Origin of the sequence: uncultured Mailhella sp., from assembly GCF_944324995.1 — a bacterium.
In the GTDB taxonomy this organism is placed as follows: domain Bacteria; phylum Desulfobacterota; class Desulfovibrionia; order Desulfovibrionales; family Desulfovibrionaceae; genus Mailhella.
In genome coordinates this window covers 1-57671 of the sequence record NZ_CALUYL010000011.1, presented here as the reverse complement: position 1 = coordinate 57671, position 57671 = coordinate 1, and the positions used below count along the sequence as shown (strand labels likewise).

Genomic DNA, 57671 nt, shown 5'->3' with positions numbered 1-57671 from the left:
AAAGAACTTGTTGTGGTAGGCTTCTTCGTTCCTGTCGCTGGTGATGGCGACGCCGACGCCGCCGTTGCGGGCGTGGATGTCGCCCTGATTGGTGACTTCGCCGGAGGTGATGTTTTCCTTGCGGTAGAAGATGCCGACGCCGCCGGCGTCTTCCACGGAGATAACGTTTTTGTTCACAAGGGTCTTGCTGCTGGAACCGGAATTGTCGGTCATGGCGCTGCCCTTGCGCACGGCGATGAGGCCCTCGTTGACGGCCTTGCCGTCGGGATTGACGCCCATGCCCTTGGTGGCGGAGGCGGAAGTGCCGTCCACGAAGATGCTGCCGTAGTTGGTGAGGGTGAAGCTGGTGCCGGTTTTGCCGCCCATGCCTTCGGCGTAGCCGCCGTTTTCGGAGGATTTCACCCAGACGTAGCCGTGGTTTTCGGCGTTGGGATTGTTGGCGTCGGCATAGACGACGGGGGGAGTATCGCCGCCGGAAGCCACGCCCCAGGAAATGCCGGTCTGATCTTCGGCGAGGTTGTGGGTGGTTTTGGGCGGGCCGACGTCGGCGCCGCTGCTGACCACGAAGTCGGGATCGGCGGGGATGAAGTCGTCGAACATGCTTTCCACGGCCATGGCCGGGGCGGCGATGCCGGCAAGGAGCAGGGCGGCCGCGGCGAGGGAGCCGAACGTGTTGATGATGCGGCATTTCTTCAGCACCGCGGCGTAGCGGTTGATGAGATTGCCGAGAGCGCCTTTGGTCGTCATGATGAAGAGGCCTCCATGTTGTTTTCCTCGGAAGCGGCGTCGCTCGCCGATGCTTTTCCGAACCCGGACGGGTGATGCTTCCGGAGTATTTTTCGAGAACAAACGGGTTCGGCACAGGTGTGACGATAAAAGTTCGGGTTTGGGAAAATAGCGGATAGCATAGAGTTATAGTTAACGCCAGCAGAAAAAATGGAGGTGTTGCACTTTGCAAGAAAATTTTATTTATCGTTAAAAAATGGAAAGAAATGGTGCGGGAGAAAGGTTTACAGGTAAACTTGATGATGCAGTGATAAACTTTTTTTATGGCAAAAAAAATTTTTTTGAAGCAACATTTTTTTTGTATTGAATGATCGGTAAAAGATTTTTTCAGGTACGGTAAAGATTTTGTTTGACAGATAGAAAAATGTTATGCATAAGGAGCGGATTTTTTCTGCATCGAGCGGCAGACATCGGGGAACTTCGTCGGGGAACATGGAGCCTTGTCCGCTGTGCCTTTGCGTCGTTTTTTCTTGCCCTCTGCTCATATTCCCATCCCTCCCTCCTTTCCCCGTTTTGCGTTCACAGGCGCTGCCGCAGGGGAAAACGGGGCGCAGCTTATTTTTGTGGAGCGCGCGTACCTGCGCGCGAGAAGGCGGCGCTTGCGTTGTTTCCGAGCCCCGGCCTGTCATCGGCAAGGCCCCTCCGGCATCGCCGGGCCCGTCTTTTTTTCTTTGTCCTCTGTCCGGCGTCGTTTTCGTCTTTTTTTCCCGTCTGCTCCGGGCGACGCCGTGTCGCTTTTTTGCTGCGCCTTGCGGAACGTCCGGCAGGGGGCCTGCCCCCCCCCATGCGGTGTGTTACGTCGAGGCCTGCCCGCCGCAGTCCCTGTGCCTTGTCTTTTCCCTTTGCCCGAGGGCCTTCCCGGAGCCGCTCTCTTCTTGCGCTCCTCCGTGCTTTGCCATGCTTCGACCCGGCATCGCTTCCGCCCTGTCCAGCTTCGCCCCGCGTTCTTGCTTCTCTCCGTTCCTCGCGGCGGCCCCGGGGCTTGACGGGGTGACGGGATTTTTTCATTCTGAAAAGATGTTGCTCTATATTCATGTTCCGTTTTGTCGCCGCAAATGTCGTTACTGCGCGTTTTATTCCGAGCCGGTGGGCTCGGGCGAAGGGCTGTCGCTGTGGGCCCGCGCTCTGGTGGCGGACATGCGCCGCCGGGCGGCGACTCTTGGTCGCCCGCGGGTGAGCACGGTGTTTTTCGGCGGCGGCACGCCGAGCCTGATTCCGCCCCCGGTGCTGGGCCGCATTCTGGACGCGGCCGCGGACTGCTTTTCTCTGGACGGCGATGCGGAAATCAGCATGGAGGCGAATCCCGACTCCGTGGACGCGTCCCGCGCGGCGGGTTTTCGCGCGGCGGGGGTGAATCGGGTGTCGCTGGGAGTGCAGGCGCTTGACGACGCGCTGCTTGCGGCCATAGGCCGCGTTCACGACCGGGCCGGAGCACTCCGGGCGTTTGAGGCGCTGCGCCGCGCAAAGTTCGACAACGTGGGCCTTGATTTCATCTGGGGGCTTCCGGGCGAAACGCCGGAAGCCTGGAAGGCACAGCTTTGCGAAGCGGCGGAACTGTCGCCGGAGCATCTTTCCTGCTACGGGCTCACGCTGGAGGAGGGCACGCCCATGTTTCGGGAGCGCGCCTCGCTGCGCCTGCCCGGCGAGGACGAGGCGGCCGCCATGTACGAGGAAGGGGGCGCGCTTCTGGAAGCGGCGGGCTACGGGCAGTATGAGATATCCAACTATGCGCGGCCGGGGCGGGAATGCCGTCACAACATGGGTTACTGGCGCGGGGAGGAATATCTCGGTCTGGGGCCTGCGGCGGTGAGCTTTCTTGACGGATGCCGCATCAGCGAGCCTGCGGATTTCAAAACGTGGCTTGCGGCGGTGCGGGAAGGGCGCAACGCCGGAGAGACGGAGCGCCTGAGCTTTGCCGAGCGCGCGGAAGAGCTGGTGATGCTGCGTCTGCGCACGTCGGCGGGGCTCGCGCTTTCGGAGTACGCGCGTCTGACGGGCCGGGATTTTGTTTCGGACAACCGGGCGCTGATTGAGGAGCTGGAGCGGTGGAACATGGCCGTGCTTGCGGACGGACGATTTTTTCTTACCCGGCGCGGGATGCTGGTATCCAACGCCGTGATTGAACAGTGCTTTGAGCACATTCCGCCGAAACCGGAGGGGAAGGCATGAACGACGCAGGTTCTGGGGGCGTGGTGGGGCGTTTTGCGCCGAGTCCCACGGGTCTTTTGCATTTGGGCAACGCGTGGTCGTTTTTTCTGGCGTGGATGGGGGCGCGCACGTCGGGAGGCCGCGTGATTCTGCGCCACGAGGACATTGATCCCGACCGTTCCCGCCAGTCGTGGATGGACGCCATCGAGCGGGATCTGACGTGGCTCGGCCTGGACTGGGATGAAGGCCCCAACCACGGGCCGCACGGGCCGTATCATCAGAGCCTGTGCCGCGGCTTGTACGACAGAGCGGTGGACAGGCTGAGCAGGCACGGGCTGGTGTATCCGTGCTACTGCACGCGCAAGGAACTGCGGGTTCTGGCGGGCGCGCCGCACGGAGCGTCCGACGGGCTCGGCGATGCGGGCGCGGCCTATCCCGGAACCTGCCGTCACCTCACGGCGGAGGAGCGCGCCGAAAAGGAAGCCGAAGGCAGGCGTCCGTCGCTGCGCCTGCTCTGCCCGGACGACGACGTGGAAGTGTTTGACGACCTGGTGCTCGGCCGTCAGGAAATTTCGCTGAAAAGCTGCGGCGGCGACTTTGCCCTGCGCCGTTCCGACGGGGTGTGGGCCTATCAGCTTGCCGTGGTGGTGGACGACATGCGCATGGGCGTCACGCAGGTGGTGCGCGGGGAAGACATTCTGCTTTCCACGCCGCGTCAGCTTCTGCTCTATCGCCTGCTCGGGGGCACGCCTCCGGCCTTTGCGCATATTCCGCTGCTCTGCGACGAGCAGGGAGAACGCCTTGCCAAGCGCCACGCCAGCCTGAGCCTCGCGGCCCTGCGCGAACAGGGATGCAGCCCGCAGGCCATCGTGGGCGAGTTCGCCCGCATCGCCGGACTCCAGGAAACAAGCGCTCCCACGTCTCCGAAACGCCTCGCCGACAGAATCATGCACGAAGGCCCCTTCCCCTGGCGCAGCCTGCCCCGCGGCCCCATCGTCGTCCCCGGGAGCGCCCCGCAGCGCTGGAAATAGAGAGGAAGGGGACAGACCGGAGCACCGGGGCGCCGCCCCGGACCCCGCCGGGGGAAATAATTCCCCCCCGGCCCCCCTGATTTCGCCTCCGGCTTCGCCGTTCGGCGGGGATTCCCGCTTTCACGGCCCACAGCCCCTGATTCCGCCGAGGGCGTTGTTGTTCGGCGGGGGGGGAGAAATGACGGGGAGGGCGATGGGTGGGGGAGCTCTGAGGCAGAGGGGAAACATGGATGTTGGAATATTGGAGGGAAAGACCGGATGGAATGGTCGGCAGTGCTTTTTGATCGCGACGGAACGCTCATTGTGGACAAGCATTATCTTGGGGATCCCGCGGGCGTGGAGCTCATACCCGGCACGGGCGAGGCGCTGGGACGCCTGCGCCGGCGGGGTGTGAAAACGGTGGTGATAAGCAATCAGTCCGGCATCGGGCGCGGATATTTCCCGGAATCGGGCTGGCACGCGTGCGAGAAGCGTCTCGGGGAGCTGCTTGCGCCGTTCGGGGCCGGTCTGGACGACGAACGGTTCTGTCCGCACGCGCCGGAGCAGTCGTGTTCGTGCCGCAAGCCGGATGTCGGCATGTGGGAGAGTTTGAAGGCTGCGCGCGGTCTGGACGAGGGGCGGTGCGCCATGGTGGGCGACAAGGTGGAGGATCTTCTTTTCGGCGCGAACGCCGGACTGGCCGCGGCCGTGCTGGTGCTCACCGGCAAGGGCGAGGCGAGCGCGCGGAAGCTCGGGCTGGATGTCGACGGGATTGTGCAGCGGGGATTTGTGCCCGTCGAGGCCGAACTGCCCGGAGCCCGGCGCGCCGGAACGCGTCTTTTTGCCGCGCCGGACGTGCGCGCCGCGGTGGATGGTCTGCTCACGCTCTCCCTGCCGGAAGCGTGACGTTGCCGCGCCGTCGCGCAGGCAAAGAGGGGCGCGCGCCGTTTGCGCGACGCCCGGGGAGTTTTGTGGGCGGGACCACCCGCGTCCGGGGCTTTTTGGGGGAGCGGGCAGCCATCGCCCGCAGGAATCGTCTTCGGCGTGTCTTTCGCCCCGCGCCCGGAAAACGCAACTTGGCGCGCGGCTTGACTTTCCCCCTCCGGTGAGGCAAAAAATCAAGGTAAGGGCGCGAAGGTCGCGCCGTTTGTCATTTTTTTCAACGAGAGGCCGGCATGTTTTTCAGGAACACCTGACGCATTCATACGCAGAGACAAGGTGTGTCTTGCCGGTTTTTCGTAGTGGCGTTCTGCGCCGATCTCTGCGATGCTTCACTGTTCCCGAAAGGTGCCGCCTCCTGCGTGAGGTGAGCATGAATCGTATTCTTTCCGCGTTCGCGCTGGTGCTGCTCAGCGCGTCTCTGGCCGTGGCCGCTCCTCTGGATTCCTTCAAGGGCCAGAAGGGCACGCTTGATATCGCCGGCGGCACGGCGCACATTCCGGTGATGAAGAAGGCCGCGCAGGCCATCATGAGCGCCAACGGCGACATCCGCATCACGGTGGCCGGCGGCGGTTCCGGCGTGGGCGTGCAGAAGGTGGGCGAGGGTCTCGTGCAGATCGGCAACACCGGTCGCGCCCTCAAGGAAAGCGAAGTGACCAAGTATGGTCTGGAAACCTTCCCCTTCGCCATCGACGGCGTGGCCGTGGCCGTGAATCCGGCCAATGCCGTGACCTCGCTGACCAAGGCGCAGGTCAAGGACGTGTTTGCCGGCAAGATCACCAACTGGAAGGAACTCGGCGGCAAGGACGCTCCCATTTCGCTCTACGTGCGCGAAGACGGCAGCGGCACCCGCGAAACCTTTGAAGAACGCGCCCTCGACAAGGGCACCTCGGTGCAGAGCGCGAACGTGGTGAATTCCAACGGCGCCATGAAGACCGCCATTGCTCAGGATCCCAACGCCATCGGCTATGTGGGCATCGGTCATCTGGATTCCTCCATCCGCGGCGTCACGGTGGACGGTATGGTTCCCTCGCAGGAAAACGCCGCGAACGGCACCTACAAGATCACGCGTCTTCTGTACATGAACACCAAGGGCAAGCCGCAGGGCCTCACCGCGCTGTTCATCGACTACATCTATTCCGAAGACGGCAAGGGCTTCATCAGCTCTTCCGGCTACATTCCGCTGGACAGGAAGTAGGCCGTCATGAGAAACGCCGCGTCTTGCCGCAGCCGGGGAAGCCGGGATGCGGGCCTGGTGCTCCTGCGCATTTCCGTGGCGCTGGCCGCAACGGCCATGGCGCTGCTGTTTCTCATGGTCGTCGCCTTCGCCCTGCCCGCCTTTGTTTCGGGCGGAGGCGGCGGCCCGTTTTCGTGGTCGTGGGCTCCGGGAAAGGGAGAATTCGGCATTCTGCCCATGGCGGTGGGATCGCTGGCCGTGGGCTTTTCCGCTGTAATTCCCGGATGGCTCATGGGAGTGTGCCTGTGCTGCTGGCTTTTGTGTCCGCCGTGCGGCGGTCGCCCCGGCTGCTGGCGCGTCGTGGTGGGCGGCCTTGTGCGCGTCATGACGGCCGTGCCCACCGTGGTGTATGGCTTTGCCGCAGTGTTTCTGCTGGCTCCGGCCATCCGGCGGGGCTTCGGCGGTTCCGGCTTCTCGTGGCTTACGGCGTCGCTCATGCTGAGCGTGCTCATTCTGCCCACGGTGGTGCTGGTGCTCCAGGCCGGGCTTCGCGAACGGCTGGAGAGAGCGGCCCTGCCCGGCGCGGCGCTCGGCATGTCGCGCATGGAAATCATGTGGCATCTGGTGCTGCCCGCCTCGCGCGCCACCCTGCTTTCCGCGGCGGTGCTGGCCTTCGGCCGGGCCGTGGGCGACACCATGCTTCCGCTCATGCTGGCGGGCAACGCGCCCGTGGCTCCCGAATCCATGCTTTCGAGCCTGCGCACGCTCACGGCGCACATGGCGCTCGTCACGTCCAACGAAGTGGGCGGCGCGGCCTACGATTCGCTGTTCATGGCCGGACTTCTGCTGCTGGCGGTCAATGCGCTGGTCAGTCTCGGCATCCGGCGTCTGGGGGCGAAGTCATGAGACATTCGGTTTCTTTTCTCTGTTTCCGCGCGCTGGCGCTGATCTCGTCCGTGGCGGTTCCGGCCGTGGTGTTCGCGCTCATGGGATATCTTTTCTGGCGCGCGCTGCCCGTGCTCGGGCCGGAACTTCTGTTCGGCAGCACGCCGCCGCTCGACGCCGTGTTCGGCCGCGCGCCCGTGTGGGACGGCCTCTGGCCGGCGTGCGTGGGTACGTTCTGGCTGGTGGCGCTCACCATGGCGCTGGCGCTGTTTCCCGGGGTGGGCTGCGGCGTGTATCTGGCCGAATTCGCCTCGCCCCGGCAAAAGCGCGTGCTCGGCGCGGCCGTGGACGTGCTTGCGGGCATGCCGTCCATCGTGATGGGGCTGTTCGGCTTCATGCTCATTCTGCTTCTGCGGCGCACGGTGCTGCCCGAGGCCAATACCTCGCTGCTGCTCGCGGCGTGCTGCCTGTCGCTGCTGGTGCTGCCGGTGCTGGCGGCTTCGGCGCGCGAGGCTCTTTCGGCCGTGCCGCCGTCGCTGAAGCTTGCGGCCGCGGCCAGCGGATTTTCCCATGCGCAGGCGGTGTTTCATCTTTTTCTTCCGGCCTCGGCGCGCGGCGTTCTGGGCGGCGTGGTGCTCGCGGTGGGGCGCGCCGCGGAAGATACCGCCGTCATTCTCTTCACCGGCGTGGTGGCCAATGCGGGCCTGCCTTCCGGGCTTTTCGGCAAGTTTGAAGCCTTGTCTTTCGATATTTATTACATTTCCTCCCAGTATCAGGATCAGCAGGAGCTTCTGCGCGGTTTCGGCGCGGCGGCGTTTCTGCTCATCGTGTCCTGCCTGCTTCTGGCGGCGGCGCGTGCGCTGGAGAGGAGCTTTCGCAGAACGTGGCAGGGGAGGGCGTAGCGTTTCATGGACAAGATGCGGCATGAACCCGTGCTGGAAATTGGCGGACTGTCGGTGTCGTTCTTTGATCGCACCGTGCTTTGCGACGTGAATTTGTCGGTGCCGCAGGGCGGCATAGCGGTGTTGGTGGGGCGTTCCGGATCGGGCAAGACCACGCTTCTTCGGGCGGTGAACCGTCTCAACGACGAGGTGCCGGGCTGCCGCGCCTCGGGGCGGGTGACGCTTCGCCTTGCCGGGGGTGAGGTGGACGTGCTTCCCGGCGCCGGGCCGGACGCCGTGCCGCTGGAGCAGCTTCGGCGGCGCGTGGGCATGGTGTTTCAGACGCCGCAGGTATTTCCGGCAAGCGTGTACCGCAACATTGCCGCGCCGCTCAGCGTGACCATGAACTGTCCGCGTTCGGAGCTCGACGACCGCGTTCGGAGCGCGCTTGTGCGCGCCGATCTCTGGAGCGAGGTGGAAGGCCGCCTCGACATGAGCGCGGAACGCCTTTCCGGGGGGCAGCAGCAGCGGCTGTGCCTCGCGCGGGCTCTGGCGCTGGAACCGGAAATGCTGCTGCTCGACGAGCCGACGGCCTCGCTGGACGTGCGTTCGGCGCGGCATGTGGAAGATCTGCTCCTCGGCCTTTCGGAAAATCTGCCGGTGGTCATGGTGTCGCACGGCCTGCGTCAGAGCCTGCGGCTTGCGTCGTTTCTGGCGGTCATGGAAGGGGGGCGCGTGCTGCGCGTGGTGGAGAACCCCGCGGGCCTTTCGGAAGCCGATCTGGAAGCCATGCTCGACGAGGCCTCGGAAGGCTAGCGGGCCGCGGCTCTTGATGCCGGGCGCGGGAACGAAGAGAGCTTCTGTGCGGGCTCGCGGCGTTTTGTTTGCCGAGCCCCTTGTCCGGCGCGGCGGAGGAGCGCGAAGCCGTCGGCGTTTGCGTCTGCGGCGCGATGATTGCCGCTCCCCGGCGGAAGCGGAGGGGCGGAGCACGGCATCCGCATCGGAGACGGTGCATCCGCCCGCGGAACCTCCTTGCCGTTTGCGCGGCGGGAGGATAGTATCCTGGAAACGCGCGTGTGGCGCGTCACGTTGAACATTGAAGGAGAGGCCCATGCCGAGCTATGAAGAAATCTTCACCCCTGAATGCCTGAACGAGGTTTTTCCTCCCGAACGCACCGATCAGTTTTTCGAGGCGCTGTTCGGAGATCCGGAAGAAGGCGCGTACGACATCCGCATGTCGCTTCTTTCGGGGTCGGACAGGAAGCTCGATTTTCTGTTCGAGCTGCATCAGCGCGGCGACGCGTGCCTGGCCTGCAATCTGACGCACGGACTGCCTGCGGTGTTTCTGCGGCATCCCGTCATCAACATCAAGGGCGTGACCGCGGAACTGGCCCGTCGCGCGGGCTGGCCGGACGGCTCCTGGGAATGGAATCTCGGCAGCACCGACGAAATTTCCCGCGCGCTGCACGTCATTCCGCTGACCTTGCGCCGCGTGGACTGACGTTTGCCGCTGGAGAGCGCGTTCGGGCGCTTTTGGGCACGGCGTCATATTTTTCTCTTGACTCCGGCTCTCGATAGCGCTATGTCTTTTCGACCGGAAGGGTCGTTAACTCAGTAGGTAGAGTACCTGCCTTTTAAGCAGAGAGTCGCGCGTTCGAATCGCGCACGACCCACCATGAATTTCAAGGGGTTATGCTGATAAAGCGTAGCCCCTTCTTTTTTTGCATGTTCTCCCGGGCATACTGCGCGATGTCCGGCAGGCTTCTCCCGTCTCCTTTCTCCCCCTTTTGCCTTGCAGGCATGTCGGCATCGTCGTGCCGCGTCGACTTCGCGCCCCTTGAGGGGAGGCGCGGTCGGCGTCACGTCCGTCGCGTCCGCCGGAAGACTGTCGCGAGTCTGCGGGAAGTTTGTCGTGACATCCTTCGGGGCTTTGGAACGCCCGGTTGCCGGGCATCGGACGCGTCTTTCCGTGTGCCGGAGGGCGCAGGTCATGACGCAGGCCCGCCCGGCCGGAATCCGTGCCGGAAAAGACTCGGCTGCAATGGCAGAGCGCTGTGCCGCGCGGATTTTTCTTTTTACGCTCTCTGAAAAAGGGGGCGTTTTTTTTATGCGTATCGAACATCATCCGAGATTTCTGGATCAGCTCAAGAGGCACGAGGGGCTCCGCCTGGAAGCATACCGCTGTCCGGCCGGAGCCCTGACCATCGGTTACGGGCACAATCTCGATCAGCATCCCGTGCCGAACGTCGGCGAGGAGGGCGACAGGATAAGCAGGATGGAAGCGTTGAAGCTGCTGGAACTCGACGTCCGCAGCTGCGGTCAGGAACTGGACGGAGCCTTTCCCTGGTGGCGAAGGCTTGCCGAGCCGCGGCAGGCCGTGCTTCTCAACATGTGCTTCAACCTGGGCCTGACGAAGCTTGCGAAGTTCAGGAAGATGTGGTCGGCCCTGGAGTCGGAGAACTACGCCCGCGCGTCGGAAGAAATGCTGGACTCGAAGTGGAAGAGCGACGTGAAGGGCCGGGCTCTTGAGCTTGCAGCCCAGATGAAGACCGGAGCATGGCAGGAGGGGGCATGAGCGCCGTGGGATGGATAGGCGCAGCCGCCGAGCTGCTGGGCTCGGCGCTCGACGTTTTCGACGGGGACAGGAAGCGCGAGGCGGAACTGCTGCTCAAGCAGGCGGACAACGCGCAGGCGCAGGTCATGGCGCAGCTTGACGTGAACAAGGCCGAGGCCGCCCACGAATCGCTTTTTGTGGCGGGGTGGCGGCCGGCCATCGGCTGGGTGTGCGCGCTGGCCATTTTTTCCGACTTCGTGCTGCGTCCCGTCATGGTCTGGCTTTCCGGCTGGTATCCGGGCGTGCCGGTGTTTCCTTCCCTCATATCCGACAACCTGTGGGAGCTCATGGCGGGCATGCTGGGCCTCTCCGGCCTGAGAACCTTTGAAAAGACAAGGAAGACTCGGTGAACGATCTGGGCAGAGACGGCGCCGAACATGCGGCGGAATACATCGGCGTGGTGAAGGGCACCTGGCCGCTGGTGCTGCTTGCGGGCGGTGTGGCCATGGCTTCCGCCGTCAGGCAGCTTAGGCGCGGCTACAAGCAGAGAACATGCGCGCAGCAGGTCGCCACGGTTTTGCTCAACGCCGTGCTGACGACGTCCCTTGCCGTCGGCTGCGTTCTTCTTCTGCCGCTTGCCGTTCCCGACGCGACGCCGGAAATGCAGGTGGCCGTGGCCGTCATTCTGGCCGGGATAGGCGGGGAAACGGTGAAGCAGTGGATTCTGCGCAAGCTCGGCCTTTCCGTGGTGGATCTCATGAACCCGGACGACATCAACGACATACGAAGAACCATGGACCCGGAAACGCGGAAGAAGCACGCGGCGCAGTGCCCGTTCCGGGAAGACGAGTGTGCGGAGGAGAAAAGGTGACATGGCGAAACTGACGGCAAAGCAGGAAAAGTTCTGCACCGAGTACGTGACGTGCGGGAACGCTGCGGAAGCCTACCGTCGCGCCTATGACGTTGAAAAGATCAATCCGGGAACCATTCGGATAAAGGCGACGGCGCTGATAAACACCGGCAAGGTGGCGGTGCGGATTCGGGAACTTCAGCTTGCCGAAGCGCAGCAGGCGCTGCTCTCGCTTGAAGAGCATCTGGAAGCGCTCAGGCGTCTGCGCGACCTTGCCGTGGAACAGGGCAAGCTTTCCGCCGCCGTCAGCGCCGAAATCAGCCGGGGCAAGGCTGCGGGCCTGTACACCGACAAGGTGCAGGCCGACGTGAAGCAGGATGTGAAGGTCGTGCTCTTCGGGGGCGAGTGATGGAAGTGCGCATCAGGCTCAGGCCTTTGCAGGAAAAGGCGCTGGAGACGCTCGATTCCCGGAGGTTCGGGGTGCTCATCTGTCATAGGCGATTCGGCAAAACGGTGCTCGCGGTGTCGCGCCTGTGCCGGAACGCGACAGCGGGCGGGGAGTCGTACCGCGGGGCGTACATTGCGCCCACCTACCGGCAGGCGAAGGATGTGGCCTGGGATTATCTGAAAAAAATTGCCGCGGCGACCGGGGCCAGGGTGAACGAAGGCGAGCTTCGCGCGGACTTTCGGAACGGGGCGCGCATCCGGCTCTACGGCGCGGAGAATCCCGACTCGCTGCGCGGCCTGAACCTCTGCGACGTGGTGTTCGATGAAGTGGCGCAGATGCCGTATTCCATGTGGTCGGAAATCGTGCTTCCCATGATTCTGGCCACGCACGGCCGGGCGCTTTTTCTGGGCACGCCGAAGGGCAAGAACGCGCTCTGGAAGGTGTGGGAGAACGCGCGTCTGCACAGTGAGGAATGGGCGGCGCTCATGTATCGCGCCTCGGAAACCGGCATTCTGAGCGAAGAGGATCTTGCCGTGGCGCGGCGCGAGACGAGCGAGGCGGAATACGAGCAGGAATACGAATGTTCCTTCACCGCCGCGGTGCTGGGCGCGTATTACGGCAGGCTCATGGAGCAGCTCGACCGGGAAGGGCGGATCACGAACGTACCGTATCGGCCGGGCGTGCCCGTGGTGACGGCGTGGGACCTGGGCTTTTCCGATTCCACGGCCATCTGGTTCGCGCAGCTTGTGGGCCGGGAAGCGCACATCATTGATTACTATCAGGCTTCCGGCGTCGGGCTGGATCACTACGTCAAGGTGCTGCAGGACAAGGGGTACGTGTACGGCGAGCACCTTCTGCCCCACGATGCGGGCGTTTCGGAGCTCGGCACGGGCACGACGCGCCTGGAAACCCTGCGCCGCCTCAACATACGAGGCCGGGTGCTGCCGATGACGCGGGTGGATGACGGCATCAACGCGGTCCGCCTGCTGCTGCCGCGCTGCTGGTTCGACGAGCGGCGCTGCGCGCAGGGGCTGGAAGCCCTGCGGCTGTATCAGCGGGAATGGGATGAAAAGGCGCAGGACTTCCGCGCCCGGCCGCTGCACGACTGGACAAGTCACGGAGCCGACGCCTTCCGGTATCTGGCCATGGGAATAGACAACGTCGCGGGCCGGGGCTTTGCCAGGCTTCCGCCGCGCAAGCATCTGCGGGTGTGCTGATGGACAGAAAAGAGACAAAGGACGGGCTTCGCCGCGTCATCGTGAGGGAAATGGAGCAGTGCATGGGCACGGAAGGCTCCAGGCTCTCGGATGAGCGTTCGATGCTCAAGAGGCGATATCTCGGCTGCGGCTATGCCGTGGACGACGACCGGGCGCGTCGCGGCTTTTCCGTGTACGTGGACCGCACCGTGCTGGAAACCGTGGAATGGGCCAAGCCCGGCCTCATGCGCGTGTTCTGCGGCGACGAGATCATCCGTTTTGATCCGCGCACGCCCGCGCAGGAACAGGCGGCCAAGGACGCCACCTTGTACGTCAATCAGGTGGTGTTCGGCAGGCGCATGTTTTCGCTGGTTCACGACGTGCTCGCCGACGGATTGTATCAGCGCGTGGGCTGGTGCCTTGTTCACTGCCCGGAAAAGACGGAGCGGCGCGTGTTCCAGTACGCCGGGCTTTCGCAGCAGGAGGCCGTGGCGCTGCTCATGGATCCGGCGCTCGACATGGAAACGCCGGGCGCGGTGCGCGTGGAACGGTATGATTCGCCGCTGGGGCCCCGGTATGACCTCACCGTGCACCGCACCGTGAAGACGCGGGATATCCGCATTGATCCCGTGCCTTCGGAAAACGTGGTGATTTCTTCGGACGCCGCGGACGTGGAGAAGGCGCGCTTCATCGCGCACTGGGAAGTGAAGACGGCTTCGGATCTGCGCAAGGAAGGCTATGCGCAGTCTCTCATCGACGAGCTGCCGCCGCTCGAAGACGACGACGTCATGCCGGAAACGGAGGTCGGGCGCGCCGTCAACGATGCGAACGGCGCGGACAGGGACGGTCAGAGCCGCGCCACGCGGGAATACAAGGTGTATGAGGCGTGGTTCGACTTCGACATGGACGGCGACGGCGTGGCGGAGAAGGTCAAGGTCACGTTCTGCGGCGACGCCGAGTCGTGCCGGGTGCTGCGGTTCGAGGAATGGCCGCTGTACCGCGCTCCGCTGTTTGCGGCCTGTTCGGTGCCCATGCCGCATCAGGCGGTGGGGCTCTGTCTGGCCGACCTCGTCACCGATCTGCAGGATCTGCGCACGGAAATGACGCGTCAGTATCTCGACAATCTCATGCTTTCCAATCAGGGCGAGCTTGTGGTCAACGAGGGCATGAGCGGCCATGTGGAATACGACAGTCTGCTCGCCCGCGAGGCCGGGGCCGTTCACAGAATACAGGGGGATGCGAGCATCACGCCTCTTCCGGTGGCCACGGCGGCCGGGGATGCGCTGCAGGGGCTCAGCATGAGTTCCGAGCTCATCGAACGCCGAACAGGCATATCGAGCCGCACGCAGAGCCTTCAGGCCGACGCGCTCCAGAACACGGCCACGGGGGCGTCCATCATGGAGGAGGCGATCAATCAGCGCCTGGAACTGATTGCCCGCGTCTATGCCGAAACGTTTTTCAAGCCGCTCGGCCGCTATGTTCTGCATCTTCTGCACAGGTATCAGGACAAGGAGATTCAGCTCCGACTCAAGGGAAGATTCATGGCGTTCGATCCGCGCAGGTGGGATCCCGACATGGATATTTCCGTGGCCGTGGGCCTCGGCACCGGCAACCGGAGCAAGCTGCTCGCGGCGTATCGGCAGATTTTGCAGATACAGCAGCAGTTTCTCGCGCAGATGGGAAAGAACTCTCCGGTGCGCCTCTCGAACGTGGTGTACACCTGTCACAAAATGTGCGAGGCCGCCGGACTGGAAGCGCCGGAACGCTTCTTCGGCACGGAAGAGGATGCCAGACGCGCGGAAGAGGCCATGCTGAACGCGCCCGCGCAGCCGTCGCCGGAAGAGCAGAAGCTCAGGCTTGAAGAGCAGAAGGCGAAGGCCAAACAGCAGGCCGACGCGTGGAAGGCGCAGACGGACGCGCAGCGCAAGGCCTTTGAGACGCAGAGCAAGATAGCGCTTGCCAGGCAGAAGACGGAAGGCGAGCTCGCGCTGAAAGCCATGGGAATGAGCATGGAAAGGGATCTCGATGAGACGCGCCTCAGGATGGGCGAGAAGGGCAGCGGGCTCACGAAGATCAAGGGCGTAGGGGGATGGTGATGGATAGGAAGGCGCTCGGCGGCCTGCTGGGGCTTATTGCCGCTTCTTCACAGCCGGATGATGCGGAAGGCGCAGTAAGACCGGATATTCTGGACGTAGTAAAAAAGGCCATTGCAGGCCGAAAATATGGAGGAAGCAAAGCAGGAACACTGGAAAGTCCGAATGCGGCAACTGCTTTGAAAAATTCGGCCGAATATGGCGGAAACTATGGCTATTTCAATAATCATGGGCTTATCCAGCGTGTTAAGAAAGATAATTGGACGTCGGAACAGATAGCTGAAGGATATCGGGGGATTTACGATTCACCGGATACGGTACTTATTCCAAATGTTCTTGGAAAAAATCCGATAGCAAAAGAGGCGTTGTGGAATCCTGCGGGCAAGCAGGATAGGTCATGGTATATGCCTATTTTGCCATACAAAAAAGGTTTTCAAACCGTTACCATGTACGATCCGAAAACCTCAAAGGTGGAGAATTTGTTGAAGAAAAGAGGGTACTGGGAGGGCGGGCCGAACTCCTCCATATTCTCACCTTCACTGATGAAGATGCCTGCGGTGCAGGTTGGCAGCGGTCCCATTTCTGCTGTCAGCACCCCTTTTGAACATACCTTACAGGAACAGTTAAAAAAGCTCAAGCTGCAAGCACCCGCCATAGCGGGCGCGGGTACAGGTGCAGGGCTGGCCTTATGGCCTGCCGATGCTCCGGGATATGTGAACACGGAGCCGGGTCTGGAAACGCCGCTTTTTGATCCCGTCGATATGCTGACGGCTCCAATCGGCGTGCCGACAAAAGCGGGGAAGGCGGCCGCGGCCCTGCTTGCGCCTGCGGTTTCCTGCGGCGTGGACAAGCTGGGAGGCCTGCTTGACTACTTCATGGGAGAAAAAGAGTGACGCATGAGGAACGAATGGACGCGCTGGAAGCCGGACGCGTTCTGCAAAGCCGGGTGTTCCGGCAGGCCTTTGCCCGTCTGGACGCAAGGTATGTGCAGGCGTGGCGCGCCTGTGCGGACAGTGTGAAGCGTGAGGAGTGGTGGCACATGCAGCGGGCGCTTGCCGCCGTGAAGAAGGAACTTTTCGACGCATTGCAGTGTGCCGCGCTTCGTGAGCAGGGTAAGGATGAGGTATTGAACGCGGCGCTGGAAGCCGCAAAGGGGAAGAAATGAACGAAGAACCCAGAGAACTCGGCGGAGACGTCGGCGGGAGCGCCGAAGAAGGCGTGTACGATGTGGATTCCGTCGCCGAAATGTTCGCGGAGGAGGAAGCTGCCGAAGACGGCGGGAATCAGCCTTGGGATGAAGGCGAGGAAGGTGAGGAGCCTGCGGGGCCGCAGTCTGAGGCGCCGGACGAAGGAGAACAGGACACCGCGTCCGACATTCCCAGGCCGGAAGGCTTTGAAGAGGCCCTGTGGCAGGGCATGACGCCGGAAGTTCGCAGCGCCGTGCACGCGCGGGAAGAAGCGCATGCGCAGGCCGCGGCGCAGGCGGAGCAGGAACGGCAGGCCGCCCGGCAGCAGCAGGAGCGTTTTGCCGTGGCCGCGAACGCGCAGATTCAGCAGGCGCTCGCAACCATGAAGCAGATCGTGGAAGGCGAGTACGGCGGCGTGGACTGGAACGGCCTTGCGCAGAGCGATCCTGCAACCTGCATCAAGCTCCAGCAGGCGTACAACGCGCGCATGGGAGCCATTCAGCGGGTGCAGCAGGGTGTTGCGCAGGCCGCGAATCTCTATGAAGCGCAGAGGGCGCAGGAAGCGCAGCACAGGATGGCTTCCGAGTTTGCGCAGGTGCAGCCGGAAATCAGGGCGCTCATGGGCGCCGGATTCGACAGCAGAACCTTTGCTTCCGACGTGGCGAAATACATGCAGGAGCAGGGATGCCCGCCCGAGGTGGTCAACGGGCTGTCCCGGGGCTATGAGGTGAAGTTTGTCGCCAAGGCCATGCTCTACGACAGAATGCAGGCCAGGCGCGCCAGCGCCGCGAAAAAGGTGGCGGAAGCGCCCCGGGTGCAGAGCCCGCGGGGCGCGGCGCAGGCCGACGCCGGCGACAGGGCGAAAAGGGCGCGCGCCCTGCTTTCCAGGAACCCGAACAGCACGGACGCGCTCGCGGCCCTGTTCGAAGCAGAAATGTAAGGAGGTTGTTATGGCTACCGTTTCCGGTCAGCTCAAGGACGCGGGCATCAAGGGCAAGCCCCGCGATCTGATGAACACCATTTTCAACGTTGCCCCTACGGACACGCCTTTTCTCTCCATGTGCGGGAAAAGCGAGGCGAGCCAGACGCTGCACGAGTGGCAGACCGACACGCTGGCGAGTCCGGCCGAGAATTCCGTGCTCGAAGGCGCGGATACCACGACGTTTTCCGAAAGCAGCACCACGGAACTTTCCAACAAGACGCAGATTCTCAAGAAGGCCATCAACGTTTCCGGCACGGCGCAGGCCGTGAAGCAGGCGGGCGTGAACAGGCAGTACGCCTATCAGATGGCCCTTCGCACCAAGGAACTCAAGAAGGACGTGGAATACGCGCTTTTGCAGAACAAGCTTGCCCGCGCGGACAACGGCTCCAGTGAAGGCCGCCTCATGACCGGCCTTCCCTGCTGGATGCAGACCAACTACGCAGGGGGCGACAGCGGCGCAAAGGCCACGACTTCGGAAGCGTGTACGGCTGGCACGGCGCGCGTTCCCACGGAAGCCATGCTCAAGAATCTGCTCACGGCCGTGTACAACGCGGGCGGCAACCCCGACCGCATCATGATGGCGCCCGACATCCGCGTGAAGATGAGCGAGGTGCTTTCCGGCGGCGCGACCAAGATTGAAAAGGCCGAAAGAAAGAAGGCGACCGCGGTCATCGACGTGTACGTTTCCGACTTCGGTTCCCTCAAGCTCGTGCCGAACCGCGTGCAGGCCTTCGAGTCCTTCTCCAAGACCTGCGCCTTCGTGCTCGATCCTCAGTACTGGAAGGTGGCGTATCTGCGCGGCTTCCGCGAGGAGCGTCTCGCCGTCACCGGCGACAGCCTGAAGGGCCATGTGCTTGTGGAATGCACGCTCGAAGCCAGAAACGACGCCTCTTCCGGCGTGCTGGCCGATCTCAAGTCGGCGTAACGGCGTCCTTTTCCATGTGGGCGGCGGGGAAACCCGCCGCTCTTTTTTTGCGCTGTGCTTCCGGGGCGGCGGGGCCGGGCGTCGGCTTTTCCTGCGGCTCCGGCTTCCCGCCGGGCCGTTTCCTTGCCGCGCCGGTTCCGCGCCGCTTCCTTCCTGCGTGCTTTCCTGTCGCGTCCGTCCCGGGCCGCGCCATTCCCCGCTTTTTCTGTGCCGCGCTCTGCGCCTGTGTCATGTTCGTGAAAAAGGAGGGTTCATGGCCGTATCAAACTACAATGCCAACCCGGATCTGAACACCACGATTTCGGGCATCAACATCGCCGAGGGCTGTCCGCCGGCGGGCGTGAACAACGCCGTCCGTCAGCTCATGGCGGACGTGAAGGCCGAAAGCGACGCTCTGCGGGAAAAGCTGAGTCTGGCAAAGACCTCGGCGGAGGAAGCCGCAAGCGCGGCCCGGGCGGCCCAGAGCACGGCCGATGCGTCAGTTGCCGCAAGCGGCGTGGCCGCCGGAAGCTATGGCCCGCCCGGCAACGTCTCTCCGGGGCATCAGCAGTCCTTTCAGGTTCCTTTTTTTACCGTGAATGCGAAAGGCAGGATAACGGCTGCCGCAACAAGAACCGTAACGCTTCCTGCCGACGCCAACACGCACTGCACCTATTGCACCCATTGCAGCGGCTGGTGTGCGCACTGCACCTACTGCACGCACTGCACTTCGTATTGCCTGTGAAGGAGATTAAGGCATGGCCGTATCCAGCTACAATACCAACCCGGATCTGAACACCACGATTTCGGGCATCAACATTGCCGAGGGCTGCCCGCCTTCCGGCCTCAACAACGCCCTTCGTCAGCTCATGGCGGACGTGAAGGCGGAAAGCGACGCCCTGCAGAAAGACGTGAGCTCGGCCCAGAGCGCGGCGGATGAAGCCGCAAGTGCGGCCCAGGCGGCCCAGAGCACGGCGAATACGGGCGTCTCCGCAAGCGGCGTGACCGCCGGAAACTATGGCCCGACCGGCAACGCGAGCCCGGCGCACGGCGGAACCTTCACCGTGCCGTACTTTACCGTGGACGCCAAAGGAAGAGTGACGTCCGCCGCAACGCGAAATATTACACTTCCCGGGGATGCCAACACGCACTGCACCTACTGCACCCATTGCAGCGGCTGGTGCACCTACTGCTCCTACTGCACGTATTGCAACTGCCGCTGCACCTCCTCCAACTGCAACTGCAACTGTTGAGAAGTGAAACATGAAATATGTCTTTGAAGTCGGACATGCGTCCGGAACGCTCAGACTCGCCTACGACAGCAGACTCAACACCCTTGACGGAGCCGGGGTTCCGCCGAACTTCATCATGGGTCAGCGGGACGGCGAGGAGCTCAGAATCAACATCGTCATGGGCACGGCGTGCAACTACAGATGCGGCTACTGCTGTCAGGCCGACATGAAAAAGGAAATCTTCTCTCCGCTCCGTCTGGATGCCTTCGTCAGAGGCGTGCGCGACTACTGCGACAGGCATTTTTGCCATGTGGACGCGGCGCGCGTCCTGTTCTGGGGCGGGGAGCCTCTTTTGTATTTCGACATGATGAAGGAACTCGCCGCCGGTCTCAGAGACGTGAAGCCCCGCACACTCCTGGGCATCTGCTCGAACGGCGCGCTGCTCAACGAGGAAAATCTCGCCTGGCTGCACGACAATCATGTCGGCGTGGGCTTTTCCTACGACGGGTCGGGGCAGAGTGCGAGAGACGAAAGCGATGTGCTCGCTCCCGGTTCCTTTGCGCTTGAGGCGCTGAAGGACGGCGTGGCCCGTCATCACTGGTCGGTGAATCCGGTGTTCCACAGGAAAAATCCGCTTGTCTCCCGCTTCATCGACTTCATGGATGAGCGCCTCGGCTCGGAAGAGTGGGCCATCGGCGACGTGCAGATGCTCATGGTCGGCGATGAGGCGAGCGCCGCGTGGGCGCTTTCGGAAAAGGAGCTGTACGCCTTTTCGCTGGACTGCTGCCGCGAGCTCTTCATCGGAAGAGGACGGCGCTTCGCCCATGCCTATGTTCAGGCCGCAAAGAGTTTTCTCCGAAGCCTGGGGCGGACCGGCGGATTCGGCGGCTGTCAGAACGCTCAGCCCGGCGCACTTTCTTTGAATGTGGACATCACCGGCAACGTCTGGGCCTGTCATTCCTTTGCCGGAAAACATGAGGATGAGAGGGGCGGCAATCTGCATATGGGAACGCTTGAGGGGCCGCGCGTGCCCGTGAAGCTCGCGGTGCTGGAGAGTCGGCGCGAGCGCGCCTGCATGGACTGCGTGATGCGCATGTTCTGCGGCGGCGGATGCCTCGGCACGCCGGAGAAGTACGACGAGGTGAACTGCCGCATTCAGTGGCACAAGTGGTTCCCTGCGCTTTCCATGGCCGTGAACATGCTCACGGGCGGCCAGCTTCTTGGCGTGAAAAGGCTGGAGGCGTGACCATGCGGACGCTCTTTCTTCTTTCTTCTCATCACATGCTCGCGTGGCCCGACGGTCACACGGACGCGCTTTCCGTGTTTGCGGGCAAAACGGGATATTACGCGCTGCGGGACCGTTTCGGCTTTCTGAACCGCTTTTCTCCGTACAACCTGTACGAGCCGCACCTGAACATGTACGAGGCGACCTTCTCGAAGCCCCTCAGGGATGTCATGGACGAGCGGGCCGCGGAACTTTGGAACAAATCCCGCCGTGAAGGCCGGGACCTGTACCTTTTCTGCTCCGGCGGCGTGGACAGCACGGCCATGACCATAGCCATGCTGAAAAACGCGGGCGGCAGCCTTCGCGGCCTGCACGTCGTCTATACCAAGTATTCCGTGGAAGAGTATCCGGCGTTCTTCGAGCATCTGCGCGCCTCGGGCGTCGCCATGCATTTCGTGCTTCCGGGGCGGGCTCTGGACAAGGCGCAGCAGCAGGCGATGGAAAAAGGATACGCCCTGACCGGCTGGTGTGCCGATCAGCTCTTCGGCAGCCTGATCAACCACAATTATCCCGACTGGTATTTCCGCGACTGGCGCGACTGGATAGGCTTCGACGACGCCGTGGGGCAGTTCGAGGAGGCCTTCCGGCACTATGGACTTCCGGTGCGGACGCTCGGAGAGTTTCTGTGGTTCATGAATTTCTCCTGCAAGTACGACTTCGTGAAGTACACCGACGTCATGCTTACCGGGCGTCTCACGGGCCGGATGCTTTCCTTTTACGACACTCCCGAATTCAACGCCTGGAGCGTTTCCAATTTTGACGTGCTTCATCAGTATCCTCAGCAGGATACGGAACACTACAAGGCGCAGCTCAAAGACTACATTTTTGCGTACAACGGCGACAGGGCCTATCGCCTGCACAAGGGCAAGCAGGCGTCGTGGCCCATGAAGCGCGAGGGAGACGCCCGGGAGCTTTGGACCTATCCCGTGAGCGTCATTGCCATGGAGAGCCCGGAACGCGTGCGCGTGGAATCCGCCGGCGTGGAACTTCCGGAGGATGACGAGAAGGCCGCGCGTCTTCGCGAAGCCATGATGAAACGTCTGCTCTCGGATTATCAGAGAACCGATGCCCGGAGGCAAGCATGATAAAGATAGAAGTGAATGTCGGAAGCTACTGCAACTATCAGTGTTCGTACTGCTTTGAAAACGGCGAACCCTCCGTGAACAGGGAAGTCACCAGGGTGTCCGTGGAACATCTTTCCCGCCTTGCGGAGTATATCAGATGGCTCAAGACCAGCGTCATGCCCGAAGAGGACATCGTCGTGGTGATATTCGGCGGCGAACCCTTCATGCGCCTGAACGACATCGCCGAATTCGTGCACGCGGCCGATCCCTGCCTCCTGCGGGTGCATATCATCACCAACGGCTCGCTCGCTCAGGAGAATATCGACATTCTCAGCAGAATGAGAAGCGACAACCAGTGTCAGATTTATATCGTGGTCTCGTACGACTACGCCTTTCAGAATGAAACGCGCAAGGCCGACTCCTATGAAACCGTGAGAAACAACATCCGCTTTTTGTACAAGAACGGATTCACCAACAAAACCATATCGGTGTTCAGCGCGAAGAACATTCATCGCATGGATGAAGTCTTTTTTGACTTCCTCGAACTCCGCAAGGATCTTCCCGACCTCATGGCCGTGTTCAACATCGACCGCTTCGGCGCGTTCTTCACCGACATCGACGAAGACGCGGTGCGGGCGTCCCTTGCCAGAATACAGGCGCACATGCAGGAGCATCCCGAACTGAAAAACGCGTTCTTCTTCAACGACGGGCCGGGAAGAATGCGCCGCGAAGGTGTGAGCGACACGTTTTATTCCGTGGTCTATCTGGCCATGTACTATGACGGCTCCCTGTACCCCGGCTATGAAACCGCGCTCGAAGACAAGGCCGTTGCCGACCTGCTGAAGTTCGGCAGCATCGACGACGACTTTGAAAGCATCCAGCAGAACAGGGCGGCGCTGCTGGCAAAGCTTCCCAAGGGCATTCCCGAGGGATGCATGACGTGCAACAATCTCTGCCGCGTCATTCCGTGGCGCACCATGACCTCCGACCTTTCCGAATGGAACGGCATGCCCAAGGATCCCGCCCATTGCAGGATTCACGCTCTTCTCACGGAATATCTGGTTCAGGAGTAGCCGTTCTCATGGAAATGCGCAGTTGCGAACAGAAAACATCCGTCTGCTATACGGTTTTCTGTGCGGTCTTCGTGACCTTCTTCATCATTGATCTGTTTCTGGAAATAAAAGTCGTCAACGCTTTCGGCCTGAATGTGACCACGGGCATTTTCACGTTCATCGTCACCTATGTGATCGACGACTGCCTCACCGAGCTTTACGGCTATGCCAGAGCCCGCTTCGTCATGTGGATAACGTTTTTTCTGGCGATTCTCGTGGTGGGGATTTTTCAGCTGAGCGTGGCGCTTCCGGCGGCCTCCTGCATGGGCAGCATGGCGGAGGCGTACGACAGGGCGTTCAGCATGGGGCCGCGCATACTCGTCGCCATTTTGTGCGGCTATGTCGCCTGTTCCACGGTCAATTCCTGGATCATGTCCCGGCTCAAGCTGCTGAGCCGGGGCAGGTACTTCAAAAGCCGGGCGTTCATTTCTTCCGTGTTCGGGCGGGCGCTGGATGCGCTGGTGTTTCATGTCATCGCCTTCTACGGCATTCTCAGCCTGAAGGAAGCCGTCGGCTTTGCCTGCACCACCTATCTCATTCAAACGGCGGTGGAAACCATGACGCTTCCCGTTTCTTCCAGACTGGTGCGCTGGGTGAAGCAGAAAGAAGGCGCGGATGCCTATGACACCGACGTGTCCTACAATCCGTTTTCACTCAAGGTTTGAGGAGGCAGCCATGCAGAGAGATGTAAAAACAGGAGCCTCCATTGCCGCCTCGTGGGCGTGGGGAACCTCGCTCATCGTGGGCATGCAGATAGCGCAGCAGAAAGGTCTTGGAGCCTGGGCCGTCTGGGCCGCGGCCAACACGCTCACGCTGGCGTTTTTCGGCCTGCTTGCCCGCTGCGGCCTTCTCGGGCGGCATGTCTTCGACCGCCCCGGGATAAAAGTCATGGCGCTGGTCATCCAGTGCTTCTGCCTCGTCATTCAGATGAACATCCTGTTCATGGTGCTCAGGGACATGGGCGTTCCGGAAGGCGGAGCCTCTCTTGCCGCCGCGGCCGTGGGCTGGGCGTTCACCCTTGCCATGTACCGGCACGGCCTCTCCGCGTCCATCTGGACGGACTGCTGGCAGTGGGGCATGACCATGCTGGCCATTGTGGTCATCATCGGCATGGGGCTGTGGCAGGATGTTCCGCGCATCGCGTTTCCCGAAAGTTCCTCCGACGACATGCTCTGGGGCCTGTGGAGCGCGTGCATACTGCTTTCGGGGCCGATAGGCGACGTGCAGCACTGGCAGCGGGCGGAAGTGACGGGACGCGGCACGGCGTTCTTCTGGGGGAGCTTCTTTTTCGGGCTGTACATGCTGCTCGTGCTCGTCATGGCGCAGCTGCAGTTCACCACGGGCATGAATCTTGTTCTGCTTGTCGCGGTGCTCTGCGTGACGAGCTCCACCATAGATTCCATTGCCGTGGCCCTGCACGAAATCAGCAACAGGAAGGTCGGAACCGTGGTCGCGCTTCTGATCTGCTCCTTTTGGGGCGTGTTCGCCCATATCGGCATCATCGAGCTGTGGAGCAGGGCGGGCGTGTTCCGCGTGGCGTTCGCGCTGCTGATTCTCGGCATGGCGTGGAAGGCATGGCGGCCGATTCTCGACGCTTCCCTGAAAAGTGCGCATTAGGAAGGGAAGGAAAGTGTTGCCGACACAATCCTCCCCGGATGCGGGCTCGTTCCCGGATTGAGTGATCCAGGTTTCGCCCCCAGGAGAATGGCAGTTCCCCTGGGGGCTTTGTTGTCTATCCATGTGGCGGATGACCAAAGCCGCCATGACTGCCGCCGTTTTCGGCGGTTTCTGCGGGCGACCTTCAAGGCGGGCGGAATGTTTATGAGCGTGCGAATGAAACATGTGCTGAAAGCGTGGGCACATGGGGAAGTACTTCGGGGGATTGGGGCTTCCCATCAGAGGAAATAACGTGTCTCCACCAGTGCATCCCGTAAATAATAAACGGCTCCTCAGGATGAAGAGCCGTTTCTGGGAAACGCCGGATGGTTCCGCCTTCCATCCTAATACCTCACACTCCCCGGAGGGAGGGGCCACGCAGCGAGCGCTCTCTGCTGACGGCGTTTCCATTGAGTCCAACATACCAGAAATTGACGCGCTCCGCAAGGGGCTGCCGCCGTTTTTCGGCTGGTTCTGCGGGCGACCTTCAAGGCGGGCGGAATGTTTATGAGCGTGCGAATGAAACATGTGCTGAAAGCGTGGGCACATGGGGAAGTACTTCGGGGGATTGGGGCTTCCCATCAGAGGAAATAACGAGTCTCCACCAGGTGCATCCCGTAAACAATAAACGGCTCCTCAGGATGAAGAGCCGTTTATGGGAAACGCCGGATGGCGCAGCAATACGGAAGAACCGTCTATACCATCGTCTAACTCGGTCGAAAAGACCGGTTTACGCAGCGAGCACATCTCTGCTGACGGCGTTTCTGATGACTCCAATATACCCGCGATTGATACGATATACAAGGGGATGTTACCGCTTTTGCCGGTGGAACGGCCGCCGCGCTTTCTCCGGGCGAAGCACGGGCGTTTGTGCCCGTGCAGGACTACCGCGTCCGCGCCATCCCTGCGGATGAATATCCCTAGTCTGCGAATGCTCCGGGCTATGTGAACCGCGAACCGGGGCTGGTAACGCCCGTTTTTGATCCCGTCGACATGCTGACGGCTCCCGTAGGCGCGGCCACGGCGGCGGGCCGCGCGGCTTCTGTGATCGCTGAGCCGTTCATCTCCTATGGCATGGACAAAGCGGGCAACTGGTTGGGTGACAGGCTTGGCGGCCTTTTCGGATACTTCGGATGGGAGGAATGATGACTGACGCGACAAGCTGAAAAGATCGGCAGAAAGTCGTGGCGGACATGGCCGCCGAGTCTGGTGAACCCCATAAACAATAAACGGCTCCTCAAGATGAAGAGCCGTTCCTGGGAAACGCCGGATGGTTCCGCCTTCCATCCTTTGACCGATACACAAAATGTGCACGGAATACGCAGCGAGCGTGTCTCTGCTGACGGCGTTTCCATTGAGTCCAACATACCAGAGATTGACGCGCTCCGCAAGGGGCTGCCGCTGTTTTTGGCGGGCCCTGCGGGCGGTACAAAGAGGCGGGAGGAGAGATCTGGACGAAGGGGGCGTTGAGAGCGGGCGCAGAACATGGTTTCCGCGCCCGTTTTTTTTGCGCCGTGCCTTTGGGAATGTGTCCCGTGTGCCGCGCGGCCGGGCTCTGCTACGCTTCGGGAAAAAGGAGGCTTTCATGCTTGAACTTTCGCAGGGCGTGCGCGGTGTGCGCTTTGCCTGCGCGGACGGTGTTTCCGACTTCGTGACGGAAGAGGGAATCATTTCCCGCGCTCAGGACGTGACGGAGATCATTCGGCAGAACAGGGCGGAGCAGAACGCACAGAAGTGCGGCTTTCAAAAAGCGCCTACGTTCCGCAAGGTTGCGTCCATACCCGTGGCCGTGGTGGACATTGCCGCCGCGCAGGGACTGGACATTCTCAATGACCCGGACGCCATGCGCAGGTTCCTGAACGATCCTGACAACCGTGCCTTCCGCACGACGCTGGAGAGGGTGTGATGGCGAAGATACCGCAGAAACTTATGGGCTGCTCGGAAAGTTTGCCGACAGCCTCGACTGCAACGATTTGCCCAAAGGATGGGCGGATAATCCCGAGATAGTGGAAGCGGCCGGGGAACTGTACCGCGATATGGGCACGGGAAGTCCGTTTTTCAAGGCCTGTTTTGGGAACTGGCCTGCGGCAAAAGCCTGTAATGAAGCAGTATTCGGGGAGCCGGTAGTGACGTTGACCGGAAAAGAATTTCAGAAGGATGGAATGCCGCTGACGGAAAAAGTTCCGGCATGGTATGACGAGATGTTCCGGGGGGCGGTGCGAAGCCCGGAGCCTGGAGACGTGAGCCTTGACTTTGAAGGCGTCAAAGACTCGATGGGGCACGGTATAGGCAGGGAAAAGTCGGCCGCGTTCGCTGCCGTGCCGGATATCATCAGAAGAGGAACGGTGTTTGACCGGCAAAGCAACTGGAAAGGGAGAGGGTACGACACGTCGGTGATATCCGCGCCCATGCGTATCGGCGATACGGATTACGCCGGGGAAGTTGTTGTAAAAAGCGGTAAAGACAGGCAGGGAGTTTATCTGCATGAGGTGGAAAATAAAAAGAGGCTCGAAGATGCGTTCAAGACTGCCAACGGCAGCGCACCCCAAGCCTCACGATTACTTTGGGGGCAAAAGCTTGATGATGTCAAGCGCTCTTCCAAAGTGGTTGATGATGAAGGCAGACCTCTTGTCGTTCACCACAATACAGACGCCGTTTTTGATGTTTTTTTCCAAAGACAAGATAAACAGTCTGGGCGTTTATGGCGAAGGCTTTTATTTTGCCGAAAAGCCCGCGCCTTACAGCCCGCATCAGATGGATGTCTATCTGAAAGGAACGTATGGACTGCCGGAAAAACGTGCGGCGCGTCGTGCCGGGCAGCCGGCTCAGGAACTGGATTATGTCCATGTGCCTGACGAAGGCTATTGGATGGTAAAAGAGCCGAACCAGATCAAGTCCGTCCAGAATCGCGGCACATTCAACCCTGACGATCCGAATATTTATAAGGCGCTCCCAAGGGCTATGGGAGGAGCAGGAACCGCTGCGGCGTTTGCCCCGGGTGAGGCGCAGGCGGCGCAGAAGGGTGAATTCGGTGATGGTGCACCGTGGCGGAACGTCATGGATGAGATGACGCGCGGCCCCGGCACGCGCAACATGCTGGAAGGGCTGGGACGCGGGGCGACGCTGGGCCTTTCCGATCCGGGAAAGACGATATCGGACTTTTTCGGCCTTCCTGACAAAAAAGGCTTCAAGAGTATAACGCTGTATAATCCTGAAGCCTCTAAAGTCGAAAGACTTTTGAAAGACAAGGGCTATTGGGAGGGCGGGTCGACTTCCTCCATCTTTACTCCCTCATTGGGGGAGCGCTCGAAGAGCATTGGCAGCGGGACCCTTTCTGCTGTCAATAACCCGTCTTTTGAGAATACTATACGCGGCCTTGACGCATGGCGCAAGAATAAAATGCTGGTCACAGGTGGCGGGGGCATGTTGCCTTTGTTCGACTCTGGCAGAGCAGAAGGCATGGATTCTGCCCTGAAGAACCGTCGTCCTGGGACGAGTTCAAGCGCGGCCTCGGACGCGCAACATGCTGGAAGGGCTGGGACGCGGGGCGTGGACAGGGAACTTGCTTCGACTCCTCGGAGGGACATTGCCGCCGCGCAGGGACTGGACATTCTGAACGACCCCGAGGCCATGCGCAGGTTCCTGAATGATCCTGACAACCGTGCCTTCCGCACGACGCTGGAGAGGGTGTGATGGCGAAGATACCGCAGAACTTCATGGGGCTGCTCGGAAAGTTTGCCGACAGCCTCGACTACAACGATTTGCCCAAAGGGTGGGCGGATAATCCCGAGATAGTGGAAGCGGCCGGGGAACTGTACCGCGATATGGGCACGGAAAGCCCGTTTTTCAAGGCCTGGTTTGGGAACTGGCCTGCGGCAAGAGCCTGTAATGAAGCCGTATCCGGGAGACCGGTAGTGACGTTGACCGGAAAAGAATTTCAGAAGGATGGAGTGCCGCTGACGGAAAAAGTTCCAGCATGGTATGACGAGATGTTCCGAGGGGCGGTGCGAAGTCCGGAGCCTGGAGACGTGAGCCTTGACCTTGAAGGCGTCAAAGATTCGATGGGGCACGGTATAGGCAGGGAAAAGTCGGCCGCGTTCGCTGCCGTGCCGGATATCATCAGAAAAGGAACGGTGTTTGACCGGCAAAGCAACTGGAAAGGGAGAGAGTACGACACGTCGGTGATATCCGCGCCCATGCGTATCGGCGATACGGATTACGCCGGGGAAGTTGTTGTAAAAAGCGGTAAAGACAGGCAGGGAGTTTATCTGCATGAGGTGGAAAATAAAAAGAGGCTCGAAGATGCGTTCAAGACTGCCAACGGCAGCGCACCCCAAGCCTCACGATTACTTTGGGGGCAAAAGCTTGATGATGTCAAGCGCTCTTCCAAAGTGGTTGATGATGAAGGCAGACCTCTTGTCGTTCACCACAATACAGACGCCGTTTTTGATGTTTTTTTCCAAAGACAAGATAAACAGTCTGGGCGTTTATGGCGAAGGCTTTTATTTTGCCGAAAAGCCCGCGCCTTACAGCCCGCATCAGATGGATGTCTATCTGAAAGGAACGTATGGACTGCCGGAAAAACGTGCGGCGCGTCGTGCCGGGCAGCCGGTTCAGGAACTGGATTATGTCCATGTGCCTGATAAAGGCTATTGGATGGTCAAAGAGCCGAACCAGATCAAGTCAGTCCAGAATCGCGGCACATTCAACCCAGACGATCCGAATATTTACAGAACATTGCCGTGGGCTGCGGGCGGGGCAGGAACGACCGCAGCGCTCGCTCCGGGTGAAGCTTCCGCTTCCGTGCCTGCCGACCAGTATCGTTTTCCCGTCAATGAGCCGGCCATGTGAATCGCGAACCAGGGCTGGAAACGCCGCTGGTGGACGTGGCGGACTTAGCCGCCGAGTCTGGTGAACCTCATAAACAATAAACGGCTCCTCAAGATGAAGAGCCGTTTCTGGGAAACGCCGGATGGTTCCGCCTTCCATCCTCATACCTCACACTCCCCGGAGGGAGGGGCCACGCAGCGAGCGCTCTCTGCTGACGGCGTTTCCACTGAGTCCAACATACCAGAGATTGACGCGCTCCGCAAGGGGCTGCCGCCGTTTTTTTGGCGGGGGCTGCGGGCGACGCATCAAGGCGGGCGGAATGTTTATGGGCGTGCGAATGAAACATGTGCTGAAAGCGTGGGCACATGGGGAAGTATTTCGGGGGATTGGGGCTTCCCATCAGAGGAAATAACGTGTCTCCACCAGGTGCATCCCGTAAACAATAAACGGCTCCTCAAGATGAAGAGCCGTTTCTGGGAAACGCCGGATGGTTCCGCCTTCCACCCTAATACCTCACACTCCCCGGAGGGAGGGGCCACGCAGCAAGCGCTCTCTGCTGACGGCGTTTCCATTGAGTCCAACATACCAGAAATTGACGCGCTCCGCAAGGGGCTGCCGCCATTTTTTTTTGCGGGCCCTGCGGGCGGGACAAAGAGGCGGGAGGAGAGAGCTGGACGAAGGTGCGTTGAGAGCGGGCGCAGAACATGGTTTCCGCGCCCATTTTTTTTGCGTCGTGCCTTTAAGAATATGTCCCGTGTGCCGCGCGGCCGGGCTCTGCTACGCTTCGGAAAAAAGGAGGTTTTCATGCTTGAACTTTCGCAGGGAGTGCGCGGCGTGCGCTTTGCTTACGCGGACGGCGTTTCCGACTTCGTGACGGAAGAGGGAATCATTTCCCGCGCTCAGGACGTGACGGAGATCATCCGGCAGAACAGGGCGGAGCAGAACATTCAGAGATGCGGTTTCCAGAAGGCTCCCACGTTCCGCAAGGTGGCGTCCATTCCCGTGACTGTGGTGGACATCGCCGCCGCTCAGGGCCTGGATATTCTGAACGACCCCGAGGCTATGCGGAAATTTTTGAATGATCCTGACAACCGTGCCTTCCGCACGACGTTGGAGAGAGTGTGATGGTGGATGGGAAAAAGCTCGGCGGTCTTCTGGGGCTGATGGCAGGATGGGCGGCCCTCGCCCCGGATGACGCGGAAGCGGCGGTCTATTCCAAGGATGGGCGGCGCTTGCTGAACCTTTTTGAAAAGGCGTCAAAAGGCGCGTTGCCCATTAATGAGCCGGTGTTCGAGTTTCAGGAACGATTGCCGAAAGACGTCTTCAAGGCAGCAAGGGAAGAGAATGGTGCCTTCCATACTCGAAATTTGGCCGCTAGCAGGAATAATATTCAACACTATTGGGATGCCAGACACGGGCACATGTCCAATGAAGAGATAGAAGATCTTGTTGAGTCTCTAACTACCGGTAAGGGCAGATTCTATGTGCGGGCAAATAAACCCTATGCTGAAAGCATTGGAGCTTTAGGGAGCAGAACAGGAGTGAGAGGTTCTTTGCGTCCTTCTGAAGAATTTACCTATCTGCATCAGGTGAATCCCGTAGACAACAAACGGCTCCTCAAGATGAAGAGCCGTTCCTGGGAAACGCCGGATGGTTCCGCCTTCCATCCTCATACCTCACACTCCCCGGAGGGAGGGGCCACGCAGCAAGCGCTCTCTGCTGACGGCGTTTCCACTGAATCCAACATACCAGAAATTGACGCGCTCCGCAAGGGGATGCTGCCGCTTTTTGCCGGTGGAACGGCCGCCGCGCTCGCTCCGGGCGAAGCACAGGCTGCTCAGACAAACGACGCTCGGGACGGTGGTTCTTCATGGCGGAACGTCATGGATGAGATGACGCGCGGCCTCGGCCTCGGCACGCGCAACGTGCTTGAAGGCCTGGGCCGCGGGGCGACGCTGGGCCTTTCCGATCCGGGAAAGACGATATCGGACTTTTTCGGCCTTCCTGTTCCTGAAACGGCTCTGGAAAAAAGGATGGCGCTTTTTGAAGGCGGAGCCGCCGAGGCCGTTCCGATGATCATTGGCGGCGGGGCCATGGCAAAGATGGCCGCCTCGCCTGTGACTCGCGGCGTCGGAAGGGAGCTTTTTGCCACGCCCGGGCGGGATATTGCCCTGGGCGGATTGCTCGGAAGTTTCCTCGGAGGGGACTGATATGGCCGATCTTACCAGCTACACGGGGCTTTGCGAAGCCGTGGCGGACTATCTGGGCCGTGACGACATGACGGAGCGCATACCCACGTTCATTGCGCTTGCGGAGCGGCGCATGAACCGTGAACTGCGGCTTCGGGTGATGGAGAGGCGGTCGGAAACGTCCGTTCTTGCCGGGCAGAGCGCGGTGCCGCTGCCGTGGCGCAGGCAGCCGGGGAACTGGGACGTGTTCATGGAGATGCGCGACCTCACCTGGGCGGATGCGGACGGCCGGACGGTGAACCTTACCTATTCGCCGCCGGACACGTACGGGCAGAAGAGGGCGCCGGGCAGGCCGCGGGAGTACACGATCATCGGGCGCGACCTGTTTCTGATGCCCGTGCCGGACGGCGCGGGAACGCTGTACCTCACCTATTACGCGGAGATTGAGCCGCTCGGGGAGAATCAGCCGGACAATCCCGTGCTGCTCACGTTTCCGGATCTGTACCTGTACGGGGCGCTGGTGGAAAGCGGGCCGTTCACGCGGGGGAGCGTGCCGCTGGAGACATGGACGCAGTATTACGCCGCGGCGAGGCAGAAGGCGGAAGCGGGTGAACAGCGGGCGCGGTTCACGGCGAACATCACCATGCGCCCGGTAAGGAGGATATGACATGAGTTTGACCAATCATGGAGAAGACAAGCTGCTCACGCTGTTCAAGAACGACGGCTCGTACTATCTCGCGCTGTTCACGGCGGCCCCGGGCGAAACGGGGGGCGGCACGGAAGTGACCGGCGGGGCCTATGCGAGGCAGCTTGTCGCGTTCGGGGAACCTGCCGACGGAACCATGAAGAACAGCGCGGCCATAGAGTTTCCCACGGCCACGGCGGACTGGGGAACGGCGGTTTCGTGGGGGCTGTTCGACGCGGCGAGCGGCGGAAATCTTGTCTGGTACGGTGAGATAACCACGCCCAAGGAGCTTCTGGCCGGCGACATTTACCGGATCAATACCGGCAACCTCACCCTGACCATGGACTGACGGCATGGGCGCGCTGTTTTCCACAATAAAGGCGCCGCCTCAGAATCTGGACAGTCTGGACGACTGGGGGAGCCTGGATGAGCTGCTCTGGTCTCTGGATTCCGACATCTGGAACAGCGCCGGGTTGTACGCCCTGGAACAGGCGGTCGGCCCGGGCGAATCCGGAGAGGAAGTTTCGGCCGTGCGCATCCGGAGCGCGGAGCTGCGGGGGAGCGCCGGGGGCGGCGGAACCATGCAGGGGCATGCCGTGCTGTCTCTCACGGGGAGCGGCGCGGCCCTGCTGGAGGGGGAACAGATAGGCGGCGTCACCGTGGGGATTCCCGCCTCTCCGGCCTCCGCCGCGAGCGGCGAAGCCTGCTTCATGCTCCGCCTGCAGCATGGCGGCGGGGGCGCGGAGGCTTTGGTCGAAAGCGGTTTTCTGCCGTATCGCGTCCGCATGACGGAGCTTTCCGGGCTTGCGGCGCAAACGTCGGAGCACGAGGAGCCGAACCGCGTCCGAGGCGTGACGTGCGCCCCTTCCGCGGCGGCAGGCGAAGAGACGATTGTTCCGGAATACAAGGGCTGGGGCTGGACGGAGCTTGCGCGGCGTGAGGGCCTGTGGAGAGGAGTGGTGCAATGGCAATGAAGAAAACGCGGCTCGACTTCGGCGCGTGGGAGCCGGACGCGGCGCTGTTGAACGGGGAGCAGACTCCCGAAGCGCGCAACGTGATACCGGCAAGGCGCGGCTACCGGCCGCTTTGCGGCAGCGTTGCGCTTGCGTACGACGCGCTGCCCTCGCAGGCGAAGGCGGCCTATTCCCAGCGGGATCTGTACGGCACGAACACCACGTTCGCGGCCACGGCGGAAGGAATCTACACCCTTGAAGGCAAGACGTGGGCGCCAAAGTATGCCGGAACCACGGCCTCAAACGTGCGGGCGTTCACGGAATACGGCAACGCGGTGTATGCGCTGTTCGGCTCCACGCTGCTGAAAAGTTCCGTGGCCGGGGTGGCGCAGAACTTCGAGGCCGTGGAAGGCGCGCCTGCCGGGGAAGTGTTCGGCGTGATACGCGACTTTCTTGTCATGGGCAAGCTGGTTGACGGCAGGAACGCCATACGCTGGTCGGGGCTGGACAGGCCGGACGAATGGCCGGAACCGGGCAGCAACGACGCGCAGTACATACAGTCGGACACGCAGGTGTTTCCCGTGGGCGGTCAGGTGCAGGCCATAGTCGGGGGCGTGGGCGGCGTGGACGGGCTGATTTTTCTGGAACGGGGCATACAGCGGGCGACGTATGTGGGCACGCCGTACATATTCCAGTTCGACCCGGTGGACAGGGAACACGGCTGCGCGTCGCCGTATTCTCCCGTGATATGCGGCAACGCCTGCGTGTATCTTGCGGAAGACGGCTGGCGCATGACCGACGGCGCAAGCGTGAAATCCATAGGCGTGGAGCGCGTGGACGAATGGTTTTTCGATCAGGTGTCCATCGAAAGACTGAGCGAGGTGCGCGGCGTGCACGACAACCGCAACCGCGTGGCCATGTGGAGCTTTCCCACGCCGGACGCCCCGGCGGGAATTCATGACCGGCTGCTCATCTACAACTACATTCTCGATCGCTGGTCCTACGGCGTGATCGACACGGAAACGCTGTTTCAGGACTACACGCGCGGCGGCATGACGCTGGAAGAACTGGACGAATACGGCCCGCTGGACAGCCTGCCCTTCACGAGCCTTGACCTCGGCATCTTCAAGAACGGCGACATGAGCGTGATATCGAGTTTCGACACGTCGCACGGGCTGGCCAACTTCAACGGATCGACGCTGGAAGCGGTCATGGACACGGCGGAGCAGGGCGGGGACAGAATGATGGTGCACGGCTTCCGCCCTCTGGTGGACTGCGGCGGGGCGCAGGCGCTGCCGGTGTTCCGCAGCCGGGAAATGGACGTGCGAAGATTCGGCAGATACACGAAGCAGCAGCGCGACGGCGTGTGTTATCAGCATCTTTCCACTGTGTATCTTGCGGCGCGGGTCATGGTACCGGCGGGGGAGAACTGGCGTCATGCCGTGGGCGTGGAAGCGCTGATTGAAGCGGAAGGAGGCATGTAATGGCGAACTTTGTTCCGCAGGTGTCGGCCTCGACGCCTGCGCAGATGATAGCGCTTGCCGTGGGCGTGAACGCCGCCCTCCGCGGCGACACGGCAAACATCGGGCGCGTGACGTGTGCCGCGGGAGAGACAAGCGTTACGGTGAAGGACAAACGTTGTCGTGCGGGGCGTCTTGCCATGCTCATTCCGCTGGATGCGGCGGCCGCTTCGGCGGTGTGGTGGCTTTCGGAGATGACCCGCGACAGCATGACGTTCCGTTTTGCCGCGGCTCCGGGCGAGTGTTCCTTCGGCTGGGCGCTCATCGGCGACGGCGGACAGTAGGAGAAAAATATGGCAGGACTTTATCAGCGCGGCGTGACGCCGAATCTTTCCAGTCCCGGCATGCGTGTGGACGCTTCCCGGGGCTCGGGCGGAGCCGTTCCCCGGGGCGCGGGGCTTTTGCAGCGTCAGAGTCAGGGCATGGACGCCGCAAAGCTCGGCGGCCTTCTCGGCATGCTGGGCAAGGGGCAGAGCGGTCAGGGGGAAGGCGTGTTCAATGAGGGCGTCATGCCCGGCGTCGGTCAGTCGATGGCCTCTCCGGTGACTTCGCAGGCGAAGAACACGGCGGCCATGATGCAGGGAAGCAATGTGGACGTGGCGTCCAACATGGCGGCAGGCGCGGCGGCAAACCTTCCTCAGCCGACCCTGGCGGGGAACTTCGGCCCCGGCACTCCTGCAACGGGCGGGAACATCGGCAGCGCCGCTTCCGGCATGAATCTCAACTTTGACCCGTCCAAACTCGGCGGACTTCTCGGATCGTTCAATTTCGGAGGCTAAGCATGGGCGAATTTTCCGGCATCTACAGGACGGAGCTTTCCGACGGGCAGCTCATGCGCTTCTGGTCCCGCATGCGCGCCAGCGGGCGCGACACGGCCACGTTCTACAACGTTCCGCGCATGGAGGAGCGGGATTTTGCCGCCTGGGCGCGTTCTTCGAACGTGCATCCGTGGATCATCCTGTTCCGCGGGGAGCCGTGCGGCCTGTTCTGGCTGACGGATCAGGAAGGCAGAACGGCGAAGTGTCATTTCGCCACGCTGCCGCAGGGCACGAAAAGAACGGCGGGAAGGCTTCCCGTGGCGCAGGGCTTCGGGCTGTACGCTCTCGGCATGGCGCTGCACGCGAAGGATGAGGAAGGCCGGTACCTGCTGGATCGCTGTTACGGCATCACGCCGCTGTACAACCGGGCGGCCGTGAGATTCATTCACAGGGTGGGGGCCATGGACATAGCCGTGCTTCCGGGCGCGGTGTTCAATCAGGCCACGGGGCACAACGCCGACGCCCTGCTCACCATGTACACGCGGGACACCGTGCCCGCGGAAAACGCAACGCTGTAGGAGGCGGTATGGGCGGCGGAAAAGGCGGTGGCAGTTCCACCACGACGGTGCAGAAGGCCGATCCCTGGGAAGGGCAGCAGCCCTATCTCACGGATATTTTTCAGGAGGCGCAAAAGCTTTACAACAACGGCGGTCTGGCTCCCGACTACTATCCGGGGCAGACCGTGGCCGGGCAGTCGCAGTGGACGCAGGATGCGCTCAAGATGCAGGCCGACAGGGCGCAGAACGGCAGCCCGCTCATAGACAACGCCTCGAACGCGATGAACAACATCACGACGGGGCAGGCGCTTGCGGACAATCAGGGGCTGAATACGCTGAACCAGCTCTCGCAGGAGGACAACCCCTATGTCGATGAGCTGTACAACCGGGCGAACAGTCAGGTGCAGGCCGATCTCGACGGCAATTTCAACCGTGCGGGGCGTTACGGTTCCGGGGCGCATGAGGCGGCGGCCGCCGATGCGGCCAACAATCTCGCCGCGCAGATGTATTCCAGCTTGTGGGACAAGCGGGCGGACGCGGCCGCGCAGGCCGGTCAGCTCTACAACACGGGCGTGGGTCAGCAGGTGGTGGCGTCTCAGACGGGGCAGCAGCTTGCCAATCAGGCGTACACCGACGCGGCGGCGCTTTCCGAGGCCGGGGGCATGATGGACGACTACAATCAGCAGCTCATCAATGCCGACATCGACCGTTACAACTATGAACAGCAGCAGGCGCTGCTTGCGCTCCAGAACTACAACAATCTGATTCAGGGCAATTACGGCGGCACCAGCACCACGACGGGGCAGCAGAGCGGCGGGAGCACGGTGGGGAACGTGCTCGGCGGCGGCCTGTCCGGCGCGGGCATAGGCAGCATGATCGGCGGGCCCGTGGGGGCCGGCATCGGTGCCATCGCCGGCGGCCTTCTCGGTCTGTTCTAGGAGGGAGTATGTTTGAAGGGTGGACGTCTCCGTTCGCGCAGGCGAACCGGCAGACCGAGGACAGAAATGCGGCGTGGAACGCGATACGGAACGATCCCGGTTCCGCCGCGCTGATTGCCGGGCTTTCCCTGCTCACGAACAACGACGGGAGCCGGAGTTTCGGGCAGCTTGCGGGGCGCGCGGGCTTCGATACCCTGGCAGGGCTGGGAAGCATGGAGGCGCAGCGGCAGGCGCAGGAACGGCAGGAAGCGCGGGACGCCGAGAGGTCTCAGTACCGCGACATGCAGATACAGGAAATGCAGGCCGGGCTGGACGAGCAGAACAGACGCCGCGACCTTCAGCAGCGCTTCGCCGCTGGAGACGAAACGGCGCTCAAGGCGCTGGATCCGCTGGCCTGGTGGAAGAACGAGCAGAAAAAGCAGCAGGCGGAGCAGTCTTTGCGCAACGCCATGACGCTTGCAGGGTACAGGGCGAAACTTGACGCCGGAAACGCGCCGCATCTTCGATACGTGAACGGCCTGGGCATGGTGGACAAGCGCACGGGGCTCGTCACGCCGCTGATGAATCAGAAGGGCGAGGTCGTTCTTTCTCCGAAGCAGCGCAAGCAGAGGGAAGAGGGGCCGCAGGGGTAATGCGGCGTGCGGGAAGGCGTCCTGCTGCGGACTCGCTGACTGTGCCTTCCCGATGACTTTGGAAAACGGCAAGTGGTGAAGTGCCGATGCGACCGGCGCGGTTCCCGCAGGCAAAAGCGGGCTTCCGCGCCGGTGTTTTTTTTGCCGCTGGCGGAAACGCCCGTCGCCCGCGGCGCAGCCGGGGCATGACGTTGATTGCGGCAGGGCGGGGCGGGGAGAGACGGGCGGCGGGCTTCCCTGCCTGCGGCCCTTTCCTGCCTCTTCCTGCGTCCTGCTTCATTTTCTCCTTCGTTCGGGCCCTTGTGCCTTGCCTCTCCGCCGACTTTCCCCCCGCGCCGCCTGAGCCTCGCCCTTGTGCCTCGCTCTGCGCCCTGTTTTTCTTCCATCCCCGGCGCGCCGTTCCGCCTGCCTCGCGCGCCCTCGCCGCGTCGCGCCTTGCTCCGTTTCCTTTCCCATCGCCTGAGCCGTACCGCCTGCCCGGATTCTTGCTTTCGTTGCCTTCTTCCTTCTTTTTTCCTGTCGGCGCTGCCACACCTCACCCTGTTTTCCCGTTCTCCGCATGGGGGGGCTGCCTCGCGTTTTCCCGAGCTCTCCGTTATCCCCCGCAGGCATCCTCTTTGCCCGATTGTCCCTGCCGCGGCGTCTCCTTCTGCGACCGGCGCTGCCTCTCCCATTCTCTTCCCGCCCCGCCTCGCGCTCCGTCTTTCCAGTGCCTTGCCCCCCTTGCACCATTTCCCTCCCGTCGTCCTGCGCCCCCTCGCCCCCGCGCCGACGTTGTGATTTTTATGTCGGAGCAGCGCCTTTTTTGACGTCCTGCTTGACAGAACACGAATGTATCGTTCATGCTGGCGCATTGTGTACGCTTCGCCATGGGGACGGCTTTCGGGCCGAAAGGCGGAGCGGCGTCGAACCAGCCGCATGCGCGGTCAAACTTTTGGAAAGAAGAGCATGAAAAAACTGACTACTCTCCTTCTCGCGGCGGGCCTGACGGCCACCGCCGCCTCTCCCGCTTCCGCCGTCGACGTCAAAGTGGACGGCCGCTATCAGTTCCAGTTTCAGACCGGTTCCGAAGGCTTCCACGGACAGAATACCGACTATGCGCTCCAGCGCGTGCGTCTTGGTCTGACCTTCATTGCCAGCGAGAACCTTTCCGGCTATTTCCAGCTTCAGGCCGGAACCTACGACTGGGGCTCCGACACCACCGGCAACAGCGTGGACGTAACCATGCGTCAGGCCTACATCGACTGGACCGTGCCGAGCACCGACATCAAGGTGCGCATGGGCCGTCACGCCTTTGATCTGCCCGCCTACGCGAGCGTTTCGTCCATGATTGCCGACCTCGTGGCCGACGGCGTGGTGGTTTCCGTGCCCTTTGCCGACCGCTACAACGTGACCGGCTTCTGGACCCGCATGGCGAGAGACGTCAACGGCGAGGGCGACGTGACCGACGTCAACGCGCCGAAGTATGATCTGTTCGGTCTGGTGGGCAACGCGTCCTTCGACGGCCTTACCGTGTCCCCGTGGGCGATCTACGGAGCCAAGGGCGACGCCACCTACGCGGACGGCACGCATTTCAGCCCGTCCAATCTGACCGATCAGGGCAACATCAGCGGACAGGGCCGGGCCGACATCGCGATTTTCGGCGCGGGCTTCGAGTGGAAACCCTTTGATCCCGTCACTCTGGCGCTCGATGCCGCCTACGGTTTCGTGAAGTACGACGAATCCGACGATCAGGAAGGCTGGTACGCCGTGGGCAAGGCCGCCTACGCCACGAGCTTCGGCGAACCCACTCTTCTGGCCTGGTACGCTTCCGGCGACAACCGGGGCCGCGACGAGAATTCCGGTCAGATTCCCATCATCTACGGCGACTTCAACGGCACGAGCACCTACTTCGACAACACCTTCGGTCCCGTGGGCGGCCATCGTTACAGCTTCGGCGGCACCTGGGGCGTGAGCGCGCAGATGAACGGCATGTCCTTCATCGACGGGCTGACCCACGATTTCAGCGTGACCTACTTTGCGGGCACGAACAACAAGTACAACGGCGGCTACGGCAGCGGCTACGACTACCTCACCACCGAGGATTCCGCCGTGGAATTCGATCTGCTCTCGACGTACGAGATCTACAAGAATCTGCACGCGGCGCTGGAACTTGCGTACATCATTGAGGATTTCGATACCAATCCCGCGCACGGACGCGGCAATGAGGATTTCAAGGACGACTGGCGCGCCGCGCTTCATTTTGAATACAAGTTCTAATTCGCCGATGAACGGTTGCGGCGTCCGGGCCGCATGAGCAAACGCGCGGGGGAAACTCCGCGCGTTTTTTCGTGGGCAGGCGGGGGGAGAGAAAACGGCGGGCAGGCGAGCGGGGGAAGGGGGGAGCGGAAGAGTCCGGGGCGAAGTGTGGGGAAATGTGAAGGAAGAGGAAAAAGCGGAGGAGCGAGCGCGGGGCGGGGGAGGAGGCGGGGGCTTGCGCCCCTGCGGAAAGCGGGGGCATGAACGTGAGTCCCTTGCGGGCAACGTTCGGCGAACGGCCGTCGCGTTGCGGAACATCCGGGGAAGCGGGCCGGAGCGGAAGCCGACGGGAAAATGGGGAGCGCCTTGCGGGCGATGACCTGCGGAACCTCGTCGCCGGAGCATCGCAGAAGCCGTGGACAGGCCGGGGCAAAAGCGGATTTCCGTCCACGCCTCCCCCTCTTGCGCCCGCCACCTCTTTCCCCGCGCCTCGCCTTTTCCTCCGCGCCGGGCGTTCCGGGAAGCCTCCGAATCTTTCCCGAGTCTCCCCGCAGGATTCTCTGCGCCGAAGGCCCTCCGCAACTTCCCGGGCTTTGTCTCGCTTTTTCATCCCCCCGCGCCTGCGTCGCCTTGTGCCTCGCTCTGTGCCCTGTTTTTCCCGCCCCGCGCCGTTCCGCCTCGGCCCCAGGTTGTCCTGCCTGCCTTTCCCCCCTCGCTCCCCGTTTTTCCCGCAGGCCTCCGCTTTGCCCGATGGTCCTTGCCGCGGTCTCTCTTTCTGCGACCGGCTTTGCCTCTCACGCGGTTTTCCCGCCCCTGCGCCCCGTCGCGCCGCGTGCTCATCCCCGCATGCCCCGCCCATCCTTGCCCGCTGCCTTTCCCTCGTCCTTCGTCTTTCGCGCCGGGCCCCGAGCCCCGTTTGACGAAAATCGTCGGCAGTCGCCGTGCGCGCAGTCAGAAGCCATGCGCGTTCAAGGTATTTAATAAAAATGAATTTCTTTTTCAATTAACTTGACAGGCGTACTATTTTGCGCAATTTTTGCCCTGCGTTTGGACGCTTCGCATCAGGGTCGGGCGAGAGCAAAGGTTGGGGACCGGAGACCGTTCCTGCGAAGCGGCGCAGGCAAGACCGCATGCCGCGGTCAAACATTCGGGAATGCGCGAATGAAAAAACTCATCACTCTTGTCCTGGCCGCCGGACTCGTCACGGCCGCCACCAGTCCCGCGTCCGCCGTCGACCTCAAAATGGACGGCGAATATCTCTTTCAATTCCAGAGCGGTTCCGAAGGGTTCCGCGGCCGCAACACCGACTATGCCGTGCAGCGCCTGCGCCTCGGCATGACCCTGACCGCCTCGGAACAGCTTTCCGGGTATTTTCAGCTTCAGGTCGGCGAGCACGACTGGGGTTCCGACACCACCGGAAACAACGAAGGCGTGTTCATGCGTCAGGCCTACATCGACTGGGTCGTGCCCGGCACCGAGGTGACCATCCGCATGGGCCGTCACGCCTTCGATCTGCCCGCCTACGCGAGCACCTCGACCATGATCGCCGATCTCGTGGGCGACGGCATTGTGGCGTCCGTGCCGCTCGGCGAACGCTACAACGTGACCGGCTTCTGGACCAGACTTGCGCGCGAAGCCAATGGACGCGGCGAAAAATCGGAAGTCAACGCGCCGAAGTACGATCTTTTCGGACTCGTGGGCACGGCGAAGTTCGACAGCTTCACGGCGTCGCCCTGGGCGATCTACGGCACGCGCGGCGATTTCGTGAACGAAGAGGGCGCGCGCTACAATCCCGACATCATGACCGAGCAGGGCAACCTCAGCGGTTCGGGCCGGGCCGACATGGCGATATTCGGCGCGGGCCTGGAGTGGAAACCCTTCGATCCCGTCACGCTGGCGCTCGATGCCGCCTACGGCCGCGTGGAATATTCCGCCTCGCCGGATCAGGAAGGCTGGTACGCGGTGGGCAAGGCGGCCTACGCCATGAGCTTCGGCGAGCCGACGCTGCTCGGCTGGTACTCCTCGGGCGACAAGAAGGGCCGCGCCATGAATTCCGGCCAGATACCCATCATTTACGGCGACTTCAACGGCACGAGCACGTATTTCAATGCGGCGTGGGGCATACTCGGCGGGCACAGAAGCAGTTTCGGCGGCACGTGGGGCGTGAGTGCGCAGCTGAACGGCGTATCGTTCATCGACGGACTGAACCACGATTTCAGCGTGACCTACTTTGCAGGCACGAACAACAAGCATAACGGCGCCTACGGCGACGGCTACGACTACCTCACCACCGAGGATTCCGCCGTGGAATTCAACATGCTTTCGACCTATGAAATCTATAAGAACCTGACGGCCGCCCTTGAACTGGCGTACATTGTCGAGGACTTCGACACCTCGGCCGCGCACGGACGCAGCGGTTCCTACAAGGACGACTGGCGCGCGGCGCTTCAGTTCCAGTACGCGTTTTAGATGCCCTGCCTGCTGAAGGCGGGCGGACGCATGGAGCGTTCGGGGTAAGGGACGCGCGGCCGTGATGCGGTCGCGCGTTTTGTCGTCTCCGGGGGATTTCCGCGGAAGGGGGCGTTGCGTCCTTGAAAGGAAAACTTTATACCACCACACGGCGCGCGCGTTCGCGCAGCCTGCGCGCAGTGCGGAAGGCGCGGCCCACAAGAGAGATCATCTGCGGAAAAAGAGGATGCTGAATTATGACCAAGGTATTGAATTCCATTAAACTTGTTCCGGTGCTGTTCGTGCTTGACCTGGCGGTGATGTACGCCTCGCTGACGCTGAGCGGACTTGCGCTGAACGTGCAGAATGTCGTCTTTCCCTTCACCTACTATTTTCCGGTGTTTCTGGGACTGAGCGTTCTTTACTTTGCGGTGCGCAATTTTTACACGGAGCTGAATTATTTCTTTTTTCTGAACGTGTTTCACTTTGTCGTGCTGAGCAAGGAACTTCCTGGCCTGCTCACGTTGATCACCGTGTAGCGCGATTTCGTCCGGCATCAGGTGCAGGACAAGGCGCGGAACGCTGAACCCGGCGACATGCTCCGGGCGGGCGTTCCGCGTTTTTTTTGCGGAAAAGGGGGGGGAGATGGTTCTTTGGTTTCTGCGTTAAAAAATGAGGCCCGTTTCTCAGCAGGGGGGAGGAGAAACGGGCCCTTTTCCGGCGGAGCCGGAAAACGTCGCAATCGACCTAGTGCCGTCTGTGCAGGAGGTGGCTGACGACAAAAGGACGCGCGGCGATGAGGGCTTCCCATGTGGGAATCATGGAAATAACCGAGGCCACAAGCATGAGCGCAATGCCGCACCACATGTTCACCGGAATTTTTTCGCCGAGCACGATCATGGCGAGAATGGGGGCCAGCACGGGCTTGAAGAAGAAGACGAGCGAGCCCTGCATGGCGGAAGTGGCTTCCATGCCCATGAAGTAGCAGGCGTAGCCGCCGGCGGTGACGAACACGCAGATGTAGAGGAAGTTCAGGATGTTGTGGGAAGTGTAGCCCGAGAAGAAGGGCATGTTGGCGAACATGGGCGCGCCGGCGGCCTGGAGGGCGTCGGCCACGGGCCCGATGTGGCTGATGAGCATGAGCACGATCATTTCGGCGCTGGCGGCGAGGCAGCTGAAGCAGGTGACGGCCACGCCGGAATACTGGGCGCACTGTTTTTTGCCGAGCACGGCGTAGAGGGCGAAGGTGGCGGCGGAGAGCAGCACGAGCACGATGCCCACCGGATCGGCGCTGGTGTGCAGCGGATCAATGATGATGATGGCGGCCACCACTTCGAGCACGAGGGCGGTGATGTGCTGGGGGCGGATGTCGGCGCGCAGGATGAGGTAGGCGAAGCCGAGCACGAGCACGGGATTGCAGCTGAACAGCACACTGACCACCGACGCCGGGGCGTAGAGGATGGACACCTGATAGAGCATCATGCTGACCACGAGGCCGACGAAGCCGAGTCCGGCGAAGCCTTTCCAGGCGGCGAGGGTAACGGTGGCGCCGTGCTGACGCAGGCCGCGCAGCGCGAAGGGAATGAGCAGCAGACCGCCGATGAGGAAACGGGTGCAGGTGAGCTGCATGGGATTGAAGTCGTTGGCCACGGTTTTCAGCGCGACTTCCATGGAGCTGAAGAACACGGTGGCGAGAAAGATGAAGATGTATCCGCGATTCATGGTAAGAGGTTCCTGCCCGGAGGGCCGTTCCCGGGGCGCGCGTGAACAGTACCGCGCTCCTGACATTTCTTGCCTATAGCAGGGGGCAATGATACGGTAAAATACTCATTTGATATGGTAGGTATATCAGAAGCGCATGCCAGGGGGGAAATGTGGAACTGAACTGGGAACTTTGCCGCATATTTTATCAGGTGGCGCGCTGTCGGAATTTCAGTCGTGCGGCGGCGATGCTGTTCACGAGTCAGCCTGCGGTGTCGCGATCGATGGCGGCGCTGGAGCGGGAGCTCGGGTGTCGTTTGTTCATACGCAACCGGCGCGGGGTGGAGCTCACGCCCGAGGGGCGGATTTTTTACGCGCATGTGGAAGCGGGCTGCGAGCAGTTCCGGCGGGGGCGCGAGGAACTGGCGCAGGCGGTGGGCTTGCAGTCGGGGAGCATAGCCATAGGGGCGAGCGAAACGGCGCTGCGGGGCTGGGTGCTGTCGCGACTGGAACGTTTTCACGCACTCTACCCGGGAGTGAAGCTGCGGATGTACGGAGGCACGTCGTTTGAGGCGATGGAGGAACTCAAGTCCGGAGCCATCGACTTTGCGGTGGCGGCGATTTCGGGCGGGGTGTTCCGCTCGCTGAAGGAAACGCGGCTGTGCGAGTTTCGGGACGTGTTTGTGGCGTCGGAGGCGTTCAGTGATTTGAAGGATCGCCCCGTGCCGCTGGAAGAAGTGATGCGTCATCCATTCATCTGCCACAGGCGCGGCACGCTGACGTTCGAGTTTCTGTCGGGAATCTGCAAGGAACACGGCTTGGACTTTGAACCGGCCATGGAACCCGAAACGTCGGATCTCGTGATCGACCTCGTCCGCCACGGCTTCGGCATCGGCTTCGTGCCGGAACAGGCCGCGGAAGAGGCGCTGCGCCGCGGCGACGTGTTCGCGCTGAACATCGCGGAAGACATCCCCCCGCGCAGCATCAGCCTCCTCGAATACGAAGGCCATACCCTCAGCCTCGCTGCCCGCCGCCTCCGCGACATGCTCACCGAAGACGCCTCCCTCCCCGATCCCCGCCCCGACGCGTAAAGGCAGGAAAGGCAGGAAAGGCATGCGGGGGAAATAATTCCCCCCGCGCCCCCCTGATTCTGCCTCCCGGCTTCGCCGGATCGGCAGGACAGGGTGAACGGGAAGATTATGCGCGGAGCAAGGGCGAAGGGGGGAGTGAAGGCCGGAAAGGCGATGCGGCGAGGCTTGGAAGTGCTTGGCAAACTCTGTTCGGTCTGCGGACGCAGTGCAGGCGTGTCCTGTCGGACCCGCCTGCGGTGGCCGACTCCTGTCCGGCCTGCGCCGGACAGTCGTGTCAAAGGAAAGGATTTCCAGATGTTGGGGGAGAGGAAACGTGAGGGGGGCAAAGGTAACCCGGAAGGTGTTCTTTCAACGCTCTGGGGCCCCGGGCGACGTCAGAAGCCCGGCCGACGGCAGGCAAGTAGCCGGAATTCACTTCCGGCGTTAAACGCAGCCGCCGTCGTGCAAGCAATGCAGACCGTATAGTGTGTCTTGCGCAAACGGGCGTGGGAGAGCGGAGCGCCGCGGAGGCAACAGAAGCTGCGGCGCGCTTGAGAGATGTGTTCTTTTATTAATGTTGGCGGCGTATGACGCCGAGGATGTTGGGCAGGGGAATGGCGTCACCGCGGGAGGAAAACATGTAGGATGCGGGCGACATGCCGTTCCAGAGCTGGAAGGATTCGGGCAGGCTGAGGAGCAGGGAGGCTTCGCTGCCGCCTTCCACGTACATGGCACTGTTGAGATTGAGATCGGTGTGAGCCTTGAGGGCTTCCACAAAGTCGTGGACGGAGGCGGGATCGGAGCAGTGGAGGAACAGAATGCGGCCGTTCATGTCTTCGGCAATGGCGGCAATGGCGTGTTCCGGGCCTTTGGCGGGCCATATCTGCTGCGAGTCGGGGCCCATGAGGCGGAAGTTCTGCACCACGATGTCGTAGCGGGGCAGCAGGTTCTGCCAGTCGTCCACGCTGCGGTCGAGCACGGCGGCGCGGGGCAGTCCGTTTTCTCTGGGGCCGGCCACGAAGAAAGCGCCGTAGCGGCTCACGATGCGGCTGTTGTTGGTGCGCTCGCCGCTGCGCATGTAGCCGGTGGAGGTCTGTCCGTCCTTGAGGTACATGCTGGCGTTGATGGCCGCCGTGAGCGCCTTGCTGGCGGCCCACTCGCGCATGGTGGGAATGCTTTGCCCCTCCCAGCGGGAGCTGAACAGGCGGAAATCGTATTCGTCGGTATCGAAGCGGAGCACCCGAATCACGATGCGACGGGAAAATTCGTCGCCCTTGTCTTCCACATAGGCCAGCCTTGCCATGTCCAGCCCCTTTTCCGGACTGAGCCAGACAATCGCGTCGCCCGGGAGCGTAAGGGCAGGCTCGGGTTCTTCCGCGCCGAGCATGGCCGGAAACACGAGCAGAAGCAGAGCGAAGGCTATGGTTCGCAGGGTGTCCATGCCCCTGTTGTAAGCCACTCGCTCCCGATGGGCAAGAAAAACCCTGCACGTCTGCCCGCAACCGGGGAATTATTCCGTCATTCCGGCGTGTTGCGGCGCGACTTTTGGCTTCGCTCATCGCCCGCATGCCCCGGAGAAAAACAATCGGCCCCGTGCTTCTCCCCGGCGCTGAGGCCGGGCGCGCGTTTTTCCCCACGCGCAGCCGTGGGGGCCGCGCGTTTTCTGGCGGCATGTGACTCGGGAAGGCGTTTCCGAACGGCGTGAACGTCTTCTCTGAGTTCTGTCGAGTCCCCCCCCCCCCGCAGGGTGGACGCCTGCACGTCAGCTTTCTTCAACAGGGGCAGAACTTCGCGCGGCGCAGGGCAATTTCCTGTGCCGCAGCGTCTTCCGGGTGGTGGCGCGGAGTTCTGCGCGCATTTTCCCGCCGCAGGGAATCGGAGAGGCGGCAGCGCAGTCCCGCGGCGGCAGGGGAACCTCTCTCCGTTTTTCCCCCTTGCCGCGGGGGATGCGGCGCACGGCCCGGTGCGGAGCGCGGCACTTGACGACCGGGCGTATTTGTCCTACGCCCATATTTTTACGGCGCCGGAAAGCGAGTCTTTCGTTGCGGCCTTTTCAGGAGGCTGAGCGCTGCCGAATACATGCAAGAGGGCAGAGCCCCTGCCAGATAACGGAGTGTCTTTTGGAAGCACAGAAGAAAGCCCGCAAGCCCATCAAGCTTGCCACGAAGTCGGAACATGCGGCCTATTTCATGCCCATGCTGGAGAATTTCGCCGATCACGGCGAACTGAACGAAGTTGTAAAGAACTGCGTGGGCAAGGCCTGCGATCTTCTGGATGCGGGCATTCCGCTGTATCCCAACGATTTCAAGCGAAAGCAGAACGCCGGAGACGTGTGCGCGGCCTACGCCGACATGAGCGGCGAGGAGCTTGAGGCGCTGAACGAGGAATTTGCCATTGCCGGACGCATGATGTCGTCGCGTTCCTTCGGCAAGGTGATTTTCTTCCACGTCATGGATCGCAGCGGCCGCATTCAGTGCTACGCCGAAAAGAGCGTGCTCGGCGACGAAGCGTTTTCGGCCTTCAAGAAGCTCGACGTGGGCGACATCGTGGGCGTGACAGGTCATCTCTTCCGCACCAAGACCGGCGAACTCACCCTGCGCTGCACGAGCGTGCGTCTGCTCAGCAAGTCGTTCCGCGCGCTGCCCGACAAGCACAGCGGTCTCACCGACGTGGAATCCCGCTATCGTCAGCGCTACGTCGATCTGGTGATGAATCCCCGCACGCGCGAGATATTCCGCAAGCGTTCGCTCATCGTGCGCGAGTTCCGCCGCTTCATGGAAGAGCGCGGCTTCATGGAAGTGGAAACCCCCATGCTGCACGCTCTGGCGGGCGGCGCGGCGGCCAAGCCCTTCGTGACGCATCACAACGCGCTCGACATCGATCTTTATATGCGCATCGCGCCCGAGCTCTATCTCAAGCGCCTCATCGTGGGCGGCCTGGAACGCGTGTTCGAGATCAACCGCTGCTTCCGCAACGAGGGCATCGACACCCGTCACAATCCCGAGTTCACCACCTGCGAGTTCTACTGGTCCTACGCCACGTTCGAGGATCTCATGGACCTCACCGAGGAACTTTTCGCGCACATCGCCACGAAGGTGTGCGGCAGCCCGGTGATCACCTATCAGGGAAAGGAAGTGGATCTCACCCCCGGCCGCTGGGCGCGCATGACCTATCACGAGGCGCTCGAAAAGGTGGGCGGTCACAGGCCCGAGTTCTACAACGACATGGAGGCCGTGCGCGCCTATCTCACCTCGCGCGGGGAAAAGTTCATGGAAAGCGAGGGAATAGGCAAGCTTCAGTCCCGTCTTTTCGACCTTGACGTGGAAGAAAAGCTCGTTCAGCCCACCTTCATTTATGCCTATCCTGCGGAAATTTCTCCGCTGGCCCGCCGCAACGACAAGAATCCCGACATCACCGACCGCTTTGAGATCTTCATCTGCGGCTGCGAATACGGCAACGCCTTCTCCGAGCTCAACGACCCCGTGGATCAGCGTCTGCGCTTCGAGGCGCAGGTGGAAGCCAAGGCCGCCGGCGACGACGAAGCCTGCCCGCTCGACAACGACTATCTGCGCGCCCTTGAATACGGCATGCCGCCCACCGCGGGCGAAGGCGTGGGCATCGACCGTCTGACCATGCTGCTTACCGACGAATCCACCATCCGCGAGGTGCTGCTCTTCCCGCTGCTGCGCCCCGAGGTGTAGTCTTTCGGGAACAACGCCCCGGCGCTTCGCCGGGGCTTCCATGAAAGGGGAATCTATGTCGTATTCGCTGTTCATTGCTTCGCGGTATCTCACTTCGCGCAGCAAGCGCACGTTCATTTCCATCATTTCGTTCATGTCGGTGCTCGGCGTGGCCATCGGCGTGGCGGCGCTCGTCATTGTCATGAGCGTGTACAACGGCGTTACCGAGGAAATGCGCGAGAAGATTCTCGGCGCGAATCCGCACGTCATGGTCATGGCCACGCAGGCCGGAGCCTTCGGGCCCGAGGCGGCCAGGGGCGAAGGCGAGGTGATCGAGCGCATACGCGAGACTCCGGGCGTGGTGTCGGCCACGCCGTTTCTGTACGCCGAAGTGCTGCTTTCCACGCCGCAGGGTGCCACCGGTCTGGTGGTGCGCGGCATTGATCCCGTGTCGGCGGGCGAGTCCATGCCGCTTCTGCATCATCTGGAGAGCGGCAGCGTCGAGGATCTCGTGCGCGAGTCCGGCCCCGCAGGCATGATCGTGGGTCACGATCTGGCGCGGCGCTTCAATCTGCGCGTGGGCAGCAGGGTGAACCTCATGTCTCCGGCAGGGCAGCGCACCACGGCGGGCTTTGTGCCCAAGCTGCGCTCGTTCCGGGTGGTGGGCGTGTTCAAGTCCGGCATGTCGGATTTCGACAGCCGCCTCGCCTATGTTTCCCTGGGCGCGGCGCAGGAGCTCATGGGCTATCCCGACGGGCACGTCTCCGGCGTGGAAGCCTTCGTGAAGAATCCCTACGACGCCCGCGACATCGCCAGGGACGTGGCCGAACGCCTCGGCCCTCCCTTCTATTCCCGCAACTGGATCGACATGAACGCCAATCTTTTTGCGGCGCTTCAGCTTGAGCGCTTCGGCATGTTCATCGTGCTGCTCATGGTCATTTTGGTGGGCTCGTTTTCCATCATCACGTCGCTGGTCATGCTGGTCATGGAAAAGACCAAGGATATCGCCATATTGATGTCCATGGGAGCCACGGCGGCGGGCGTGCGGCGCATCTTCATGTTTCAGGGAGCCATCATCGGGGCTGTTGGCACATCCATAGGTTATGTGCTAGGAATCGTGCTGGCGCTGCTCCTCAAGAAGTATCAGTTCATCGAGCTGCCTCCCGGCGTGTACATGATGGACACCCTGCCGGTCATCATCGACCCGGTGGATCTTCTTGTCATCGGAGCGGTGTCCATGCTGCTGTGTTTCGTGGCCACCATCTATCCCGCCAGGCAGGCGGCCCGTCTCGTGCCTGCCGAGGCCCTTCGCTATGAATAACGACGTTCTCGCTCCCATCGACTTTTCGGATCATCCGCTCTACCAGGTGCGCCACGCGCAGAAAACCGTGGAGAGCCCGGCCGGCGAACTGACCATTCTGCGCGACGTGAGTTTCGACGTGAAGGCGGGCGAGGCGCTGGCCATCGTGGGCTCGTCGGGATCGGGCAAGTCCACGCTGCTGCACATTCTGGGCACGCTCGACCGCGCCACCGGCGGCAGCGTGCTTTTCGAGGGGCGCGATCTTTCGGCGCTCACCCCGCAGGAAGCGGCGCAGTTCCGCAATCGGGAACTGGGCTTCGTGTTTCAGTTTCATCATCTGCTGCCGGAGTTCACCACGGTGGAAAACGTGGCCATGCAGGCCATCATTGCGGGCATGCCGCGGCGCGAGGCGCTGGAACGCGCCGCCGAAGCGCTGGAACGGGTGGGGCTTGCCGAACGGCTGAACCATCACGTGACCACGCTTTCGGGGGGCGAGCGACAGCGCGCGGCCATAGCGCGGGCCACGCTTTTGTGCCCCAAGGTGCTGCTGGCCGACGAGCCCACCGGCAATCTGGATGAAAAAACGGGCGCCCGCGTGGCGGACGTGCTGAAACAACTCAATCGCGACATGGGCATGACCCTTGTCATCGTGACGCATAACCGGGAACTTGCGGACAATATGGACCGCAGCCTTGAACTGAGATCGGGAGAGCTCTATGCGCAAGATTCTTTCTAGTCTGGCCTGTGCCGTGGCCTGCCTTGTTGTGTGGGCGGGCCTTGCGGACGCGGCCCAAACCCGTGTGCTGGTGTTGCCTTTCGCCGTCAATGCTCCGTCGGCGCAGGCGCAGCTTGCCCGAGATCTGCCCTCGCTGGTGCGTCAGGGATTCGAGGCGCGCGGCATAGCGGTCATACCCACGTCGGCGTCGGACAAGAGCGCGTCGTCCACGGTGGCGAGCGCCAAGCAGCGCGCGCGTTCGGCGCGGGCGGGCTATGCCGTGTACGGCAGCCTGAGTCAGGTCGGCGAACATTTCAGTCTCGACATGCAGCTTGTGCCTGCCTCGGCGTCGGGTTCGCGGGCGTATCACATGGAAGGGGCCAGTCTTCTTGAGCTTCAGCCTGCGGTGAACAGCCTTGTGGGCCAGATGGTGATTGATCTGGATTCCGCCTCTCCTGTGCGCACGGCGGCGAAGGCGTCGCGCGGCGGCATTGCGGACATTCAGGTGCGCGGCCTCAAGTTCATCGACAAGGACAGAGTGCTTGTGCGCGTAGGCTCCCGCACGGGCGATCCCGTGGACGAGGATCGCGTGGACGAAGACGTGCGCAACATCTGGGATCTGGGCTACTTCAACGACGTGAGCGCCGACGTGGAAAACACGGGCGCCGGCCCTGTGCTGGTGTTCACGGTGGTGGAGAAGCCGCGCATTGAAGAGGTGCGCGTGGAAGGCTCGGAAGCGGTGAAGATAGGCGACATTACCGAAGCGATGTCCACGCACACCGACTCCGTGCTCAATGAGAAGGTGCTTGCGGACGACCTGCAGAAGGTGACCGATCTTTATCACAAGCAGGGCTTTTACCTGGCGCAGGTGACCTACGAAGTGCAGCCGCGCGCCGACGGCGCAGCCGCGGTGCTGGTGCTGCACGTGAACGAAGGCAGCAAGCTCTATATTAAGGAAGTGGCCATCGAGGGCCTCAAGGAAATTTCTCCCGACGACGTGAAGGACTTCCTTTCTCTGAAGGAGCGCGGCCTGCTTTCGTGGTTCACGGGCACGGGCGTGCTCAAGGACGATCTGCTGGAACGCGACTCGCAGGCCATCCGCGCGTACTTCATGAAGCACGGCTACGTGGACGGTCAGGTGGCGGCCCCCGAAGTGCAGTATGACGACGACGGCATCCGGGTGATCTTCCGGGTGCGCGAGGGCGTGCATTACAAGGTGGGCGACGTGATTCTTCAGGGCGATCTCATCGACACGGAAGACCGTATCCGCGAGCAGATCACCATGGACGAACATCAGGCCGCAGGCGACTATTTCGACGTGGAAGTGCTTCAGAACGACGTGAAGGCGCTCACGGACTTTTACAGCGACTACGGCTACGCCTTTGCGAACATCGATGTGGATCCGCGTCCGCGTCCGGAAGCGGGCGTGGTGGACGTGGTGTACACGGTGAAGCCCGGGGAACGTCAGTACATCCGCCGCGTGGAGGTGGAAGGCAACGACCGCACCCGCGACAACGTCATCCTGCGTGAAATGCGTCTGGCCGACGGACAGCAGTTCAGCGGCGCAAAGATGCGTCGTTCTGCGCAGCGCCTGGAAAAGACCAGATATTTCAGTGAAGTGAATCCCACGGTGGTGCCCACGGGCACGCCCGGCGAAGTGGATTTGAAAATGGGCGTGAAGGAAACCGAAACCGGCGTGGTGAGCGTGGGCTTCGGCTACTCCACCTACGACAAGTTCGGCGTGATGGCGTCCATCACGGAGAACAACCTGTTCGGACGCGGCTACACGCTGGGTCTGTCGGCGTACACGTCGGCGAGCGAGCGCTACCTTGAAGCGTCCTTCGTGAACCCGCGCGTGTTCGACACCTACTGGGGCTTCTCCATCAGCCCGTACACCATCGACGAGGAATGGTCGTACTTCTACAAGCGTTCCACGGGTGTGCGTCTCGGCCTGTTCCATCCCATCGGTGAATACACGAACGTGCATTTCGGCTACAAGTTCGAGCGTTACAACCTGTATCACATGTCGGACAACGCTTCGCAGATCATTCAGGCGTACCGCGGCAAACACTGGGCGAGCACGGTGTCCATGGGCATTTCTCGCGACACCACCAACCGCGCGACGTTCCCCACGGAAGGCACGCGCGTGTCTCTGAACATGCAGTACGGCGGCCCCTGGACCGGCAGCGACGACAGCTTCTTCAAGCCGATTCTCGAAGCGGGCTTCTACTACGGCCTGAACGACACCAACATTCTGCACGTGCGCGGTCGCGTGGGCGCGGTGTACAAGGCCGACGACGACAAGACCATCCCCGTGTTCGAGCGCTTCTGGATAGGCGGCATCCGCAGCATCCGCGGCTACTCCTACGACGACATCTCGCCGCGGGATCCGAGAACGGGTGAAACCATCGGTTCCGACCGCATGGGCTACGCGAACTTTGAATACATCTGGGTGGTGAAGCCTGATCTGGGCCTGGCCTTCGTGCCGTTCTACGACATCGGCTTCAACACGGACAGCGCGCAGACGTCGAGCGTGTTCGACAAGGTGTATTCGTCTGCGGGTCTGGAAGTGCGCTGGCGCTCGCCGATGGGCGATCTGCGCTTTGCCTACGGCTATCCGCTTTCCGAGAACGCGGACGGCACCAGACGCCACAGCGGCCGGTTTGAGTTCTCGATGGGTCAGGCCTTCTAGGCCGTATCCTTCGGGGCGAGCGGCGGACGCTTTTTGCGCCGCGATTGCCGCATGACTATCAAGGGGGGAGGGGCAACCTTCCCCCTTTTGCGTAGAGCGGCGGAACGGGGATGGCGACGCCGCAGAACCGGTGAGGCAGCGAGCACCCCAAACGGCGGAAGGTGCAGCGCTCTGCTTTGCTTTTCCTCCCGGAAAAGAGCGGGGCGTCCGGGAAGAGCAGGGCGGCGGGGGAAAGCTCCCGTGCCCGTCAGCCCCCCGGCGGAACCCGGAACCGGTGTCCCGTGATTTCGCACCCCGGGCTTTGAGCGCTTCGTCGTTGTGCGCGCATCCCGTGCCGACCGGTGTTTTCCCGGCGCTCGCCCGACGCCGGGCCTGCCCGGTGGGGAATGCCCGTTCCGTTCGACCGCCGCGCGCCCTTACCTGCCACCCCGTGAGCTTGCACCACGGGCTTTGGATGTCGTTCCGTCCTTCCGGTGCAGGACGCCCGCGCCCCGAAACGGACGCAACGCGCGCCGGACGTGTCCCGAATCTGGACGCGCGGAGCTTCCGCACTCTGAGTCCGGGCGTCGCCCCCGGTTTTGGATGTCGTTCCGTCCCGCGGAGCGCCGCCGTTTTCCCCGAATGTCGCCCCTTCCCGCGGCGCGTTCACATTTTCCGGGCTTCGGCCCCCCAAAAAAACGTTTTTCACTCCAACCCGCGCCCCGCGCACAGAGTTTCCATGAAATACGATGCCATTATTTTTGATCTGGACGGCACGCTGCTCGACACGCTCGAAGACCTTGCCGACGCCGTAAACCACGCCCTGTCCGGCTGCACGACTGTCCGCCGCAGCATGGACGAAGTGCGCTCCTTCGTGGGCAACGGCGTGCGCACTCTCATGATCCGCTCCCTGCCCGGCGGCGAGGAGAGCCCGTACTTTGAACAGGCCTTTGCGTCCTTCCGCGAATACTACGCCGCCCATTGCCGCGATCATACCCGCGCCTATCCGCAGATTCCGGAACTGCTGAACGAACTTTCCGCGCGCGGCCTGAAACTCGGCATCGTGTCCAACAAGTCCGACAGAGAGGTCAAGGAACTGAATCGCGCCTTCTTCGGCGGCCTCTTTCCCGCCGCCCTCGGCGAGCGCCCCGGCGTGCGCCGCAAGCCCGAACCCGACAGCCTCCTCGAAGCCATGAAGGAACTTTGCGTCGATAAAAGCCGCACCCTCTACGTCGGCGACTCCGACGTCGATATCCGTACCGCCGCCAACGCCGGCGTCCCCTGCGTCTCCGTCACCTGGGGCTTCCGCACCGAAGACTTCCTCCGCTCCTCCGGCGCCTCCACCGTCATCCACTCCCCCCTCGAACTCCTTGATTTGATTTAGAGGAAGGGGACCAGACAAGAGCACTCGGGGCGCTGCCCCGAACCCTGCCGGGGGAGATAATCTCCCCCGGGCCCCCATGATTCCGCCGACGGCTGCGCCCTCGGCGGGTGACTGCGGATGCCGGGGTACTTGGCAGGCGCTGTTCGGTCTGCGGACTCAGTGCAGGTGTGCGCTGCTGCGCCCACCTGCGGTGGCCGACTCCTGTCCGACAAATGTCGGACAGTCGTGTCAAAGGAAGGGATTTCCAGATAGTTGGGGGGGGGAGAACATTAACAGGCTGCATACGACGGAGCAGGGGCCTTCGCTCCGACTTTACGCAGACGGAGAAAACATGGTATCAGACACAAAGGAACCTTTTCCGCTCTGCGCGGTCATTTTTCCGGAGTGCGTACCATGAAGCAAAACGACGGAAATCCGAAACCGATCCTCGGGCAAAAGCTCTTCACCAGAAATTTCGTTCTGATCTGTCTGGCCAATCTCTGCACCTGCATGGCGGGCTATTCCATTATGCCCGTGCTGCCGCTCTATCTCATGGACGTACTGCACTGTCAGAAATCCGTCATGGGCGTGGCCATGGCCGTATTTCCTCTGGTGGCATTGTTGTTCCGGCCGTTTTCCGGCGTCATTGCCGACAGGTTCGACAGACGGCACGTTCTTATTTTCTCCACGCTTTCCTGTGTGGTATGCTTTCCGCTCTGCCTTGTGGCTTCGGGCGTGCTGGTCTTCATGCTTGTCCGCTTCACGCACGGCCTGGTCTTTTCCTCCATGACCACCTCGCAGGCCACGCTTGCCGTGGACTTCATGCCCGAAGGCAAAATGGGCACAGGCATCGGCATTTTCAGCAGCACCGTGTCGCTCGGCATGATCTTCGGCCCCATGCTCGGCCTCTCCGCGGCCGCCTTTTCCTATGCCGCCGCCTTCTGGGTTCCGGCGGGATTCGCGTTCGCGGGAGCCGTGTTTCAAATGCTTCTGCGTCCGCGAAAGCAAATCGTCATACGGCAAAAGAAGCTCTCGCCCGACATGTTCTTCATGAAGGAAGGCACATTCGCCCTTCTCGCGCTGCTCATCGCCTCCTTCATGCAGGGCATGATTACCAACTACCTTTCCGTGCTTGCCAGAGAAAACGGCCTTGCCGACTACGCCAGCCTCTATTTCCTGTTCATGGGCCTGGGGCTCATGGGCAGCCGACTCTTTTCCGGCTACATCGTCGATCACGGCTTCATTGCGCAGCTTATCTGCTTCTCTGAGCTCGCCACCCTGGGCGGAGCCATGCTGCTTTCCTGCACCGCGTCGCCCATAGTGTTCGTGCTCTGCGGCACGTGGCTCGGCATCTCGCTGGGCGCGCTCATGCCGAGCTTTCAGACCATTCTCATGTCCCTTGCCGACAAGTCCCGTCGCGGCGTGGCAAGTTCCATGTACTTCATCGGCATGGACGGCGGCCTCTTCCTCGCCCTGTTGAGCGGCGGCGTCATTGCCGACGCCCTGGGCATGGACGCCGCCTATCGCGTGGGCGCGCTGGGACAGCTCGCCTCCCTCGCCATCTTCCTGAAATTCGTTCTTCCCCAGCTGCGTCGCCGCAATGCACACGTTTGACGAGCGCCCGCACTCCCGCCCCGCCGAGGGCGAAGCCTGAGGCGGAAACAGGGGGGCGCGGGGGGAATTATTTCCCCCGCATGCCTTTCCTGTCTTTCCTGCCTTTCACACCCGGGAGACGCCGGGGCCGGAGAGGGCGCTTTTGCCGTTGCCGAGGGGGGAGACCTGGATTTGGAGGGAGACGCGGTCGCGGACGGCCTGGACGTGTGAGATGATGCCTATCATTTTTCCTTTTTGTCTCAGGGAAGCGAGCATATCGAGGGCGGTGCCGAGGGCTTCTTCGTCGAGGGTGCCGAAGCCTTCATCGAGGAAGACGGAGTCCACGCGGACGTTGCGGCTGGCCATTTGTGCGAGTCCGAGGGCGAGGGCGAGGCTGACGATGAAGCTTTCGCCGCCGGAGAGGTTGCGGGAGGAGCGCACGGCGTCGGCCTGGTAGCGGTCGATGACGTTGAGGGTGAGGGCTTCGGTTTTGCTGTGGACGAGCAGGTAGCGGTCGGTCATGAAGGCGAGCTGCCGGTTGGCCATGATGATGAGTCGGCGGAAGGTGAGTTCCTGGGCGTAGTTGCGGAATTTTTTTCCGTCGGCGGAGCCGATGAGCGCATTGAGGGCGTTCCAGCGGCGGCAGGTGTCGGCCTGTTTTTTGAGCTGGCCGGTCAGTTCGGCGGCCTGCGATTTGCGTTCCGCGTTGGCGCTGAGCCGTTCCTGAAGGCTGCCGAGGGTGCGCAGGGCGTTTTCGCGTTCGGCGCGGGTTTCGGCGAGGGCCTGTTCGGTGGCGTCGCGGGGCGGCAGGGGCAGGCGCTGTTCGGCGCGCTTGCGGGCAAGGTCCTTTTGGCGGGCGTCGAGAGCGGCGGCGCGTTTGGCGAGATGGTCGCGTTCGCTCGCAAGCTCGTCCATCGCCTCTTTGGAAAGCAGGGCCGCGCGGCAGGCCTGCTCGTCGGCAAAGCGTTCGGCGGCGAGGTGTTTTTCGAGGGCGGCTTCCATGTCGCGCAGGGCCGAGGCGCGCTGAGTCAGGCGCTCGGCAAGGGCGGCGGCGTCGCTGCGGCTGCGGGCCAGCGCGCGGGAGGCGTCGTCGAGGCTTCCGCGCAGAGCTTCTTCCTGTTTTTCCAGTTCTTGCAGACGGTTGCGGGCTGCCTGCTCTTCGTTGTCCACGCTGCGCAGGCCGAAGAGGGCGCGGCGTGCGGATTCGAGGGAGGCGAGGGCGGACGCGAGGCGGTTGCGGTTTTCCTGCGCGCTGTCGTGTTCGGCGATCGCCGAGTTCAGGGCCTGGGCTCTCACGTCGATGAGGCGCGTCTGTTCGGCAAGCGCGTTGCGCGCTTCCACTTCGCGGGCGAGCAGATCGGCGTAGCGGCGGCGGCGTTCGGCAAGAAGATTCACGGCCTCGCGAAGCGTCGCGGGGGCTTCGTCTGCGCGCCGGAAGGCG

At 62.1% G+C, this 57671-nt stretch carries 55 protein-coding genes and 1 tRNA gene (1 of these 56 running past the window's edge); 51 read left to right on the top strand and 5 right to left on the bottom strand.

Annotation, left to right across the window (positions count from 1 at the left end):
- Positions 1-747, bottom strand: the start of a protein-coding gene (locus Q0K02_RS06385; protein WP_294486273.1) for an autotransporter outer membrane beta-barrel domain-containing protein. The gene continues 2538 nt to the left of window position 1, outside the view; only the first 747 of its 3285 coding nucleotides appear in the window; its start codon is at positions 745-747; the stop codon falls past the left edge of the window.
- Between the two features lie 263 nt (positions 748-1010).
- Positions 1011-1421, bottom strand: a complete 411-nt coding sequence (locus Q0K02_RS06380) for a hypothetical protein (protein WP_294486268.1) — start codon at positions 1419-1421, stop codon at positions 1011-1013.
- 382 nt (positions 1422-1803) lie between these two features.
- On the opposite strand from Q0K02_RS06380, the gene hemW reads away from it, so the two are divergent.
- From hemW to Q0K02_RS06160, 44 genes are all read left to right on the top strand, one after another.
- A complete protein-coding gene (gene hemW, locus Q0K02_RS06375) occupies positions 1804-2955 on the top strand; it encodes a radical SAM family heme chaperone HemW (protein ID WP_294486265.1) in 1152 nt (383 codons plus the stop codon).
- Positions 2952-3965 (top strand): tRNA glutamyl-Q(34) synthetase GluQRS, encoded by a 1014-nt coding sequence (gene gluQRS, locus Q0K02_RS06370; protein WP_294486263.1) that lies wholly within the window; start codon positions 2952-2954, stop codon positions 3963-3965. Before hemW ends, gluQRS begins: the two co-directional genes overlap by 4 nt.
- A gap of 258 nt (positions 3966-4223) precedes the next feature.
- A complete protein-coding gene (locus Q0K02_RS06365; RefSeq protein ID WP_294486259.1) occupies positions 4224-4850 on the top strand; it encodes an HAD-IIIA family hydrolase in 627 nt (208 codons plus the stop codon).
- A 406-nt stretch (positions 4851-5256) separates the two neighbouring features.
- The gene (locus Q0K02_RS06360; protein ID WP_294486257.1) at positions 5257-6081 is read left to right on the top strand and encodes a phosphate ABC transporter substrate-binding protein; all 825 of its coding nucleotides are present in this window, start codon (positions 5257-5259) and stop codon (positions 6079-6081) included.
- Positions 6082-6087: 6 nt separating this feature from the next.
- Positions 6088-6966, top strand: a complete 879-nt coding sequence (locus Q0K02_RS06355) for an ABC transporter permease subunit (RefSeq protein ID WP_294486254.1) — start codon at positions 6088-6090, stop codon at positions 6964-6966.
- Positions 6963-7847, top strand: coding sequence for an ABC transporter permease subunit (locus Q0K02_RS06350; RefSeq protein ID WP_294486252.1), 885 nt, complete (start codon positions 6963-6965; stop codon positions 7845-7847). The genes Q0K02_RS06355 and Q0K02_RS06350 overlap by 4 nt, the downstream gene beginning before the upstream one ends.
- Positions 7848-7853: 6 nt before the next feature.
- On the top strand, positions 7854-8642 hold the full coding sequence (locus tag Q0K02_RS06345) for a phosphate ABC transporter ATP-binding protein (protein WP_294486249.1): 789 nt from the start codon (positions 7854-7856) through the stop codon (positions 8640-8642).
- A 295-nt stretch (positions 8643-8937) separates the two neighbouring features.
- Positions 8938-9327 carry a pancreas/duodenum homeobox protein 1 gene (locus Q0K02_RS06340; protein WP_294486247.1) on the top strand — a complete coding sequence of 130 codons (390 nt, stop codon included), beginning with the start codon at positions 8938-8940 and terminating at the stop codon, positions 9325-9327.
- A gap of 99 nt (positions 9328-9426) precedes the next feature.
- Positions 9427-9502 (top strand) — tRNA-Lys (locus Q0K02_RS06335).
- Positions 9503-9933: 431 nt separating this feature from the next.
- A complete protein-coding gene (locus Q0K02_RS06330; RefSeq protein WP_294486244.1) occupies positions 9934-10401 on the top strand; it encodes a hypothetical protein in 468 nt (155 codons plus the stop codon).
- Positions 10398-10790 carry a 3TM-type holin gene (locus Q0K02_RS06325; RefSeq protein WP_294486243.1) on the top strand — a complete coding sequence of 131 codons (393 nt, stop codon included), beginning with the start codon at positions 10398-10400 and terminating at the stop codon, positions 10788-10790. Before Q0K02_RS06330 ends, Q0K02_RS06325 begins: the two co-directional genes overlap by 4 nt.
- Complete coding sequence (locus Q0K02_RS06320) at positions 10787-11251, top strand: hypothetical protein (RefSeq protein WP_294486240.1); 465 nt, start codon at positions 10787-10789, stop codon at positions 11249-11251. The genes Q0K02_RS06325 and Q0K02_RS06320 overlap by 4 nt, the downstream gene beginning before the upstream one ends.
- Position 11252: 1 nt before the next feature.
- The gene (locus tag Q0K02_RS06315) at positions 11253-11639 is read left to right on the top strand and encodes a terminase small subunit (RefSeq protein ID WP_294486238.1); all 387 of its coding nucleotides are present in this window, start codon (positions 11253-11255) and stop codon (positions 11637-11639) included.
- Positions 11639-12895: a terminase family protein gene (locus tag Q0K02_RS06310; protein ID WP_294486237.1), complete on the top strand. Its 1257-nt coding sequence runs from the start codon at positions 11639-11641 to the stop codon at positions 12893-12895. Before Q0K02_RS06315 ends, Q0K02_RS06310 begins: the two co-directional genes overlap by 1 nt.
- The gene (locus Q0K02_RS06305; protein WP_294486235.1) at positions 12895-14970 is read left to right on the top strand and encodes a cell envelope integrity protein TolA; all 2076 of its coding nucleotides are present in this window, start codon (positions 12895-12897) and stop codon (positions 14968-14970) included. Before Q0K02_RS06310 ends, Q0K02_RS06305 begins: the two co-directional genes overlap by 1 nt.
- Positions 14964-15860, top strand: coding sequence for a hypothetical protein (locus Q0K02_RS06300; RefSeq protein ID WP_294486233.1), 897 nt, complete (start codon positions 14964-14966; stop codon positions 15858-15860). The genes Q0K02_RS06305 and Q0K02_RS06300 overlap by 7 nt, the downstream gene beginning before the upstream one ends.
- A gap of 14 nt (positions 15861-15874) precedes the next feature.
- On the top strand, positions 15875-16132 hold the full coding sequence (locus Q0K02_RS06295; RefSeq protein ID WP_294486231.1) for a hypothetical protein: 258 nt from the start codon (positions 15875-15877) through the stop codon (positions 16130-16132).
- On the top strand, positions 16129-17094 hold the full coding sequence (locus Q0K02_RS06290; RefSeq protein ID WP_294486228.1) for a hypothetical protein: 966 nt from the start codon (positions 16129-16131) through the stop codon (positions 17092-17094). Before Q0K02_RS06295 ends, Q0K02_RS06290 begins: the two co-directional genes overlap by 4 nt.
- A 10-nt stretch (positions 17095-17104) precedes the next feature.
- Complete coding sequence (locus Q0K02_RS06285) at positions 17105-18061, top strand: DUF5309 family protein (RefSeq protein ID WP_294486224.1); 957 nt, start codon at positions 17105-17107, stop codon at positions 18059-18061.
- A gap of 253 nt (positions 18062-18314) precedes the next feature.
- Positions 18315-18785: a hypothetical protein gene (locus Q0K02_RS06280; protein ID WP_294486219.1), complete on the top strand. Its 471-nt coding sequence runs from the start codon at positions 18315-18317 to the stop codon at positions 18783-18785.
- Between the two features lie 13 nt (positions 18786-18798).
- Positions 18799-19293, top strand: coding sequence for a hypothetical protein (locus tag Q0K02_RS06275; RefSeq protein WP_294486216.1), 495 nt, complete (start codon positions 18799-18801; stop codon positions 19291-19293).
- 10 nt (positions 19294-19303) lie between these two features.
- Positions 19304-20518 (top strand): radical SAM protein, encoded by a 1215-nt coding sequence (locus Q0K02_RS06270; RefSeq protein WP_294486212.1) that lies wholly within the window; start codon positions 19304-19306, stop codon positions 20516-20518.
- Positions 20519-20520: 2 nt separating this feature from the next.
- Entirely contained in the window at positions 20521-21642 is a 1122-nt protein-coding gene (locus Q0K02_RS06265; protein ID WP_294486209.1) for a hypothetical protein, read from the top strand.
- Complete coding sequence (locus tag Q0K02_RS06260; protein WP_294486207.1) at positions 21639-22694, top strand: radical SAM protein; 1056 nt, start codon at positions 21639-21641, stop codon at positions 22692-22694. The genes Q0K02_RS06265 and Q0K02_RS06260 overlap by 4 nt, the downstream gene beginning before the upstream one ends.
- A gap of 8 nt (positions 22695-22702) precedes the next feature.
- On the top strand, positions 22703-23398 hold the full coding sequence (locus Q0K02_RS06255) for a queuosine precursor transporter (RefSeq protein ID WP_294486205.1): 696 nt from the start codon (positions 22703-22705) through the stop codon (positions 23396-23398).
- Between the two features lie 10 nt (positions 23399-23408).
- Positions 23409-24350 (top strand): hypothetical protein, encoded by a 942-nt coding sequence (locus tag Q0K02_RS06250; protein WP_294486201.1) that lies wholly within the window; start codon positions 23409-23411, stop codon positions 24348-24350.
- A 1624-nt stretch (positions 24351-25974) separates the two neighbouring features.
- A complete protein-coding gene (locus Q0K02_RS06245) occupies positions 25975-26295 on the top strand; it encodes a hypothetical protein (RefSeq protein WP_294486198.1) in 321 nt (106 codons plus the stop codon).
- Entirely contained in the window at positions 26264-27244 is a 981-nt protein-coding gene (locus Q0K02_RS06240; protein WP_294486194.1) for a hypothetical protein, read from the top strand. The genes Q0K02_RS06245 and Q0K02_RS06240 overlap by 32 nt, the downstream gene beginning before the upstream one ends.
- Before the next feature lie 837 nt (positions 27245-28081).
- On the top strand, positions 28082-29032 hold the full coding sequence (locus tag Q0K02_RS06235) for a hypothetical protein (RefSeq protein WP_294486319.1): 951 nt from the start codon (positions 28082-28084) through the stop codon (positions 29030-29032).
- Entirely contained in the window at positions 29025-29240 is a 216-nt protein-coding gene (locus Q0K02_RS06230) for a hypothetical protein (protein WP_294486191.1), read from the top strand. The genes Q0K02_RS06235 and Q0K02_RS06230 overlap by 8 nt, the downstream gene beginning before the upstream one ends.
- Positions 29241-30023: 783 nt before the next feature.
- The gene (locus tag Q0K02_RS06225; protein ID WP_294486189.1) at positions 30024-30344 is read left to right on the top strand and encodes a hypothetical protein; all 321 of its coding nucleotides are present in this window, start codon (positions 30024-30026) and stop codon (positions 30342-30344) included.
- Positions 30341-31429, top strand: a complete 1089-nt coding sequence (locus tag Q0K02_RS06220; protein WP_294486186.1) for a hypothetical protein — start codon at positions 30341-30343, stop codon at positions 31427-31429. The genes Q0K02_RS06225 and Q0K02_RS06220 overlap by 4 nt, the downstream gene beginning before the upstream one ends.
- 1 nt (position 31430) lies before the next feature.
- Entirely contained in the window at positions 31431-32075 is a 645-nt protein-coding gene (locus tag Q0K02_RS06215) for a hypothetical protein (protein WP_294486183.1), read from the top strand.
- Position 32076: 1 nt separating this feature from the next.
- Positions 32077-32442 (top strand): hypothetical protein, encoded by a 366-nt coding sequence (locus Q0K02_RS06210; protein ID WP_294486180.1) that lies wholly within the window; start codon positions 32077-32079, stop codon positions 32440-32442.
- A 4-nt stretch (positions 32443-32446) separates the two neighbouring features.
- Entirely contained in the window at positions 32447-33067 is a 621-nt protein-coding gene (locus Q0K02_RS06205; RefSeq protein WP_294486178.1) for a hypothetical protein, read from the top strand.
- Positions 33058-34530, top strand: a complete 1473-nt coding sequence (locus Q0K02_RS06200) for a hypothetical protein (RefSeq protein ID WP_294486175.1) — start codon at positions 33058-33060, stop codon at positions 34528-34530. The genes Q0K02_RS06205 and Q0K02_RS06200 overlap by 10 nt, the downstream gene beginning before the upstream one ends.
- The gene (locus Q0K02_RS06195) at positions 34530-34850 is read left to right on the top strand and encodes a hypothetical protein (protein ID WP_294486173.1); all 321 of its coding nucleotides are present in this window, start codon (positions 34530-34532) and stop codon (positions 34848-34850) included. Before Q0K02_RS06200 ends, Q0K02_RS06195 begins: the two co-directional genes overlap by 1 nt.
- Positions 34851-34859: 9 nt before the next feature.
- Positions 34860-35345, top strand: coding sequence for a hypothetical protein (locus Q0K02_RS06190; RefSeq protein ID WP_294486171.1), 486 nt, complete (start codon positions 34860-34862; stop codon positions 35343-35345).
- 2 nt (positions 35346-35347) lie between these two features.
- The gene (locus tag Q0K02_RS06185; RefSeq protein ID WP_294486168.1) at positions 35348-35902 is read left to right on the top strand and encodes a hypothetical protein; all 555 of its coding nucleotides are present in this window, start codon (positions 35348-35350) and stop codon (positions 35900-35902) included.
- Positions 35903-35910: 8 nt separating this feature from the next.
- Positions 35911-36819, top strand: coding sequence for a hypothetical protein (locus tag Q0K02_RS06180; protein ID WP_294486165.1), 909 nt, complete (start codon positions 35911-35913; stop codon positions 36817-36819).
- An 8-nt stretch (positions 36820-36827) separates the two neighbouring features.
- Positions 36828-37451 carry a hypothetical protein gene (locus Q0K02_RS06175; protein ID WP_294486162.1) on the top strand — a complete coding sequence of 208 codons (624 nt, stop codon included), beginning with the start codon at positions 36828-36830 and terminating at the stop codon, positions 37449-37451.
- A 948-nt stretch (positions 37452-38399) separates the two neighbouring features.
- On the top strand, positions 38400-39710 hold the full coding sequence (locus tag Q0K02_RS06170; RefSeq protein WP_294486158.1) for an outer membrane homotrimeric porin: 1311 nt from the start codon (positions 38400-38402) through the stop codon (positions 39708-39710).
- A 1140-nt stretch (positions 39711-40850) separates the two neighbouring features.
- Positions 40851-42158 (top strand): outer membrane homotrimeric porin, encoded by a 1308-nt coding sequence (locus Q0K02_RS06165; RefSeq protein WP_294486155.1) that lies wholly within the window; start codon positions 40851-40853, stop codon positions 42156-42158.
- 236 nt (positions 42159-42394) lie between these two features.
- On the top strand, positions 42395-42676 hold the full coding sequence (locus tag Q0K02_RS06160) for a hypothetical protein (RefSeq protein ID WP_294486152.1): 282 nt from the start codon (positions 42395-42397) through the stop codon (positions 42674-42676).
- A gap of 208 nt (positions 42677-42884) precedes the next feature.
- Here the strand turns inward: Q0K02_RS06160 and Q0K02_RS06155 are convergent, their stop codons facing one another.
- Complete coding sequence (locus tag Q0K02_RS06155) at positions 42885-43859, bottom strand: DMT family transporter (protein ID WP_294486149.1); 975 nt, start codon at positions 43857-43859, stop codon at positions 42885-42887.
- A gap of 152 nt (positions 43860-44011) precedes the next feature.
- On the opposite strand from Q0K02_RS06155, the gene Q0K02_RS06150 reads away from it, so the two are divergent.
- Complete coding sequence (locus tag Q0K02_RS06150; protein WP_294486146.1) at positions 44012-44929, top strand: LysR family transcriptional regulator; 918 nt, start codon at positions 44012-44014, stop codon at positions 44927-44929.
- Between the two features lie 550 nt (positions 44930-45479).
- On the opposite strand, the gene Q0K02_RS06145 is transcribed toward Q0K02_RS06150, so the two are convergent.
- Entirely contained in the window at positions 45480-46367 is an 888-nt protein-coding gene (locus tag Q0K02_RS06145) for a phosphodiester glycosidase family protein (protein WP_294486143.1), read from the bottom strand.
- 736 nt (positions 46368-47103) lie between these two features.
- Here Q0K02_RS06145 and lysS point away from each other — a divergent pair.
- From lysS to Q0K02_RS06115, 6 genes are all read left to right on the top strand, one after another.
- A complete protein-coding gene (lysS, locus tag Q0K02_RS06140; RefSeq protein WP_294486317.1) occupies positions 47104-48609 on the top strand; it encodes a lysine--tRNA ligase in 1506 nt (501 codons plus the stop codon).
- A 55-nt stretch (positions 48610-48664) separates the two neighbouring features.
- Positions 48665-49909 carry a lipoprotein-releasing ABC transporter permease subunit gene (locus tag Q0K02_RS06135; RefSeq protein WP_294486141.1) on the top strand — a complete coding sequence of 415 codons (1245 nt, stop codon included), beginning with the start codon at positions 48665-48667 and terminating at the stop codon, positions 49907-49909.
- Complete coding sequence (locus Q0K02_RS06130) at positions 49902-50624, top strand: ABC transporter ATP-binding protein (RefSeq protein WP_294486138.1); 723 nt, start codon at positions 49902-49904, stop codon at positions 50622-50624. Before Q0K02_RS06135 ends, Q0K02_RS06130 begins: the two co-directional genes overlap by 8 nt.
- Positions 50605-53295, top strand: coding sequence for an outer membrane protein assembly factor BamA (bamA, locus tag Q0K02_RS06125; protein ID WP_294486136.1), 2691 nt, complete (start codon positions 50605-50607; stop codon positions 53293-53295). Before Q0K02_RS06130 ends, bamA begins: the two co-directional genes overlap by 20 nt.
- Positions 53296-54013: 718 nt before the next feature.
- On the top strand, positions 54014-54658 hold the full coding sequence (locus Q0K02_RS06120) for an HAD-IIIA family hydrolase (RefSeq protein WP_294486133.1): 645 nt from the start codon (positions 54014-54016) through the stop codon (positions 54656-54658).
- 393 nt (positions 54659-55051) lie between these two features.
- The gene (locus Q0K02_RS06115; RefSeq protein ID WP_294486129.1) at positions 55052-56251 is read left to right on the top strand and encodes an MFS transporter; all 1200 of its coding nucleotides are present in this window, start codon (positions 55052-55054) and stop codon (positions 56249-56251) included.
- A gap of 105 nt (positions 56252-56356) precedes the next feature.
- Here Q0K02_RS06115 and Q0K02_RS06110 read toward each other — a convergent pair.
- The coding region (locus Q0K02_RS06110; RefSeq protein ID WP_294486124.1) for an SbcC/MukB-like Walker B domain-containing protein at positions 56357-57671 on the bottom strand (1315 nt) is incomplete at its 5' end.

Bases quoted from the DNA above. Each gene is read 5' to 3' on its own strand.
- Q0K02_RS06325 (WP_294486243.1), top strand. From the start codon at position 10,398: ATGAGCGCCGTGGGATGGATAGGCGCAGCCGCCGAGCTGCTGGGCTCG.
- Q0K02_RS06275 (WP_294486216.1), top strand. From the start codon at position 18,799: ATGGCCGTATCCAGCTACAATACCAACCCGGATCTGAACACCACGATT.
- Q0K02_RS06280 (WP_294486219.1), top strand. From the start codon at position 18,315: ATGGCCGTATCAAACTACAATGCCAACCCGGATCTGAACACCACGATT.
- Q0K02_RS06265 (WP_294486209.1), top strand. From the start codon at position 20,521: ATGCGGACGCTCTTTCTTCTTTCTTCTCATCACATGCTCGCGTGGCCC.
- Q0K02_RS06250 (WP_294486201.1), top strand. From the start codon at position 23,409: ATGCAGAGAGATGTAAAAACAGGAGCCTCCATTGCCGCCTCGTGGGCG.
- Q0K02_RS06345 (WP_294486249.1), top strand. From the start codon at position 7,854: ATGGACAAGATGCGGCATGAACCCGTGCTGGAAATTGGCGGACTGTCG.
- hemW (WP_294486265.1), top strand. From the start codon at position 1,804: ATGTTGCTCTATATTCATGTTCCGTTTTGTCGCCGCAAATGTCGTTAC.
- bamA (WP_294486136.1), top strand. From the start codon at position 50,605: ATGCGCAAGATTCTTTCTAGTCTGGCCTGTGCCGTGGCCTGCCTTGTT.
- Q0K02_RS06255 (WP_294486205.1), top strand. From the start codon at position 22,703: ATGGAAATGCGCAGTTGCGAACAGAAAACATCCGTCTGCTATACGGTT.
- Q0K02_RS06195 (WP_294486173.1), top strand. From the start codon at position 34,530: ATGGCGAACTTTGTTCCGCAGGTGTCGGCCTCGACGCCTGCGCAGATG.
- Q0K02_RS06300 (WP_294486233.1), top strand. From the start codon at position 14,964: ATGGTGATGGATAGGAAGGCGCTCGGCGGCCTGCTGGGGCTTATTGCC.
- Q0K02_RS06130 (WP_294486138.1), top strand. From the start codon at position 49,902: ATGAATAACGACGTTCTCGCTCCCATCGACTTTTCGGATCATCCGCTC.
- Q0K02_RS06200 (WP_294486175.1), top strand. From the start codon at position 33,058: ATGGCAATGAAGAAAACGCGGCTCGACTTCGGCGCGTGGGAGCCGGAC.
- Q0K02_RS06285 (WP_294486224.1), top strand. From the start codon at position 17,105: ATGGCTACCGTTTCCGGTCAGCTCAAGGACGCGGGCATCAAGGGCAAG.
- Q0K02_RS06155 (WP_294486149.1), bottom strand. From the start codon at position 43,859: ATGAATCGCGGATACATCTTCATCTTTCTCGCCACCGTGTTCTTCAGC.
- Q0K02_RS06295 (WP_294486231.1), top strand. From the start codon at position 15,875: ATGGACGCGCTGGAAGCCGGACGCGTTCTGCAAAGCCGGGTGTTCCGG.
- Q0K02_RS06160 (WP_294486152.1), top strand. From the start codon at position 42,395: ATGACCAAGGTATTGAATTCCATTAAACTTGTTCCGGTGCTGTTCGTG.
- Q0K02_RS06365 (WP_294486259.1), top strand. From the start codon at position 4,224: ATGGAATGGTCGGCAGTGCTTTTTGATCGCGACGGAACGCTCATTGTG.
- Q0K02_RS06115 (WP_294486129.1), top strand. From the start codon at position 55,052: ATGAAGCAAAACGACGGAAATCCGAAACCGATCCTCGGGCAAAAGCTC.
- Q0K02_RS06290 (WP_294486228.1), top strand. From the start codon at position 16,129: ATGAACGAAGAACCCAGAGAACTCGGCGGAGACGTCGGCGGGAGCGCC.
- Q0K02_RS06355 (WP_294486254.1), top strand. From the start codon at position 6,088: ATGAGAAACGCCGCGTCTTGCCGCAGCCGGGGAAGCCGGGATGCGGGC.
- Q0K02_RS06270 (WP_294486212.1), top strand. From the start codon at position 19,304: ATGAAATATGTCTTTGAAGTCGGACATGCGTCCGGAACGCTCAGACTC.
- Q0K02_RS06180 (WP_294486165.1), top strand. From the start codon at position 35,911: ATGGGCGGCGGAAAAGGCGGTGGCAGTTCCACCACGACGGTGCAGAAG.
- Q0K02_RS06135 (WP_294486141.1), top strand. From the start codon at position 48,665: ATGTCGTATTCGCTGTTCATTGCTTCGCGGTATCTCACTTCGCGCAGC.
- gluQRS (WP_294486263.1), top strand. From the start codon at position 2,952: ATGAACGACGCAGGTTCTGGGGGCGTGGTGGGGCGTTTTGCGCCGAGT.
- Q0K02_RS06235 (WP_294486319.1), top strand. From the start codon at position 28,082: ATGGCGAAGATACCGCAGAACTTCATGGGGCTGCTCGGAAAGTTTGCC.
- lysS (WP_294486317.1), top strand. From the start codon at position 47,104: ATGCTGGAGAATTTCGCCGATCACGGCGAACTGAACGAAGTTGTAAAG.
- Q0K02_RS06170 (WP_294486158.1), top strand. From the start codon at position 38,400: ATGAAAAAACTGACTACTCTCCTTCTCGCGGCGGGCCTGACGGCCACC.
- Q0K02_RS06185 (WP_294486168.1), top strand. From the start codon at position 35,348: ATGGGCGAATTTTCCGGCATCTACAGGACGGAGCTTTCCGACGGGCAG.
- Q0K02_RS06225 (WP_294486189.1), top strand. From the start codon at position 30,024: ATGCTTGAACTTTCGCAGGGAGTGCGCGGCGTGCGCTTTGCTTACGCG.
- Q0K02_RS06215 (WP_294486183.1), top strand. From the start codon at position 31,431: ATGGCCGATCTTACCAGCTACACGGGGCTTTGCGAAGCCGTGGCGGAC.
- Q0K02_RS06310 (WP_294486237.1), top strand. From the start codon at position 11,639: ATGGAAGTGCGCATCAGGCTCAGGCCTTTGCAGGAAAAGGCGCTGGAG.
- Q0K02_RS06190 (WP_294486171.1), top strand. From the start codon at position 34,860: ATGGCAGGACTTTATCAGCGCGGCGTGACGCCGAATCTTTCCAGTCCC.
- Q0K02_RS06165 (WP_294486155.1), top strand. From the start codon at position 40,851: ATGAAAAAACTCATCACTCTTGTCCTGGCCGCCGGACTCGTCACGGCC.
- Q0K02_RS06175 (WP_294486162.1), top strand. From the start codon at position 36,828: ATGTTTGAAGGGTGGACGTCTCCGTTCGCGCAGGCGAACCGGCAGACC.
- Q0K02_RS06305 (WP_294486235.1), top strand. From the start codon at position 12,895: ATGGACAGAAAAGAGACAAAGGACGGGCTTCGCCGCGTCATCGTGAGG.
- Q0K02_RS06330 (WP_294486244.1), top strand. From the start codon at position 9,934: ATGCGTATCGAACATCATCCGAGATTTCTGGATCAGCTCAAGAGGCAC.
- Q0K02_RS06360 (WP_294486257.1), top strand. From the start codon at position 5,257: ATGAATCGTATTCTTTCCGCGTTCGCGCTGGTGCTGCTCAGCGCGTCT.
- Q0K02_RS06315 (WP_294486238.1), top strand. From the start codon at position 11,253: ATGGCGAAACTGACGGCAAAGCAGGAAAAGTTCTGCACCGAGTACGTG.
- Q0K02_RS06210 (WP_294486180.1), top strand. From the start codon at position 32,077: ATGAGTTTGACCAATCATGGAGAAGACAAGCTGCTCACGCTGTTCAAG.
- Q0K02_RS06350 (WP_294486252.1), top strand. From the start codon at position 6,963: ATGAGACATTCGGTTTCTTTTCTCTGTTTCCGCGCGCTGGCGCTGATC.
- Q0K02_RS06340 (WP_294486247.1), top strand. From the start codon at position 8,938: ATGCCGAGCTATGAAGAAATCTTCACCCCTGAATGCCTGAACGAGGTT.
- Q0K02_RS06205 (WP_294486178.1), top strand. From the start codon at position 32,447: ATGGGCGCGCTGTTTTCCACAATAAAGGCGCCGCCTCAGAATCTGGAC.
- Q0K02_RS06120 (WP_294486133.1), top strand. From the start codon at position 54,014: ATGAAATACGATGCCATTATTTTTGATCTGGACGGCACGCTGCTCGAC.
- Q0K02_RS06260 (WP_294486207.1), top strand. From the start codon at position 21,639: ATGATAAAGATAGAAGTGAATGTCGGAAGCTACTGCAACTATCAGTGT.
- Q0K02_RS06245 (WP_294486198.1), top strand. From the start codon at position 25,975: ATGCTTGAACTTTCGCAGGGCGTGCGCGGTGTGCGCTTTGCCTGCGCG.